The organism is Njordella aestuarii, assembly GCF_056494165.1.
This window is the reverse complement of the sequence record NZ_CM151397.1, coordinates 4,035,827-4,093,497: the sequence shown is the minus strand read 5'-3', so window position 1 is coordinate 4,093,497 and position 57,671 is coordinate 4,035,827. Positions and strand designations below refer to the sequence as shown.

General features: G+C 50.5%; 48 protein-coding genes and 1 pseudogene (2 of these 49 running past the window's edge). 21 read left to right on the top strand and 28 right to left on the bottom strand.

What is annotated here, in order from left to right; translation table 11 throughout:
* The 4 genes from uvrA to SH451x_RS16100 form a co-directional block, all read right to left on the bottom strand.
* A protein-coding gene (gene uvrA / locus SH451x_RS16115) for an excinuclease ABC subunit UvrA (RefSeq protein ID WP_479358016.1) crosses the window boundary here: on the bottom strand, nt 1–1,714 show its 5' portion. 1,163 nt of this gene lie to the left of the window's left edge; 1,714 of the gene's 2,877 nt are visible here — the first part of the coding sequence; its start codon is at nt 1,712–1,714; its stop codon lies off the left edge, out of view.
* 19 nt (nt 1,715–1,733) lie between these two features.
* The gene (locus tag SH451x_RS16110; RefSeq protein WP_479358015.1) at nt 1,734–3,125 is read right to left on the bottom strand and encodes a glycerate kinase type-2 family protein; all 1,392 of its coding nucleotides are present in this window, start codon (nt 3,123–3,125) and stop codon (nt 1,734–1,736) included.
* 54 nt (nt 3,126–3,179) lie between these two features.
* Nucleotides 3,180–3,908, bottom strand: a complete 729-nt coding sequence (gene pdeM, locus SH451x_RS16105) for a ligase-associated DNA damage response endonuclease PdeM (RefSeq protein ID WP_479358014.1) — start codon at nt 3,906–3,908, stop codon at nt 3,180–3,182.
* An 89-nt stretch (nt 3,909–3,997) separates the two neighbouring features.
* Nucleotides 3,998–5,482 carry a high affinity choline transporter 1 gene (locus tag SH451x_RS16100; protein ID WP_479358013.1) on the bottom strand — a complete coding sequence of 495 codons (1,485 nt, stop codon included), beginning with the start codon at nt 5,480–5,482 and terminating at the stop codon, nt 3,998–4,000.
* 202 nt (nt 5,483–5,684) lie between these two features.
* Here SH451x_RS16100 and SH451x_RS16095 point away from each other — a divergent pair, with 202 nt between their 5' ends.
* Both SH451x_RS16095 and rsmA read left to right on the top strand, forming a co-directional pair.
* The gene (locus SH451x_RS16095; RefSeq protein WP_479358012.1) at nt 5,685–6,287 is read left to right on the top strand and encodes a riboflavin synthase; all 603 of its coding nucleotides are present in this window, start codon (nt 5,685–5,687) and stop codon (nt 6,285–6,287) included.
* 5 nt (nt 6,288–6,292) lie between these two features.
* Nucleotides 6,293–7,171 carry a 16S rRNA (adenine(1518)-N(6)/adenine(1519)-N(6))-dimethyltransferase RsmA gene (rsmA, locus tag SH451x_RS16090; protein WP_479358011.1) on the top strand — a complete coding sequence of 293 codons (879 nt, stop codon included), beginning with the start codon at nt 6,293–6,295 and terminating at the stop codon, nt 7,169–7,171.
* Between the two features lie 12 nt (nt 7,172–7,183).
* Here the strand turns inward: rsmA and SH451x_RS16085 are convergent, their stop codons facing one another.
* The 6 genes from SH451x_RS16085 to SH451x_RS16060 all read right to left on the bottom strand — a co-directional run bounded on the left by SH451x_RS16085 (nt 7,184) and on the right by SH451x_RS16060 (nt 16,514).
* On the bottom strand, nt 7,184–8,125 hold the full coding sequence (locus tag SH451x_RS16085; RefSeq protein ID WP_479358010.1) for an SMP-30/gluconolactonase/LRE family protein: 942 nt from the start codon (nt 8,123–8,125) through the stop codon (nt 7,184–7,186).
* Nucleotides 8,126–8,819: 694 nt separating this feature from the next.
* A complete protein-coding gene (locus tag SH451x_RS16080; RefSeq protein WP_479358009.1) occupies nt 8,820–12,107 on the bottom strand; it encodes an efflux RND transporter permease subunit in 3,288 nt (1,095 codons plus the stop codon).
* An 11-nt stretch (nt 12,108–12,118) separates the two neighbouring features.
* Entirely contained in the window at nt 12,119–13,414 is a 1,296-nt protein-coding gene (locus SH451x_RS16075) for an efflux RND transporter periplasmic adaptor subunit (RefSeq protein WP_479358008.1), read from the bottom strand.
* Nucleotides 13,415–13,719: 305 nt separating this feature from the next.
* Nucleotides 13,720–14,202 carry a hypothetical protein gene (locus SH451x_RS16070; RefSeq protein WP_479358007.1) on the bottom strand — a complete coding sequence of 161 codons (483 nt, stop codon included), beginning with the start codon at nt 14,200–14,202 and terminating at the stop codon, nt 13,720–13,722.
* Between the two features lie 36 nt (nt 14,203–14,238).
* On the bottom strand, nt 14,239–15,318 hold the full coding sequence (locus SH451x_RS16065; RefSeq protein WP_479358006.1) for an esterase: 1,080 nt from the start codon (nt 15,316–15,318) through the stop codon (nt 14,239–14,241).
* 119 nt (nt 15,319–15,437) lie between these two features.
* Entirely contained in the window at nt 15,438–16,514 is a 1,077-nt protein-coding gene (locus tag SH451x_RS16060) for a class I SAM-dependent rRNA methyltransferase (protein ID WP_479358005.1), read from the bottom strand.
* Nucleotides 16,515–16,551: 37 nt separating this feature from the next.
* Here SH451x_RS16060 and ilvN point away from each other — a divergent pair, with 37 nt between their 5' ends.
* The 3 genes from ilvN (at nt 16,552) to SH451x_RS16045 (ending at nt 18,068) form a co-directional block, all read left to right on the top strand.
* Nucleotides 16,552–17,085 (top strand): acetolactate synthase small subunit, encoded by a 534-nt coding sequence (gene ilvN / locus SH451x_RS16055; protein WP_479358004.1) that lies wholly within the window; start codon nt 16,552–16,554, stop codon nt 17,083–17,085.
* A gap of 318 nt (nt 17,086–17,403) precedes the next feature.
* Nucleotides 17,404–17,670 carry a hypothetical protein gene (locus SH451x_RS16050; RefSeq protein ID WP_479358003.1) on the top strand — a complete coding sequence of 89 codons (267 nt, stop codon included), beginning with the start codon at nt 17,404–17,406 and terminating at the stop codon, nt 17,668–17,670.
* Entirely contained in the window at nt 17,658–18,068 is a 411-nt protein-coding gene (locus tag SH451x_RS16045; protein WP_479358002.1) for a PIN domain-containing protein, read from the top strand. The genes SH451x_RS16050 and SH451x_RS16045 overlap by 13 nt, the downstream gene beginning before the upstream one ends.
* 100 nt (nt 18,069–18,168) lie before the next feature.
* Here the strand turns inward: SH451x_RS16045 and SH451x_RS16040 are convergent, their stop codons facing one another.
* Nucleotides 18,169–18,984 (bottom strand): glycoside hydrolase family 16 protein, encoded by an 816-nt coding sequence (locus tag SH451x_RS16040; protein WP_479358001.1) that lies wholly within the window; start codon nt 18,982–18,984, stop codon nt 18,169–18,171.
* A gap of 164 nt (nt 18,985–19,148) precedes the next feature.
* Between SH451x_RS16040 and SH451x_RS16035 the strand changes: the two genes are divergently transcribed.
* On the top strand, nt 19,149–19,898 hold the full coding sequence (locus SH451x_RS16035) for a hypothetical protein (RefSeq protein ID WP_479358000.1): 750 nt from the start codon (nt 19,149–19,151) through the stop codon (nt 19,896–19,898).
* A 124-nt stretch (nt 19,899–20,022) separates the two neighbouring features.
* Here the strand turns inward: SH451x_RS16035 and SH451x_RS16030 are convergent, their stop codons facing one another.
* A complete protein-coding gene (locus tag SH451x_RS16030) occupies nt 20,023–20,571 on the bottom strand; it encodes a YceI family protein (RefSeq protein WP_479357999.1) in 549 nt (182 codons plus the stop codon).
* A 323-nt stretch (nt 20,572–20,894) separates the two neighbouring features.
* Complete coding sequence (gene ykgO / locus SH451x_RS16025; protein ID WP_479357998.1) at nt 20,895–21,047, bottom strand: type B 50S ribosomal protein L36; 153 nt, start codon at nt 21,045–21,047, stop codon at nt 20,895–20,897.
* Between the two features lie 166 nt (nt 21,048–21,213).
* Here ykgO and larC point away from each other — a divergent pair, with 166 nt between their 5' ends.
* Nucleotides 21,214–22,971 carry a nickel pincer cofactor biosynthesis protein LarC gene (gene larC / locus SH451x_RS16020; protein ID WP_479357997.1) on the top strand — a complete coding sequence of 586 codons (1,758 nt, stop codon included), beginning with the start codon at nt 21,214–21,216 and terminating at the stop codon, nt 22,969–22,971.
* A gap of 15 nt (nt 22,972–22,986) precedes the next feature.
* Nucleotides 22,987–24,540, top strand: a complete 1,554-nt coding sequence (locus tag SH451x_RS16015; protein ID WP_479357996.1) for an AAA-type ATPase lid domain-containing protein — start codon at nt 22,987–22,989, stop codon at nt 24,538–24,540.
* Nucleotides 24,541–24,547: 7 nt separating this feature from the next.
* Here SH451x_RS16015 and accC read toward each other — a convergent pair whose 3' ends face one another.
* The 3 genes from accC to SH451x_RS16000 are packed head-to-tail and all read right to left on the bottom strand — an operon-like array spanning nt 24,548 to nt 27,580.
* A complete protein-coding gene (gene accC, locus SH451x_RS16010; protein ID WP_479357995.1) occupies nt 24,548–25,909 on the bottom strand; it encodes an acetyl-CoA carboxylase biotin carboxylase subunit in 1,362 nt (453 codons plus the stop codon).
* 42 nt (nt 25,910–25,951) lie between these two features.
* Nucleotides 25,952–26,446 carry an acetyl-CoA carboxylase biotin carboxyl carrier protein gene (gene accB, locus SH451x_RS16005; RefSeq protein WP_479357994.1) on the bottom strand — a complete coding sequence of 165 codons (495 nt, stop codon included), beginning with the start codon at nt 26,444–26,446 and terminating at the stop codon, nt 25,952–25,954.
* A gap of 27 nt (nt 26,447–26,473) precedes the next feature.
* Entirely contained in the window at nt 26,474–27,580 is a 1,107-nt protein-coding gene (locus SH451x_RS16000) for a M24 family metallopeptidase (protein ID WP_479357993.1), read from the bottom strand.
* A 247-nt stretch (nt 27,581–27,827) separates the two neighbouring features.
* Here SH451x_RS16000 and mscL point away from each other — a divergent pair, with 247 nt between their 5' ends.
* The 8 genes from mscL (at nt 27,828) to SH451x_RS15960 (ending at nt 39,029) form a co-directional block, all read left to right on the top strand.
* A complete protein-coding gene (gene mscL / locus SH451x_RS15995; RefSeq protein WP_479357992.1) occupies nt 27,828–28,262 on the top strand; it encodes a large-conductance mechanosensitive channel protein MscL in 435 nt (144 codons plus the stop codon).
* A gap of 246 nt (nt 28,263–28,508) precedes the next feature.
* A complete protein-coding gene (locus tag SH451x_RS15990; protein ID WP_479357991.1) occupies nt 28,509–29,207 on the top strand; it encodes a zinc ribbon domain-containing protein in 699 nt (232 codons plus the stop codon).
* Nucleotides 29,208–29,423: 216 nt separating this feature from the next.
* Nucleotides 29,424–29,903: a transcription elongation factor GreA gene (gene greA, locus SH451x_RS15985; RefSeq protein ID WP_479357990.1), complete on the top strand. Its 480-nt coding sequence runs from the start codon at nt 29,424–29,426 to the stop codon at nt 29,901–29,903.
* An 87-nt stretch (nt 29,904–29,990) separates the two neighbouring features.
* On the top strand, nt 29,991–30,719 hold the full coding sequence (locus SH451x_RS15980; RefSeq protein WP_479357989.1) for a hypothetical protein: 729 nt from the start codon (nt 29,991–29,993) through the stop codon (nt 30,717–30,719).
* A gap of 548 nt (nt 30,720–31,267) precedes the next feature.
* Entirely contained in the window at nt 31,268–31,816 is a 549-nt protein-coding gene (locus SH451x_RS15975) for a MaoC family dehydratase (RefSeq protein ID WP_479357988.1), read from the top strand.
* A 301-nt stretch (nt 31,817–32,117) separates the two neighbouring features.
* Nucleotides 32,118–33,395, top strand: a complete 1,278-nt coding sequence (locus SH451x_RS15970; protein ID WP_479357987.1) for a beta-ketoacyl-[acyl-carrier-protein] synthase family protein — start codon at nt 32,118–32,120, stop codon at nt 33,393–33,395.
* Nucleotides 33,396–33,398: 3 nt separating this feature from the next.
* Nucleotides 33,399–37,562, top strand: coding sequence for an ATP-dependent RNA helicase HrpA (gene hrpA, locus SH451x_RS15965; RefSeq protein WP_479357986.1), 4,164 nt, complete (start codon nt 33,399–33,401; stop codon nt 37,560–37,562).
* Nucleotides 37,563–37,601: 39 nt separating this feature from the next.
* Complete coding sequence (locus SH451x_RS15960) at nt 37,602–39,029, top strand: MFS transporter (RefSeq protein WP_479357985.1); 1,428 nt, start codon at nt 37,602–37,604, stop codon at nt 39,027–39,029.
* Between the two features lie 716 nt (nt 39,030–39,745).
* Here SH451x_RS15960 and SH451x_RS15955 read toward each other — a convergent pair.
* From SH451x_RS15955 to atpB, 9 genes are all read right to left on the bottom strand, one after another.
* Nucleotides 39,746–41,281 (bottom strand): outer membrane protein assembly factor BamB family protein, encoded by a 1,536-nt coding sequence (locus SH451x_RS15955; RefSeq protein ID WP_479357984.1) that lies wholly within the window; start codon nt 41,279–41,281, stop codon nt 39,746–39,748.
* Nucleotides 41,282–41,444: 163 nt separating this feature from the next.
* Nucleotides 41,445–42,179, bottom strand: a complete 735-nt coding sequence (locus SH451x_RS15950) for a TlpA family protein disulfide reductase (RefSeq protein WP_479357983.1) — start codon at nt 42,177–42,179, stop codon at nt 41,445–41,447.
* Between the two features lie 263 nt (nt 42,180–42,442).
* Nucleotides 42,443–43,900, bottom strand: a complete 1,458-nt coding sequence (gene atpD, locus SH451x_RS15945; protein ID WP_479357982.1) for a F0F1 ATP synthase subunit beta — start codon at nt 43,898–43,900, stop codon at nt 42,443–42,445.
* A gap of 70 nt (nt 43,901–43,970) precedes the next feature.
* The gene (atpG, locus tag SH451x_RS15940; RefSeq protein WP_479357981.1) at nt 43,971–44,852 is read right to left on the bottom strand and encodes an ATP synthase F1 subunit gamma; all 882 of its coding nucleotides are present in this window, start codon (nt 44,850–44,852) and stop codon (nt 43,971–43,973) included.
* A 62-nt stretch (nt 44,853–44,914) separates the two neighbouring features.
* A complete protein-coding gene (gene atpA / locus SH451x_RS15935; RefSeq protein WP_479357980.1) occupies nt 44,915–46,423 on the bottom strand; it encodes a F0F1 ATP synthase subunit alpha in 1,509 nt (502 codons plus the stop codon).
* Between the two features lie 80 nt (nt 46,424–46,503).
* Nucleotides 46,504–47,124, bottom strand: a complete 621-nt coding sequence (atpH, locus tag SH451x_RS15930; RefSeq protein ID WP_479357979.1) for an ATP synthase F1 subunit delta — start codon at nt 47,122–47,124, stop codon at nt 46,504–46,506.
* Between the two features lie 8 nt (nt 47,125–47,132).
* A complete protein-coding gene (gene atpF, locus SH451x_RS15925) occupies nt 47,133–47,900 on the bottom strand; it encodes a F0F1 ATP synthase subunit B (RefSeq protein ID WP_479357978.1) in 768 nt (255 codons plus the stop codon).
* 114 nt (nt 47,901–48,014) lie between these two features.
* Nucleotides 48,015–48,287 carry an ATP synthase F0 subunit C gene (gene atpE, locus SH451x_RS15920; RefSeq protein ID WP_479357977.1) on the bottom strand — a complete coding sequence of 91 codons (273 nt, stop codon included), beginning with the start codon at nt 48,285–48,287 and terminating at the stop codon, nt 48,015–48,017.
* Between the two features lie 105 nt (nt 48,288–48,392).
* The gene (atpB, locus tag SH451x_RS15915) at nt 48,393–49,712 is read right to left on the bottom strand and encodes a F0F1 ATP synthase subunit A (RefSeq protein ID WP_479357976.1); all 1,320 of its coding nucleotides are present in this window, start codon (nt 49,710–49,712) and stop codon (nt 48,393–48,395) included.
* 142 nt (nt 49,713–49,854) lie between these two features.
* Between atpB and SH451x_RS15910 the strand changes: the two genes are divergently transcribed.
* Nucleotides 49,855–50,052 (top strand): hypothetical protein, encoded by a 198-nt coding sequence (locus SH451x_RS15910; RefSeq protein ID WP_479357975.1) that lies wholly within the window; start codon nt 49,855–49,857, stop codon nt 50,050–50,052.
* 208 nt (nt 50,053–50,260) lie between these two features.
* On the opposite strand, the gene SH451x_RS15905 is transcribed toward SH451x_RS15910, so the two are convergent.
* Nucleotides 50,261–50,512, bottom strand: a complete 252-nt coding sequence (locus SH451x_RS15905) for an AtpZ/AtpI family protein (protein WP_479357974.1) — start codon at nt 50,510–50,512, stop codon at nt 50,261–50,263.
* Between the two features lie 1,471 nt (nt 50,513–51,983).
* Nucleotides 51,984–52,142: a hypothetical protein gene (locus tag SH451x_RS15900; RefSeq protein WP_479357973.1), complete on the bottom strand. Its 159-nt coding sequence runs from the start codon at nt 52,140–52,142 to the stop codon at nt 51,984–51,986.
* A 274-nt stretch (nt 52,143–52,416) separates the two neighbouring features.
* Here SH451x_RS15900 and SH451x_RS15895 point away from each other — a divergent pair.
* Nucleotides 52,417–52,659: pseudogene (locus SH451x_RS15895) on the top strand (hypothetical protein); the annotation flags it as partial.
* Nucleotides 52,653–52,919, top strand: a complete 267-nt coding sequence (locus SH451x_RS15890; protein WP_479357972.1) for a hypothetical protein — start codon at nt 52,653–52,655, stop codon at nt 52,917–52,919. The pseudogene SH451x_RS15895 and the gene SH451x_RS15890, both read left to right, overlap by 7 nt.
* A gap of 336 nt (nt 52,920–53,255) precedes the next feature.
* Here SH451x_RS15890 and SH451x_RS15885 read toward each other — a convergent pair whose 3' ends face one another.
* Nucleotides 53,256–55,106 (bottom strand): hypothetical protein, encoded by a 1,851-nt coding sequence (locus tag SH451x_RS15885; RefSeq protein WP_479357971.1) that lies wholly within the window; start codon nt 55,104–55,106, stop codon nt 53,256–53,258.
* A 545-nt stretch (nt 55,107–55,651) separates the two neighbouring features.
* Between SH451x_RS15885 and asnS the strand changes: the two genes are divergently transcribed.
* Both asnS and SH451x_RS15875 read left to right on the top strand, forming a co-directional pair.
* On the top strand, nt 55,652–57,052 hold the full coding sequence (gene asnS / locus SH451x_RS15880; protein WP_479357970.1) for an asparagine--tRNA ligase: 1,401 nt from the start codon (nt 55,652–55,654) through the stop codon (nt 57,050–57,052).
* Between the two features lie 135 nt (nt 57,053–57,187).
* Nucleotides 57,188–57,671: the 5' portion of a hypothetical protein gene (locus SH451x_RS15875; RefSeq protein ID WP_479357969.1), read on the top strand. The gene runs 65 nt beyond the window's last position; 484 of the gene's 549 nt are visible here — the first part of the coding sequence; it begins with the start codon at nt 57,188–57,190; the stop codon falls past the right edge of the window.

The window sequence follows — 57,671 nt, the reverse complement described above, 5'->3', positions numbered from 1 at the left end:
GAGGCTCGTGTTCAACTACTAGTACTGTATTGCCACGATTGCGAAGCTTTCCGATCACTTCCACCAATTTCTGACTATCTTCCGGGTGAAGTCCGACTGTCGGTTCGTCCAGTACGTACAGCATACTTACCAAGTTTGAACCGAGTACACTTGTCAGATTCACTCTCGTCTGTTCACCGCCGCTTAAGGTTCGCAGCGGTCGGTCGAGCTGCATATAACTAAGTCCCACGTCGACCAGATAGTCCAGTCGAGCGCCGATGTCCTGCAGGACTTGAGAGGCAGCCGCAGCTTGATAAGGCTCCAACTGCAGATTTTCGAAGAATGATTTGAGGTCTTTAACTTGCATCGCGTTCAAGTCGGCAATGCTTTGCTCGCCGATCTTGAAAGCAAGTGCTTCCGGTTTCAAACGCTTGCCGAGACATTGCGGGCATGGGCGATAGGACCGCCACCGCGCCGCAAAAATGCGAATATGCATTTTATACTTCTTGCGATCAAGCCATGCGAAGAAACCCTTCAATCCGCCAAAGTTATACTTCGGCACGCCCTCAAAAATCATCTCCTTTTGGGTTTTCGTCAATTCAGCATAGGGAATATCGACATTGATTTTTTCTGATTTTGAAAGAGCCAGAAGTTCTTCAAGCTCGTGTGCATACGACGGGGTATTCCAAGGGGCGATAGCACCCTCGCGCAGCGACTTGCTAGGATCCGGGACGATCTTTGCCATGTCGATTTCCTGGATCTCAGCTAGTCCTTCACACAGCGAACAGGCTCCAATCGGCGAATTGAAAGAAAACAGACGTTGGGCAGGCAGCGGGTACTCGCGGCCACAAGTATTACAGATTAGATCTTCATGGAAATTGAATTCAAGATAAGTTTTTTCGTCAATAGCAAGGTTGTTTGCGGGTTGGTGAAGAGCTGACTTGGGCCACGCCGCCGGTTCGCCTTGAACAAACAAGACTGCTTTACCTTCCCCCCATTCGAAAGCCGTTTCCAGCGATTCGGACCAACGATTTGAATCACCACCGAACTGCAGTCGGTCGACTACAATTGCGATGCGTTCGGATTTGGCCACCGCCTGAGCAAGCTCGTCGCGCGTGTCTTCGGAAATATTGAACGTCTTTCCATTTGCCACCAATCTAACAAAACCGGACGCTTGAAGATGCGCTAGTTGCATGGCAAGGTCAGCCGCACCATCCCATACAATATTAAACGCAGGCATGGCACGGAGCGATTCTGAAATCGTATTGATCCATGTTACTATGCTCGATGCATTTTCACGCTGCACCAAACTGCCACAATCAACGCACTTCAAAGTTGACGCTTTGGAAAAGAGAAGTCGCAGGTAGTCATCGATCTCTGTAGCAGAACTAACGATAGAGCGATTATTTCGCGATGCGCCCTTACGCGTCACCGCGATTGAAGGAGGGAGATTGTCGAGCGAATCGTACTCAGGACGATCGAGGCGTTCCAAAAACTGTCGTGCGTAGGATGAAAAGCTCTCGATGTAGCGTCGCTGGCCTTCTGCGTAGAGTGTATCGAAGGCCAGTGAAGTTTTTCCGCTGCCACTAACACCGCAAACAACAACTAAAGCTCCTAGCGGAATGTCTGCGTCGACGCTCTTTAGATTGTGTACGCGTGCGCCACGAAGTCGAATACTTCTCTCGGGCGCTATTGCTGCATGCCCCGTTTGGGTCGTTCTTTTTTTCTTAGTCAAAGTAATCGATCTGATTTTGTTAGGATTGGTTTTTGACAAGGACGACTCGTAAGTCGCAAACGTTGGTATGTGTCATACCGGTATTGATCGTCGCGTCTATTTCCGACAGCAGTGTATGCGAGTCAAATCGAGCAAGAGCCGATTCCGCGTCGGCCAGTCGAGACCTTAATGCTCTGAGTTTCTCATGGTCAATCCACGCCCCTGCCACAGTTGAGTTTCCATCTTCACCATCGGTGCCTCCCGATAAGAGACAGTATTCGAATGAAGGATCAATTGCAGCCGATCTTTCCAAAAGCTTGACAGCAGCCGTTAGGACGACATGTTGGTTTCGACCGCCGCGACAGTTGCGAAGATCGCCGATAATCGCGGATAAATCGACAGTCGGTTCGCCACCGGTAATGCTGCAATCGATGCCGGATTCGTTGGTTAACTTTGCGAGCGTATCAACCATCGTAGCACCGACGTCTTTTGCATCACCTTCGCTTTTACGATGGCACATCATTATATAGCTGTAGCCAAGCTCAACTGCTTTGACACCGGCCGCGTCAACAGCGGTGGCATTGTTGGCTAAGATTGTGGTAAATCGATGTTGAGGAAAAGTAGTCTTTCGGGATCGGGGAAGCTTCTGGTCGCGCAGCACTGCAATCACATGTTGTGCTGTATGATTAGAAGCCGGCAGCAAACGTTGAATCAGGAGAATAGCTGACTTTGGTTCGGGCATGACAGTGTCGCAAGTTGGGCCCGAAGCAATCGTGGCGAGATCGTCATCAAGCACGTCAGAAATCACTAGTGTTGCGATGGAATCTGCGCCACAGTGACGCAACAGTCCGCCAGCTTTAACATTGCTGATTGCGCGACGCACCAAATTTAGCTGATGAATATCAGCCCCTGCAGCACTCAAGTCGGTCGTGAGTGCAATCTTTTGTTCTAAAGTAATTCCATCAATCGGATCCACCAGCAGGCTGGACCCCCCACCGCTCAGCAAACAGACGACTAGGTCCGTGCTCTTCGCAGAAGCCACGAGATCGACAATTTTGCGAGTGCCCTCAAGCGCGGCGACTGTCGGCAAGTTGCTTCCCAGAGGACGGCTCGGGTGGATTGTAATGTTTGGATGCGGGCTTGGAAGCGGCTGAGTTCCTGGAACGTTTACCCAGCCAACCATCCGATTGAAAAGGGTTGTATCCTTGAGCGCTTCGACAAACCCTTGGAGCATGCCGCAGCCTGCCTTGCCGGCACCAACAACGATGATCCGGGATTCGACATCCACTGGAAATTCCACATCGTCGATAATTATGCAGTTGGATTCGACTTCGATGGCTTGACGAACCACGCGATCCGATTTGACGGAGTCAACGCCCGCCTGCCAAATCGTCAGTGCGTCTCGAGCGACTTTAGAGATTCGCGAAGCCATGCGTTTTTCTTGGGAGTTTGAATCGTAAAGCAGCCTACTATAGCGTCGGATCTGCTACTCGTCGCCCAGTCGAGAAGCAGCAAGGCAATTGTCCTCAACTAAAACTAGTTCGTCATCGCAAACCAAGAACACTTGTTCTCCCCGTTCACGGCGTATATTCGCAAGGCCTGTGAATTCGCCAAACGCTGGAAGTATTAGGCTAGCGTCCTTCCGCCAAAAACATGGCAGTCGCGGACTGGATGCAGAACGATTTCCAAAGCGGTAGCAGGGATGTAGGTGCCCAGCGATGACAAAGGTGTCCTCAGTAGACGCAAGCCCGTTTCGCTTTGAAACTCCATTGGCCGTCGCAACGTCATGCGTCAGTGTTAGCTGGCCGAGCTCGACAGAATGTTCACAAATTGCGATTGGAAGTTGGGCAAGACGACGTTTGGACTTTTGATCGTGATTCCCCAAGATCAAATGGAAATTGACCGCATTCTGAACCGTAGTAAACCAAGTGTTAAGACTGTTGAAGACGGGCTCAATGAGGGAGCTCTGTGCGTGAATAAGATCGCCCAAGATGTAGCACGCTGTAGCACCGAAATGATCAAGGGCGTTCTTCAAGCGTGCTAAAGTGCGATCGGTCGCTCCAGCGGGCACCGGGATTCCAGACTGGCGAAATGTAGAATCTTTGCCCAGGTGGAGGTCCGCAACTAACAGAGAGTTGCTCTCGGGATGAAACGCGACCCTTTGGCCTGAGAGTGTAAGGTTTTGGCCGTGGCATACGATGTTGTAGGACTGCATAAGGACCTTCCGTGTTCATGAAGACTGGCCTCACTATTTTCGAGGCCTAAGTCGTTCCTTACAAGTCGAAACTCCCAGCATCGCGGAGATCACTCGCCCGACATTGTTGGTTCATCGTCGCTGCCGATTGTGTCTGTCGCCGTCGTTTGCATGCGAATGAACTGCGGTGACAACGAACCGACCAGCATTCCTGCAAGGGCCGCTAGCAAACCCATCAATTGAGCCGGCATCCATCGCGATTCTTCAGGCATCGTTAACGCCGTAGCCCATGTTCCGACTCCGGCAATAATCGAAAACAACGCACCTTGCGTCGTAGCACGTTTCCAGTACAAACCGAAGAGCAGCGGAATGAAAGATCCAACCAAAGTCACCTGATACGCAGAGGAAACCATTTCGTAGATTGAGGTTCCTTGCATATAGATCGCGTACGTCAGAACCAGGCTAGTAAAGACGAAGATTGAAATTCGCATGGAAAGTAGCAATTGCTTGTCACTGAGTCCCGGTTTAATGTTCTTGAGGATGTTTTCTACGAAACTGGTGGAAGGGGCCAGCAAGGTGGCTGACGAACACGATTTGATTGCTGACACCAACGCACCGAAAAATAAGATCTGGGCGTAGAGCGGCATGTAGTTGAGGATAAGAGTTGGCAACACATCTTGTGCTGTCGCTTCATCTGCTAGCATCGCATTTGCTTCCTCGGGCATTACTACGATGGCAGCTAACACGATGAACATAGGCACAAACGCGAACAACAAATAAGCGATGCCTCCGATAACAGCACCATTGCGTGCCGTCGGAGCGTCCTTGGCTGACATGACGCGTTGGTAGACGTCTTGCTGCGGTATAGAGCCAAACATCATCGTAATCGCCGAAGCTATAAAAGCCGTGATTCCCGCAAACGTCATTTCAGGCCAAACATTGAAGAGGTTGCGAGTTTGCGCCTCGGCAATAACGTTATCGATTCCACCAGCAAGATTTGAAGAACTGTAGGCGATGTAGCTAAGTCCAATAATCAGCACGATCATTTGGATGAAATCGGTGTACGCGACCGCGAGCATGCCCCCCATGATCACGTAGATGAGCACGAGGACAGTGCCGACTGTCATGCCGACAGGCAAGCTGATTTGGCCCGCGGATAGAATGGAGAAGACCACGCCGAGGGCGGTGATTTGAGCTGCAACCCAACCGAGGTAGCTGAGTATGATCATGATCGAACAGAGAATTTCAATGAGCTTGCCATATCGATAGCGGTAGTAGTCACCGATGGTCAGCAGATCCAGTTTGTAGAGTCGCGAGGCAAAGAAAAGACCAACCAACACGAGGCACATCGACGCGCCGAAGGGATCTTCAACAACGCCCCCTAGACCTTCGGTGGCGAATCGAGCGGGAATGCCCATGACCGTTTCAGAACCGAACCATGTCGCAAAACTGGTTGTGATAACCATAATCAGCGGCAAGCTTCGTCCTGCGACTGCAAAGTCGGCCGTATCTTTGACACGCGTGCCTGCCCAAGCACCCAACGCAAGAGTTCCGATCAAGTACAACAGAACGAAGACAAGCAGCGTAACATTCATTCTTCCAGGCGTACCTCAGGAAGGGATTTGACACAGAAACCGTTGCAAGTTGCCGACCAGACGAGCCTTCACTTGTCGAGTCTTCCAAGCGGAAATCAAAAGTAGACAAAAATTTAGCAACCTCTTTGCCCTTGAATAGTCGCGATAGAATGCATTTACTAAGTTGGTCCGAATTGTTTCGTGGTGGCGAGAAAGGTATCTCATGTTTACTGGGTTAGTCCAAGGCGTTGCGACAGTTAAAACCGTTGCTGATCATCCCAATGGTCGCGATTTATCCTTGATATTTCCGAACTTCCAGGAGCCCGCCGAACTGGGGGAAAGCATCGCCATCGACGGTTGCTGTTTGACGGTAACGCATATAGACTCGGACCGGTTGACCTTTCAGGCAGGGAAAGAGACCTTGGCCAAAACGACGTTGAGCAGTTTCGGCTGTGGCACGCAAGTAAATTTTGAACGCGCAATGAGGTTGTCTGACCGACTGGGTGGGCATCTCGTCAGCGGTCACGTCGACGGCGTAGGCAAGGTGCTTTCACGGCAGGATGGGGGAGAATGGAGCGACATTTTTTTCGAACTGCCAGAGAACTTGCTGCCATTTTTGGCTCCAAAAGGATCTGTAAGTGTCAACGGAGTCAGCTTGACAGTGGTCCAAGTCGCCCAGAAGAGCTTTTCGGTGGCACTCATTCCGCATACGCTGGCAGCGACCAACCTGGGGCACTTGCAAGTTGGCGACGCTGTGAATCTAGAAACTGATATGATCGCCAAATACGTGCAACGCTTGCTCGACTACAAACTACCCTCCGCCTAAACGCAATGACGAATCGACACACGATATCTTACCTCTCGCAGCGTTTAAGCTTGGAGGGCGCGCGTCCGAAGCATCGGTTCGGTCAGAACTTTTTGATCGATTTGAATCTAATTGAGTTGATAGTTCGGACTGCAGATATCAATAAAAGCGATGTCGTGCTTGAAGTTGGAACAGGAACCGGTTCGCTGACCAGTCACATGGCGGTAGAGGCAGGGCAAGTTGTGACCGTCGAAGTCGATCGCGACATGCAAAAGATCGCCCTTGATGAGCTGGAGGAGTTCGCGAACGTAAGGCTGTTGACGTTGGACGCTCTGGCGGGCAAGCACGCAATAAGCCCCGACGTGTTGGCGGCAATCGACGAGGCTCGAGCAACAATTGAAGATTCGAAATTTAAGCTCGTTGCCAATCTTCCGTATAACATTGCTACGCCACTGATGGCTAACTTGCTAAGTCTAGAGCGACCTCCGGTAAAAATGGTTGTTACAATCCAGCTTGAAATGGCAGAGCGTATCGTGGCAAAACCGTCGACCAAGGACTACGGCGCGCTTTCGATCTGGATTCAATCTCAAGCAGACTGCAAGATTGTCCGTAAGCTCTCGCCCAGCGTTTTTTGGCCGCGTCCAAAAGTAGAGTCCGCCATTGTTTCTATCGACTTGAACACTGATCGTCGATCTTCAATCAAAAACATACCGCTGTTTCAAGAGTTCGTTCGCAAGATGTTCGTTCATCGCCGCAAACGCATCGCCTCGCAGATTGACGTACCGCAAACGCATGCCGTTGAAGATCTACCAAGCTTTCTGAGCGGACGGAACATCTCCGTCGACGCTCGCGCTGAAGAACTAACGGTGGACGATTTTATTGCGCTTTCCAACTATTTGGCGTAGCGTTATTGACGTTTATTGTCCGCGTACATTCATATCGATCGAAAATACGCTATCCGATGCCGTAATGAAAAGCGTCTTTTGGTCTTTACCACCAAAACACACGTTAGCAGTCCATCCTTTGCCGGTTGGAATTGAGCCAAGTTTCTTGCCTTCGCGACTGTAGACGGTAGCGCCGTTCCGATTTGTCAGGTAGACGTTTCCTTTTTCATCGATCGTCATACCATCGGAAGGTTCTTCGCAGAACAACTTACGTTTGCCCAGCGAACCATCTTCATTAAGCGGATAGACATAGATCTTTCGATCATCGATATCAGCGACATACAGCAAGGACTCTTTTTTATCCCCGATGATGCCGTTAGGCTGCTTGAAATCGCCGTCCAGAAGTTTCAAATCGCTGCCATCCATTTGGACTTGGTATAGACCGCGAGTTTCGCGTGGAGGACTTTTATGGTCCCACCAAGGGCGCTGGTAATAAGGATCGGTAAAATAGATGACGTCATCTTTGGATATCCATAAATCGTTCGGGCCATTGAGCGCGCCACCCTCACTTGCTTTAAAGATTACTTGATGATCGCCGCTTGAGTTTATCTGCCAGATCTCGTTCTTTTCGTCAGCGCAGGTAATCAAGTTCCATTCGGAATCAAAGAACATGCCGTTGGATCGACCGGCGTTTTCCATAAATGTTGAAACTTTACCATCGACGCCGATCAACATAATTCGATTGTTAGGCTGGTCGGTAAAGAAGACTCGCCCGGTGATATCAGAGGCAGGCCCTTCGGTGAACTTGCATTCGTCCGTGACGAGTTTAAGTTCAGCGCCTTCGGCGATCAGTGGTTTCAAGTCTGCTGCGAACTCTTGAGCCAGAGTTGCCGAGCAAGCCAAAAGGCAAATAGACACTGAACTTGCAAAACCGAAAATCGCCTTTGCAAGGGGAAGTCGAATACGAAATTTCATGACGGTTGTGCTCCTATGGTGGATAGAAAGTGGGCTCTCGAAACTGCAGGTGCTAAACAATTGGAATTGCAGTGCTTCAGTAGCCGAAACCATCATACGAGCGATCGCGCCCAGATTCTAGCAGAGGAGAGCCCGACACCAATTTGTGCCGTAATTTAATAGAAGCCAAGAAGAGTCATGGCGTGAGCAAGGTCGACGACGGAACGGCCTTTCGGATAAACGAAAGGCCGTCCGCAGTCGATTCATGGAACTCTGCTGCTTAACTCTTCTCACCCAGTTGACCCAGTTACCAGGCTTTATTGAGAGGAGTGTTGTCACCGATGAAGGTGTATTCAAGCATTCCCGCAAATCCTCGAACTGCAGCAGAATGGGTTTGGTAGGAACAAAATGACTTATGAGCACTTGCGTGTTCTTGAGCCTTCCATTCGCATCCACGTAACGCAATAAAGAGAGTGCGTTGATGCGGTCAATACGAGTTGCCAAAAATGACGGCAATTTTTGAAAGTCGAGCGTGTAAAATACGCTACGTTCTGCAATTTGCCCAGATTGAAGATAACAAAGCGGTGAATGTGCCAGGAAGCAATTCCCCGGGCCTTCAGGCGTGAAACGTACTGAACTCCCAGAACGATTGTAGCCTCGGACTTTGTCCCTCAGACGTCTGGGAAATGATGTGACGCACCCCTCGCCGTATCCGCTACTCCAAGACAGCCTGTCCTGTTTCCTCGGCTGCGGGCGTTGGCAAGGACCCTTTCGCTTTAGACCGCTTTGGTTTTTTAACCCGAGCCTTGTTTGGGTCGTAAGCAAAAACGCGCTGCCCCAACATGCTCAGGTCGTCAAGATACGAATAGATAATTGGAATCGCGATGAGGGTCAAAAGTAGGGATAACGTTTGGCCTCCAACAGCTAGTACCGCGATACTTCGGCGCTCTTCTGCGCCAGGACCACTCGCTATCAAGAGCGGCATCAATCCTGCCACGAATGATATGGTGGTCATCAAAATTGGTCGCAATCGGTCGCGATTCGCCTTGATGATTGCTTCGGATCGCTCCATTCCATCTTTTCGTAGTGCATTCGTATGGTCTACTTGGAGGATTGCGGCTTTTTTCACAACACCGAATAGTACAAGAATGCCCAACGCGGAGTAAACATTGAGCGTTTCGCCGCCCCAATACAAGCTGATTAGCCCAAACGGAATGGCTAGAGGCAGCGACAACAAGATCGTGATCGGATAGAGCATGTTCTCGAACTGCGCTGCCAGAACAATGTACATGAAAATAAACGAAAGGATGAACGTCGTTGTAAACTCACCCAGCGTTTTATCAAGCTCACGACCACGCCCCATGACATGCGTTTCAAAACCCGCGGGGATTCCTACTTCTTCTGCTGCCTTCTGCAATGCTTGAATCCGATCCGATAAAGCAAATCCCGCAGCCACATTCGCACGAACAGCCACCATCCGCTGACGATCAAGACGGTCAATTCGTGCTGCCGCGTCGGAGAACGAAAATTCAACGACATTATCTAGTCGAGTTAGCAGTTGTTCGCCCGTTGCAGAAGGCGTCACCAACGTCGTATCGGTCCTAGCTGCGGCGGGATTTGCTCGAACATAAAGCTGCGAAATAGATTCGCTGTTATTGCGGTCGATGCCCACTAATCGCAATTCTACATCATATGCGTCGTCAAGCGATTGGTCCCGATAACGTGAAACGCGATCATCACCGCCTACGGCAACGCGTAATGTTTCGGCTATCTCCTGAATGCTCACGCCAATAGAAGCCGCGCGCTCTCGCAAAATTGTTGCATGCAGCTCCGGCTTATCCAATCGTAACGTTGTGTCCAAGTCGACGATACCCGGAATATTCATCGCTTTTGAGCGAATTTCTTCGCTTAGTTTAGAGAGAATCGCTAAGTCTGGCCCGGAGATCGAAAAATCGATGTCGACATTTGCGCCTTGACGCAGCGATGTCAAATTCTTCACCGATACACGAAGACCTGGAATGTTATTCAGCTTTCCACGCAACTTTCCCATCATCTCTTGTTGCGTAAAATTATCTCGCCATGCCGCGCCAGGATCACCCGCTAGAGTTGAATGCCACAGGCGAGTGAAAGAAAAGGAACGTTTGGCGGCATCTTTCAGACGGACATAGGTCTCACCACGATTCACACCGCCGAATCCTCGGGTGCCAACTGTCGTTAGGATGAAGTCAACGCCTTCAGTGTCAAGAATCGCATTTTCAACGGCCATCATCGCTTGGTTCATCGCAGTGAGGGTCGTCCCCTCTTTCGCGCTGATTCCAACTTCGAATTCGGATTCATCAACGTTCGTCGGGATGTAGTCGGTCTGGACCCATTGATATAGGAAATAATTTGACCCGATGACCATTATCGCGATTGTCAAAGTGGCCGCTCGGTACTTAAGAGCAACTCGGAGAATCCATAAGTAGGCCGATTCGAGGTAGCTATAAAAACCTTGGCGAGATTTAGGAGCGTTACCCTTGGCATCAATCGGCTTAAGGATCCGCGAACACATCATCGGAGTTAGCGTAAAACTGATGAACATCGAAATCAGGATCGCAACAGTCGCAGTCACCCCAAACTCAAACAGCAGTCTGCCGGTCACACTTGATAGAAACGATACTGGAAGGAAGACGATGACCAGAGAGATCGTGGTCGCTAGAACTGCCAGTCCAATTTCTCGAGTGCCTTCGATGGCTGCGTCGTATGGCGACATGCCCTTCTCTTCAATACAGTGAAAGACGTTTTCAAGTACGACAATCGCATCGTCGATAACGACCCCAACCATCAGCACGAGCGCGAGCATGGTGACGTTGTTGAGCGTAAAGCCAAACATCTTCATAAATGCAAACGTCGCGATGATCGACGCCGGGATCGCAATGGAAGCGATAATGGTTGAACGCCATGAACGCATAAAAAGGAACACGGTGATGCACGCGAGAATAGATCCAGAAACGAGGTGCCCCTGGATTTCGTGCAACGCCGCCAAGATATAACGCGACTGATCTTGAATGATCGTGATGCGTACATCGTCGGGTAGCAAAGAGTCGCAGCGTGGCAAACGCTCTTTGATTGCATCAATCACGGCAACGGTGTTTTCACCGCTTTGCCGTTGAACTTGGAGTACAACTGCTGGCTGACCATTCAAGCGAGCTAGAGTACGAACTTCTTTCGTGGTGTCTTCCACATTTCCAAGGTCGCTCAGCCGGATCGGGCTGCCGCCGATCGTGTCGACGACAAGGTTCGGGAAATCGCGGCTGTCTTGAACACGTCCAAGTGTGCGTAGAGCTCGTTCACGGAAACCTTCGTCTACACGCCCGCCTGGCGATTCTGCGTTTTGCGATGCTAAGGCATCTCGTACTTGTAAAATCGACAGTTGGTAAGCGGCAAGCCGATCTGCTTCGACTTGAACCTGTATCGCACGTTCTGCCGCACCGGCAATGCTAACAGCACCGACGCCGCGAGCGGACTCAATGACGCCTTTGACGTTTCTGTCAGCAAAATAGTAGAGTTCGCTTGCGGATCGCGGACCAGAAACTGCAAGTGTTAGGATAGGAGAACTCTCGGTATCCGATTTTCGAACTACCGGCGGATCGATGTTCGGTGGAAGTAAGTTAACCACACTCGCGACCGAATCGCGGACATCTTGAATTGCTGCGTCAACGTCACGGTCGAGCCGGAATGTTAGGATGACGAACGACGAGCCATCAGATGAAATACTGCGAAGTTCGTCTATTCCAGCCACGGTTGCAACCGCATCTTCGATCGGTTGGGTAACTTCGGATTCAACTTCCTCCGACGCAGCGCCTGGATAGGTAGTGCGAACAAAAACGGTTGGCAGATCGATATTAGGTAAGCGATCGACGCCCAGGGATGGGAAGGCGACGATGCCAGCTACGACCATCGCCACAATCATCATCAAAGCAAAAACGGGGCGTTGAACGCATATTCTGGCTAGACCATACATGCAAGAAGTTCCTAGCTGGCGGGTTGAGTTAAGGCGAGAAGATCAGATCCAGAATTACTTCTTGGCGAGTCGATGGCAGGTTTTAAGGAATCGCGATTTGCGGAGCTAGTCGCAGGAGGCTGTACTTTAGCCGTTCGGCCTCGGCTAGCGTCTTTCAATATGGTATCGCCTATTTCAAGGCCGCTAACGATTTCAGTTGATTCTTCACCACGCCGTCCGACAGTCACCACGATTTCCCGAGCAATACCATCCTGGACCTGCCAAACCTTGTCTATGCCAGCGAATCGAATCAATGCAGAGTTGGGAAGAACTATCGACTCCGAATCGAGATCGAGAATTATGTCGGATTCAGCAAAAACGCCCGGCCGGATAGCTTCGTCTTCGCTTTCCAACAGGGCCTCAAAAGAAAGCGATCTAGTTTGACGATCCAGGATAGGAGCAATACGACTGATTGTCGCTTCACGAACTTCGCTTGAACCAGTTGCCGTAATGAGCACTTTCTGGCCTACTGCAAGTTGCTGCGCATAACGCTCAGGCACGGATGATCGATAGCGCAATCGCTTGGTAACCGCAATCGTTACAAGAGATTGACCCGCCGTTACATAATTCCCGAGCGAGACAGAACGGGACTGGATGCGTCCTTCGATTGGGGAAAGAATTCGAGTGTTATTTAGTTGTTCTTCTGCCATTGCAACTTCCGCTTTTTGCAAATGAATTGTCGCGATTTTTTCGCGCACGGAGTTTAATGCCGATGCATAGCGAGCTTCTGCGACTCGCTCTAGCGCAATTGCTGCGTCGCGATCGGTGTCAGAAATGGCATCCTGCTGCGACAACTGCATCAGTCGTTTAACTTGTTGCTGGGCTTCATTCCACACCGCTTTTGCTTCGCGGCTCGGGGGCGCATTTTCCGGATCCAGCATATCGGCAGTATCATCGGGCTTTAGTCCAATCGCCGATTTTGCTTGGATCAGTCGCGCTTTGGATTGTTGCGCTAGCAGTTCATAGTCCGTCGGATTGACCTCGGCGATCGGCTGCCCAATCTCTACGGCATCCCCGATATCGACCGCGAGTTTAATGATTCGGCCGGGGACTTCACTGGCGACAGTCGTAATCTGGTCCGCTTCGATTGAACCTTGAGATGTTATGACTTTCGGCCATTTCTGGGCGACAACGACGATCGTTTCAGCTTCGATTGAATCTAGCCGCTCATTTGCAGTAGCAATCTCCGCGGCAGTCTGCGGCCTTGGAACGTTCGTGTACTTCTCATCGATTTCAGTACTGCAACCCGCGGCGGCAACTAAAATCAAGCAAGGTAAAGTGCAACAACGACGAACCAATGATGAGCGGTTTTTACTGGAGAAGAGCATGTTTGAGGAAGTGCGGAAGGATATTTGGTGGCACTAGGCGGGGCTGTTTTCTACAAGACGGAAATCGCTGGCGTCCCGCGAAAACGCAACCATCTATTGTGACTTGCCCAAGTTCTTAAAACCAGTGCGGGAAAGCCGATTTTGCCAATAGTTTAAGGTGAGTACCATTTAACCGACCGAAACTGCGTTTTGTTTCGCGGCCAAGCGGTAGAATTACAGTGAAATCGTACGGCCCCGACCCCAAACTATTCGAGTTCCTGCATCTGCCTTGAATAGGCTGATTCGTCAATCTTATCGGTTAGAAACTGATAGCTTAGGATGTATTTCTGAATCCGTCGAATGTCGGATTCGACTTTAGACTCGCGAAATTTCACACGCGTTAACGAATAATTGTCATGCAGGTCAGCTAATTTGACCTGTCTAGCCATCGCGTTGTTTTTCAGCCGCACAACGTAGTTCGCGTATTTCTCATCATCGCGGTGCGTCATCAGACCAATTGCCTCAACTACCTCCGCGGCAAATCCCATCGCCACCAGTTGCTCGAGTGTAATATCCGTATCTTCCACTAGATCATGCAACACAGCGACCTGTTTAGTCACGAGGTCTGTGACGCCGAGCATGACTCGCAAGCAATGCAAAATGTACGGCTGGCCATCAGAATCGACCACGCCCGTAAATTTTTCTGAGGCCAATCGAATTGCATCATCGAGCGTTGCGGTTTTCGTCATTGGAGATTGATATCGCCTTCATGAGGCGTCCAAGGTTCAAAAAAGTCTTGGCAGGAAATCGCCTAGGTAAGTTCGCCAAACCGGCCAACTGTGGTCTCCGTCAGTCTGGAACCATTCGTGGCGAATCTCTTTGGATTTTAGGTCATCAATGAATGTCTTGTTTCGTTCAATTAAAAAATCGTCCTTACCACAGGCAACCCATAACAACTTCAAGTTCTCGTTCGTTGTGTCTGCATGGTCCATCGCTTTGGCAACGCTATCTTGACCTGGAACGGCGGAACTGAAGCCGCCAACCCATGCGAATATATCTGTGTTGTTCAGTCCGATCGTTAGCGATTGTCCGCCGCCCATGCTCAAGCCGACAAGAGCTCGCTTTGTAGGGTCGGCATCAATTCGATAAGTCTTCTCGACCAGCGGCATCACTTCTTCCAAAAGGTCACGTCCAAACATTTCGGTATTTGCTCCTCTATCCGCAGGCGGAGCGATATGGCCATTCATCATAACGATGATCATTGGTTTTGCTTTTCCGGTCGCAATAAGATTGTCGGCGATCCAGTGTGCTTTGCCGTGATCAATCCAAGTCGCATCGTTGTCACCGCTACCATGTTGAAGATAAACCGTAGGGTACCTGACGTCGTTGTTGGATTCATATCCAGGTGGCGTGTAAACATGGATTCGACGCCTCGTTCCCGCGACTTTAGAACTGTATTCGTGTTGGTGCACGGTACCGTGCGCTACGTCCTGGAAGTCATACAGTTGCGGCGGATCGCTGGAAATATTCAAAATACTCGTGCGTGGCGAACGCATCGGCTTAACCTCGGAATTAGCCGGGTCAATCATAGCCAGACCGTCAACGCGTACACTGTACTCCCACACGCCGGCTGGAATTTTTTCCACCGTAACTTCCCAGACGCCATTTTCATTCTTTGACATCTCCTGTCGTCCATCCGGCCATTGCCCTGCTACTTCAACCTTATTAGCCTCAGGAGCATCGATTTGGAAGGTCACACTGCCATTGTCGGAAATCTGAGGAGAAACGACGGGGGCTCGTCGCTGAGCATAACAAGTGGTCGTGACAAGACAGATGAATGCCGCGAAAGGGATGGCTCTCAACATGGTAGAAACTCACAGGGATTGTGTTGGAAGGAAGGAACACACAATCATGTCACATTCGACCGATGGAATCTACTAGGGAGACTGGTTTCGACTGTGACGCTACCGAAGCGACCCAGGTTTTACGGAGCGGTCGAAGTCCATCTTAGACAATACCCGGTATTTAAGTGAGCTCCAGATTGGCTTTGTAGCTGGACGTCAGACCGTTGATGGGGCGAGAAAACGCGATCGAGCTTTCGAAAGACATCTCGGCAAGATCTGTAGATCAGATCCAGATCGCTGTGCCCCGACAGCATGAATGCACATGGTTCTGGAGATAGAAGGTCAATCAGGTTGTCGACGAGCAGAGGTAAGTCTCGCTCGATTCGCCACGCGGAGCCCTGCGGACCATGACCGTAAGACGGCGGGTCCAAACAAATAATGTCATACTTGTTGTCCCGCCGCTGTTCGCGGGCCGTAAAAGCAGCCACATCGTCGATGATGAAACGTATCGGCAACGCGTCTGAATTACTGTCGCTCGTGTTCAATAATGCGTTTTGTTTTGCCCACTGTACCGATGGTTTTGATGCATCAACGTGTGTAACTTGGCAGCCGGCTTTTGCGCACTGCAGCGAACCGATGCCCGTATATGCAAACAGATTGAGGGCTTTCGGGACTGGGCGAATTTGTGCAGAACCGTCGTGCGCTGCTTTAAAGCGAACTTCTAACCCACTCAGTAAGTTTTCAAAACTCTTAAAATGTTCTGGAAAGATTCCGAGATGACCCGCTGGCGTTAGTTTTGTCTCGGCCAGGAGTTTTGAATCTGTTCCGAGGGAGGTTTTCCAGCTGGAAGCGATCTGGTGACGTCCCTGCTCTGACTTCGGCGACCAGCCATTGTGAAACGTAAAGTCGACCATTTCTCGCCACTGGGCGGCAGACAGCTGAGCCCGCTTTCTGTCGGCGGCGGGGCTGGGACGGTCGGTGCAGACCGAACCAAACCGTTCTAGCTTGCGTCCGTTCCCAAAGTCTACAAGTTCGTAGCCGGAGGGCTGCAGCGGCAATATCGTCTCGGGCAAAGTCATCTGCGATCGTAAAAAGTCGTACGAATTGGCAAACCGGATGTTGTTGCAGGCAGGAAGCCCTTGAGCAAGGCGAATTGCAGGGCTATCATCGCGTTCAGTTATTTCAGTTTCCAGGGAAGTTGCCGGAATTGGCGTCAAAGCTCCCCTAAATCTCTCAGTTTAAGTGGAAAAAACGATGCGGCATGTGCTGTCAGCGGTAGTGCAAAACGTTCCCGGCGTTTTGGCACATATTTCGGGCATGTTGGCTTCTCGAGGCTACAACATTGACTCTCTCGCAGTCGGTGAAACCGAAGACCCGCAACTTTCGCGAATGACCTTTGTGGTCGTCGGCGACGACAGAGTCCTAGAACAGGTCCGCAAACAGCTTGAAAAAATCGTCACGGTCGTGGAAGTTCATGATGTCAGCGCTCACGACTACGTCGAACGAGATCTCATGCTGATCAAGGTTGCATGTTCCAGTGGCACCACGCGAACCGAGTTGAGGGAGCTTGTTGAAATCTTCCGCGGCCGCATCGTCGACGTGAGCGCTTCGGAAATCATGATCGAAATCTCCGGACGTGAATCGAAGATCGAAGCTTTCATCGAGCGGATGCGTTCGTTTGGAATCATCGAACTGGTCCGCACGGGGCGAATTGCCATGATCCGCGGGAGCAGGGACGCCGCATTAGGTACTTTTGCTGACGGTGCACTTGCGGAAGTCGACGCATAACGCGTATCTCTTCAGAATCGCGATTGTAATGGCGAGCTCTGATTCGTTCAATCGTTGCCCGCAGTGCAATGCCCGTACACGATAAAAGCAATTCCCACAACGCGATGACAATGCAGTATGCAGCTCGGTCTTAGCTACAGAACGCGGCCGTTGGCGGCAAAGTCAGGCGAGGTAGACAAGATTATTTCGTCAGTCGACGACCACCCAAAATGAGCGCTGTGTCGCTCGTTAGGTTTACTTCAATATGTTTATCTGATGGATGTCGTTTGCCGTCGCGTGAGGTAAAATAGAGAGTGCCTGCCAACTAGGACTGCAAAAATGGAAAAACATGAAATTTCAAATCCAAAGATCAATTGGGTTAATTTGATTCGCCATGTTGCACGCGATCGAGTAACGGTCGAGATTTCGGAAGGATCAACGCCCATCGCCGAGGTTGTTCCCAGAAATAAACCATTTGCGATCAAAGATTTGCCGGCCCTAATGGCATCGCTCCCTTCCCTCGGTGATGACGCACCTTCTTTCGCCGCTGACGTTGAAAAAGGTCGTGCCGGATTTGGACTGGATGGAGATCCATGGGAGTCATAGTAGATACAGGCGTTTTCATTCGATGGGAGCGAAGGGGCGAATCTATTGATCAAAGTTTGTTGCAGTTGGACCGCCAGGCTTTTATTTCTGCGGTTACTGCGTCGGAGCTGCTCGCTGGCGTTCACCGTGCCGATTCATCAACTCGACGAGATACGAGAAGTCGATTTGTTGAGGCGTTACTGACACATTTCCCCGTTCTTACGATCACCCTTTCGGTGGCTCGCCATCATGCGGCGTTATCGACAGACCTCGCGCAGAATGGTACACCGATCGGATACCAAGACACTTGGATTGCTGCAACAGCTCTAAGCTCTGGATATGCGGTCATGACAACGAACGCACGAGAGTTTTCGCGAGTTCCTGGTTTGGAAGTAATACCGATTACCACGATTCAGTAAGCTTCTAAAGCGTCTTTGCTAAGTCCGGTCTCGCTGGCGTCGGCGAATTTCAGGCCCGATGCGAGATCGTCCGATTCAACTGGCGATCTATGCTTATCATTTATTGATAAACACGTACGAAGTCGATCTCCAGCTGCTGTGGATAGGTCGTGGTTTCGTCAGGGTTTCCGATGAAACCTCCGCCGACGGCGAGATTGATCACCAGATGAAACGGCTGATCGAACGGAGCGGGAAAGGGAGCTGCGTCGGAATCCCACTTCGTCTGCGTTTGATAAAGTACGTCATCCACAAACCACTTAATCGCGCCTTCTTGCCAGTCCATCGCAAAAACGTGGAAGCCATCGGCGAAGTCTCCCTTAGGAAGCTTGTACGTTTCGCCGGTATGCCGGTTGTCTGGCCAAGCTGAACCGTAGTGCAGCGTCCCCCACGCAACTTCGGGCTCTTGCCCTTTGTGTTCTAGGATATCAATTTCACCGCTGCGAGCCCAACCACCATAGATATCATCGCTTGGAAGCATCCAAATCGCCGACCACATTCCGCGACTCTTCGGAAGTTTTGCAGAAATCTCAAAGCGGCCATACTTCCAATCGCCACGTCGTTTGGTTCGAACACGGCCGGATGAGAATTCTCGCGTGGTCCCTTGAATTCCTGGGTTGTCGCGACGTGCCTCGATAATGAGTCGACCATTCTCAACGCGGACATTGTCCTTACGGTCGGTGTACATTTGCAATTCATTATTGCCACCCCCGAACGCGTTAACTTCGATTTCCCATTTCGAGTAATCGAGCGAATCACCATCGAATTCATCGCTCCAAACCAGTTGCCCTTTGGAATTCTTACTCGTCTCGCCGGAACTTTGTGCCCAAAGGGATGTATTGCACACAGAAAGAAGAATAGCAGCAAATAATAATCGCATAGTTTTCAGTTCGGTTCGGCGGTTCGCATTGCGGTCAGAGGGTGTGGAATGTTATGTCAACAAGTACGTAAATCAAACCCATGCACGTGTCGGAAAGCGGGGAACGTCCCCGCCGCTTCCAGTTTAGTTTGCATCGTCCTCGCAATGTAGGTTGGTTGAAACGGATGGTTCGCTCTTTTGTACTCACCGCCTTTTCGTTTTGCACGATGTTCGTGCCAGCTGCGGTTGCCCAAGACACTAAACACAGCAATTTTCGAGTCGACACAGATGTGTATTTCGATTTAAAGAAAGAACCCGTCAGTCAGTCACTTACTCTTTTCAAGGAAGGCGTTTGTTATGATTTTGGCTCGGAAGCAACCGGTGTTGTGACGATTATCGATCCGCAACGCCAGCGCGTGATTCTGCTTGATCAAAAGCGAAAGGTGCGTACTCAAGTTGAATTTGCCAAGCTAAAGCGAGAGATCGATGACGCCGCCTCTCAAGCCCCTGCCGGAATGACTGAAGTCAGCGTCCGGAAGTGGGATGAAACCGCGGAAGGCGTGATGGCAACTGTTGGCAATCAGGATTTCACTTATATCAGCACAGTCGTTACACCGCCCGAAGTAGATATCGCTCAACAATACGCGGCTTTCACAAATTGGTCAGCGCGCCTAAACGCAGTCTACCCGCCAAATCTTCCGCCCTATTTGCGAATGGAGCTGAACAATACGATTGCAGAACGGAATGCCTTTCCCAAGAAAATTACCCGTACAGCAAAGCAGCAAACCGTCTATTCGATCGCGTCACCGATTTGGCGACTTAGCCAAGACGACGAAACTAGAATCCAAAGCGTTGGGAACATGCTTGCCCAGTTTGAAGAAGTCGACGCGTCTCGGTTTTGGGCAAAATCCCCAGCCAAAACCGCCCGAAATTAAGTCTTAAAGACTTTATGCAAAACAAAAAAGCGAACAAGTGACCTATCGTCGCTCGTTCGCTTTTTCATGTTAGGGAACTGCTAAGTGCTGTCGAGTGTTACTCGGTTCGACACTCACGGAATGATTAACGGTCAAAGACCAAAGTCGCAGTAATGCCGACTTCGTTGTTTACCTTGCCTTCACCATATTCCATGCCCCACTTTGTGCGGTCGATTTCGAATTTGGCGATGAGCTTGAACTCTTCTTCATCTCCGGTAACGGTGACAGGAACTACGACTTCTTCTTCTTTGCCGAGCATGGTCAGAATGCCCGTAAGTTTCGCTTTGTCCTCGCCATCCATTTCAATCGACTTGCTTTGAAAAGTGATCGTCGGATACTTCTTGACATCAAAGAAGTCAGGGTTCTTTAAATGCGCGGTTAACCTAGGGTCGTCGGAGAACAGCGAATCAGTTTTGATCTCGATCTTTATTGAACCCTTGGTTGGCTCATCATGATTGACTTTTGCGTCCGCAGTAAACTCTTTGAAGCCGCCCGTGTGTTGGCCATCGCTTTTCTTGCCGACGAATTCAATCTTCGACTCTTCTTTGTTAAGCTCAACTTTTTCTTCCGCTGCAAATGCAAAACTGCTGACGAAGCAGGCTACTGCGAGGGAAGCCATTGAAAATCGAAACATACAATCGACCTCATCTGTAATGATAGAAACCAGCGAAGTTCGGAGAGTTCCGACAAACCTCCGCCTGACATTCTTACGGTTGTAAATCAGCGCACGTGAACCCGCAACGCTATTTCAGATAAAGATTCCGGGCAGATTGCCAGAAATTGCTCGATCGTAATACGGCTCACAATCCCGGAATTGACTGCTACGGTCGCGAGAGGGCGGCTGTCATCAGAATTGCAGCAGCCGGCCGTCGAATAGAGCGCACGCCGATGCCGACAGATTATTTGAACGATAAGGCTGGCTATCATGCAGCCAGCCACAGCTATCGCCTGATAGAATTAGCGTTTGGTACGCTTGTGCTTTGCACCGCCTTGGCGGACCTTGTAACGAGGATTGCTCTTGCAAATCACGTAGATTCGACCGCGACGACGGACAACCTGACAGTCCGGGTGACGGAACTTAAGCGACCCAATTGACGATACGACCTTCATTTCTCAACTCCTGATACCTGCTGGCGACTGCACAACCGGCATATCTCGAAAAATTCAAACGGTGAACAATCCTCCCTTACGGCCAACTGTTCGGAAAATGGCGAGGGCTGAGTATCATAGCAATGGGACAAACTTTCACAATGCCAGATTAGAGGCTGTTTCTCGGATGCGTATTGCCTATTTTGACTGTTTCAGCGGTGCCAGTGGCGACATGATTCTTGGCGCCTTAATTGACGCTGGTGCAGACGTTTCCGCCATCCAGGCGGCCATCGCGTCCATGGGCCTGCCCGAATTAAAGCTACGTTGCGCGGATGTCCAGAAAAATGGTTTCCGCGCCAACAAACTAACTGTCGAGCATCCGCCCGAACATGCCCATCGTCATTTGTCCGACATTTCGGCGATGATCGAAAAAGGCAGATTTAGTGCGGCGGCGAAACAACTGGCACTCGCTATTTTTCGCAGAATCGCAGTCGCTGAAGCAAAAGTACACGGAAGCACGCTAGATGAAGTTCATTTTCACGAGGTGGGTGCCATCGATTCAATAGCGGACATCGTCGGAGTCGCGATCGCCTGGGAGCAAATTGGTGCCGAAACTGCCTACGCTTCAGCGGTGCCTGTCGGCGAAGGTCAGATCATGATCGCTCACGGGCTCGTGCGAGTGCCGGCCCCAGCCACAGCGGAAATCTTGAAAGGCGTTCCGATTGCCCCGACCAATATCGCTGCAGAGCTAACGACTCCGACTGGGGCGGCGATTATCGCGGAACTAGTCACCGGATTTGGTCCGTTGCCGTCGATGCAAATTGAACGCATCGGCTACGGAGCGGGAACTCGCGATCTAGAGCAACGCCCCAATCTGTTGCGAATAATTATCGGCGAAGCACTTCGTATTCGACGCCGCGACGATAACAACGTAGCGGTAATCGAAACGAATCTAGATGACATCTCTGGCGAGCAAATTGGATTTGCAACTGAGCGTTTATGGAAAGAGGGTGCCTTGGACGTTTTTACGACTCCGGTACAAATGAAAAAAGGGCGACCGGGCGTTTTACTCACCGTCCTCGCACAGCCCCAAGACCGAGCACGGATGGAAAGAATTCTTTTCGAACAGACCGGAACGCTGGGCCTTCGATATCGCGAACAGCCTCGTTCCGTCGCGCCACGTACCTTTACTCGCGTGGAAACAATTTTTGGTAGCGTACGCGGCAAGGTCTCGCAACTGCCCAACGGTGCCATCGACTTTTCACCGGAGTATGACGATTGTAAATCACTAGCGGAACGGCAAGGTGTTCGTTTGAGTTTCGTAGTGGAAGCTGCCAAGAAAGCGTTCTTCGAGGATTCCCCATCCAGCGCGGCAGTGAGTTCAACCTCTTTGGTTCATGACCACTCGCATGACCACTCGCATGACCACTCGCATGACCATAGCCATAGTCACTCGCACAGCCATTCGCATGCCCATCCACACAAGCCTGCGGAGGTAGCGAATGATATCGCTGGTGAAGACGTGAGATCTGACTTGAGGGTTGACGATGGTGGTTCGACCGGAGGGCCTCACGTGGATCTATTGGGTGCAGGAGTGATACGGCGAATATCGTCCGATTCCAATGATGGGGGCGATCCCTTAGCGACTAGATCTGAGAACAATAACAGCAGTTGCGGAATTGCCGGAGATCAGTATGTTGGACCCACCCACGATGTCGAAGCTACGTGGGATGAGTTTCAGCCGGCAGAACTTCGCAGTTTTGCAAGTGACGATGGCTCCGGAGCAATTGTTGATCATGAATTGTTCGATCAAGATCAGGAAAACACCGCTTCCCAGTGGCAGATACCGCGATCACATTCATATCACTCGCCGCATAAAGTTCGCCCACCTTTCTTTTTGGACGGTTCTGAAGAGCAACGAGACCCGGAACATCCAAATGAATAATCGAGTAGACGTGTCGTGAAGGAACCAATCAAGCCTTTAACTGGTCGACAATTTCTAACCGCCTTTCGTGGGTCTAATCGCCCTTGCATTGCTGTTGATGATTCAAACATCGTTCGTTTTCTTAATCCAAGTGCGGCACGATTACTTGAAGTCGACTCAGAGGCTGTTGTTGGTTACGATCTGAACGCAGACGTTGCAGCGGGTGGGGCTCCGTTTCACGCTGGCCTCCATGCATGGGCCAAAGGTACATGTTCTTCTTCTGAGAGTTCCTCGTTTATACCGTACTCCGATCGAGTGGCGAGCGATCAAGAAAAAGCAATCGTAGGCTTCTTTACGGCATCACTCTTTGACGAAAGATGGTCCGGTCTCAGGCTATTTATTGGTGTTTATGAAGAAGAGCCATCGATCGTACAGTTCGTACCTAACCAGACTTGGATTGAAGATCTCAAGGCGCGCCAGTACATTCGTTCCAGACAAACAAATGAGTATTCACTGAAAAGCCTCGCTTCCATATTCGGACCCGAACCGTCATCGCAACTTGCCATGCAGCAAGTGCAGTTGGCAATCGAGTCGAAGGTTTCGATTTGCATCTCGGGGCCTCAAGGTGGCGAGCTAAAAGAGTTAGGTGAAGCAATACTCCATCATCGACTGCGACGTTTCAAAACTGATGAATTCCCGACGGTTATCAATGCCGCTCTTGTCGACCACGCATTGTTGACGGAATACTTGGAGCTTGCGACCGGGCGCTCGACAGCGGCAAGCTCTGGCGAACGTAGGTCTGCTCCCTTCATTGTCTTTCATCAGCTTGAACGCTTGCCGTTAGACTGTCTTTCGGTACTGGAGCAATTCTTTGAAAGGTATGCTGCATCCAATACGGTTGTTACTACTGAAGCCGAAGTTCTTCGTGAAGTCCATTGTGACAATACAGCGTGGAATAACATCGTTGACAAGCTAAGCGTCATACAGATCAAGATTATGCCGTTAAATAAACGGCCGGCCGATTTGTTCGGGCTGCTCCGCGAGCAACTAAGCGAGCGAACTCAGGCTCTGGGTGTAACGCACATTCACGGTTTTTCCGAAGCGGCGATGAAAATGCTGCGAGCTTATGCTTGGCCATCAGATGTGGCCGAACTGGCGGCGACCGTGGAGCATGCGGTGCGGAACTGTACCAATTCGAGCGTCCAGCCAGAGGACTTGCCCTTGTCGGTGCGCACTTTTTCATCGACCACCGTGGAAACAAAATTAGTCGAGCCCATCGATTTGGATGCAACCTTATTGAGCGTGGAGGTGACGCTTTTGAAACGAGCGCTCGACGCATTTCCGCGAAATCGCGCTGCGGCTGCTCGGCAGTTGGGGATTTCGAGGGCGAGGCTTTTGCGAAGACTGGATCAGTTGAAGATAGAAGCGCCAGCGACCAATAACGCTCCGGTCAGTCAAAAGAAGTCGACATCCACAGTCGACTCCAGCGTGTTTAAACCGGAAGACGAACTTGTAGAATCAGATGAAATAGAAGCGTTTGAGAGTTCCGACGAGGTTCCCGTCTTTCGCGAAATTCCTGATGACGAATAGCTGTAGACTACGTGATCTTCGGTCGGCGAGGCAGGTAATCGCGTTCGACCCATTTTGTATCGACCGTTCCGTTGGCGAATTCAGGTTGTGCTAAAATCTCGCGATGGAAGTCGGCTGTTGTTCGAATGCCGGTAATTCGCAATTCGGCAAGCGCACGTTGCATTGTCGCGATGGCTTCTTCTCGAGTGCTGCGATGCACGATCAGTTTGCCGATCATCGAGTCGTAAAACGGCGGTACCGTATAACCAGCGTGCGCATGTGAGTCAAAACGAACGCCCATGCCACCCGGGACATACATTGTCTGGATATGACCTGGGCAAGGTTGGAAGTTGCGATTCGGATCTTCCGCGTTGATACGGCATTCAATCGAGGCACCGCTGAACTTGATATCCTTCTGTTTAAACGGAAGTGGTTCGCCGGACGCGACTAGAATCTGCGTCTTGATCAGATCAATTCCGCTAACTTGTTCCGAGACGGGGTGTTCGACTTGGATGCGAGCGTTTACTTCGATGAAATAGAAGTTATCGTTTTGGTCAACGATAAACTCGACCGTAGCGGCGTTGTAGTAGTCTGCATTCTTGATCATACGCACCGCTGCGTCGCAAATTTCCTTGCGAGTTTTGTCGCTTAGCGTCGATGATGGGCTTTCTTCGATAAGCTTCTGGTGGCGTCGTTGGACTGAACAATCGCGTTCTCCTAAGTGCACGACGTTTCCATGTTTGTCGGCGATAATTTGGACTTCGATATGTCGTGGACGATCGATGAATTTTTCTAGGTAGACACCGGCGTTTCCGAAGGCAGCTTTCGCTTCCGTTTGGGCTTGCTGTAGGCCGACGCGTAAGGAAGTTTCGTCTGTGGCAACGCGCATGCCTTTGCCACCCCCGCCGGCCGTGGCCTTGATCAATACTGGATAGCCGATCTTCGAAGCAGCTTCGACGGCGGCCTGTTCGTTTTCGAGTAGACCATCGCTTCCTGGCACGACGGGCACCTTGGCTGCAATTGCCATCGATCTCGCAGTATTCTTGTCGCCCAGCTTTTCCATCGCCTCAGGTGTTGGCCCGATGAAATCGATGTTGCACGAGCGGCATACTTCGTTGAAGTGGGAGTTTTCCGCAAGGAACCCGTAACCAGGATGGATGGCATCGGCGTTTCCGATCTCTGCTGCCGAAATAATCCGATCGATGCGGAGATAGCTGTCCGCACTTTTGGCGGTGCCGATGCAAATTGCTTCATCCGCCAACTGGAGGTATTGGTTGTCCTTGTCGGCGTCGCTGTAAACGGCAACACTTTTAATCCCCAGTTCTTTGCATGCTCGAATTATTCGAAGTGCAATTTCACCGCGGTTGGCGATCAGGATACGTTGGTACATGCGACGCAATCTAAAATGCTGAGCAAAACGGTACAGGAGAGGCTAGCCACGTGTGTCGACTTTGAAGAGTGGCTTACCGAAGTCAACCGATTCTTCATTTTGGACCATGACCGAGATGATTTTCCCGCGTATTTCAGCTGGAATTTCATTGAAGACTTTCATCGCTTCAATGATGCAGACGACTGTATCGGGTTGGATTTGAGCTCCGACTTCGATAAAGTTCTTAGCGTTTGGATTGGGACGCGAATAATATGTCCCAACCATTGGCGCCTTAATAGTAACGATGTGCGGACCACTTTCTTCGCCACTTGAGGAAGCCGGAGCAGCGGTGCTTGGCGCCGCAACCGAGGGAGCGGCAGTCGGGGCATAGACAGGTGCCGCTGCAATAGTTTGCTGAAAACCTGCGCGCGCAAGTCTTATTTGCTGCTCGTCTTGTCGAAGATCGATCTCCGATAAATCATGTTCTTTCATCAGTTCGATCAACGACCGAATCCGTTCGACCGAAAATACACTTTCTTCTGACTGCGAGTCCGCCATCTACCGTATACCTTAGAGATTTAAGTTTCAAAGTCGAGCAATCTGGATATCTTCCAAGCTGTTTGGCAAGTTGGAAAGTACCCGGCAACCATCTTTTGTGACTAAACAGTCATCTTCAATCCGGACGCCACCCCAACCAGGGATATAAATACCCGGTTCGACAGTGACGACCATACCCGGTTCGAGTCGCCGAGTCTGATTCTTTGCTAAACGCACCGATTCGTGCACCTGCAGGCCAAAACCATGACCTAGCGAGTGATTAAACCGTTTTCCGAAGCCAGCTTTTTCGATAACCTGACGAGCAACTCGATCAATCTCCTGCATTTCGACACCAGGTTTGATCGCCTTGATGGCAGCCTTTTGCGCGTTCAGTACCGTTTGATAAACCTTGGAAAATTTGGCCGGTATCCTATCTCTGACCAAAACACGGGTCAAGTCGCTCACGTAACCGTCCACTTTGGCGCCCCAGTCAATCAGCAAGAATGCTTCCTCGCCAATCACTTTTTCGCTGGGGATACCATGCGGAAGTGCTGCTCGAGGGCCGGCGCCGATGATGGCGGGAAAGCTGGAGCAAGTCGCCCCAAGCTTACGCATCGTGTACTCTAGGTCGTCGGCCACGTTCTTTTCCGTCATGGCTGGACGAAGGCCCGCGCGGATCGCAATAAAGGCTTGCTCAGCGACCCGGATCGCTCGTTCGATCGCCTCGATCTCCAAAGAGTCTTTTTTCTCGCGCAACATCTCGACTAATCCCGTCGATGGCCAAATAGTTTTTGCGCGAAGCTGTTCGTTGATAGTTTGAAATGTTGCATGCGACATCGAATGGCTTTCAATTCCGATGGTCGCATAGTGCTGCTTGTTTAAGAATTTTCCAGCTGCAACAGCCGATGTCATTGGGATGGGGCGGAGATATAACTCAATTTCAGGGCACTCGGATTCTATCTGTTCCGAGTATCGACCGTCGCTCAGCAAAACGATTTTCCCGATGTTGTCGACATACAAATACGAATCGCCGCCGGTGAATCCTGTCAAATAGCGAACGTTCGATTCGTCACTGATCAACATGGCCGAACATTCAAATTCGTACATGGAATCCAAAAGGCGTTCACGTCTTGCAGCGTAGTCGTATTTTTTCACAGTGGCTTGATGAGGGGGGATTCGAATTTTTGTAAATGGCGATGCATTAATCACAAGTCGATCTTATGACTGGCTTGATAACTGCGTAAAGGATATCGAACGTTCTTTATTTAAGGTGCTAAAGCCGCTTAATTTTCAATATATGGCTAAACAAGGTACTGATGGACAATTGCATACTATCCATTATCCAATACAACTACGACCACGTTCGGTAAACCGTCAACTGTGAATCGCTGGAGAATTGATTATGGGCATGATGAAAGAGTTTAAAGAGTTTGCCATGCGTGGCAACGTCGTCGACCTCGCGGTCGGTGTGGTAATTGGAGGGGCGTTCGGCAAAATCGTTTCTGCGTTAGTCGAAAAGATCATCATGCCCCTGACCGGGTTTTTAACGCAAGGGAAGAGCGTTGCAGATTTGAAGTACCAGCTCACGCTTCCTGAAGGTCTTGCTGAAGGTATTAAGCCAGCCGAAATCGGTTACGGTGCATTTATCCAAGCGACCATCGATTTCCTCATTGTCGCGTTTGCCGTATTCTTGATGGTCAAGCTGATCAATTCGATGCGTGCCCGCTTTGAAAAGCAACCGGAGGCCGCCGAAGCCTCCCCACCACCAGAAGACATTGCTTTGCTGCGAGAAATCCGCGACGCTTTGCAGCGCAGTGCTCCCCGTCGTGCTGAATAGTCCAGCTAGTGCATCGCAGGCGGACTTTGAAATCAGGTTACACGCTAGAGTCGACTTCGGACGGAGTTGGCTCTAGCGTTTTCTTTATGGCCAATTTCGAATTGGCTAATTCTTGGGTCGGCTAAATCGACTACAATGCCGCTGTTACTTAATTCAGAGGCGTTCCGACACTATTTGGAATAAGTTCCCGGACTTGAAAGTTGGTTGGAATAAACAGGCATGCGATTCACGAATTCGTGAGGACTAATGAGCGGCACTTCGGAAATTGTTGGGCGGTTATACCGCATTTGGAATCAAAAAGCGGAAATTGAGTCGCAACTGACGCGAGGGCCCAAACAAATTGCAGCGGCTCGGGCGCAGCTCGAGGGTGCCTCCAAGGCCCTTTTGGAGCATCGCGAGCTGATTAAATCCAAAAAGATGGATGCAGATCGCAAGCAGTTACAGATGCGGGAACGCGAAGCGAAACTGTACGACTTGGAAGTGAAGATGAACATGTCCAAGAATAATCGCGAGTACCAAACTCTTAAGGAACAGATTGCTGCTGACAAGCAAGCGAACAGCGTTCTTGCCGACGAAATCCTCGAGATCCTCGAAGAAATCGATCGACTTGTCGAACTTACTCAAGGGTTCATCGACCGCGAGCAGCGGGCAACAGATGACACAAATCAGGTGGAGTCGCGGATTGCAGACGCGAAGGTGCGTTTGGAAAATGACCTTAAGCTTGTAATGGCAGAGCTGACCGAAGCGGAGAAGGACCTGCAGGGGGACCTCCGGTCGGCGTACAATCGGCTCACCATTAGCATGGCTGAGGACGCGATCGCAGAGCTTGAAGAAGCCTCATGCGGAGGTTGCTATACGAAACTCTCGCCGAAACTGCTGGACGAAATGCATATGCGGAAAGCGATCTTGTGCACCAGCTGTGGGCGACTAGTTTTTTCCTCATAGTTCGCCGCCTCGATGAACAGGGTTAACCTGAGTCCATTGGAAGCGGGGGATAGTTAGTGAACCGAGGGCTTCAACCGTTGACAGCGTAGGCGTTTTCCTTCAAAATCGACGGGTTGTTACTGTAACTTTTCGCTTATTTAGCAAGATTAAGAAGTGCGATTTTCGCGGCAAAAACCCGCGGAGAATCGCATTTTTCTTTTAGCAGAGAGATTGATCATGGCTGATTATGTCCCAATGACCCGTGAGGCTTACAATCGGATGAAAGCCGATGTCGATCGCATGGAAAGCATCGAAATGCCGCTGATTGCCGAAAAGATTGCGGAAGCGCGCGCGGAAGGGGATCTAAAGGAAAATGCCGAATATCACGCGCAGCGGGAGAACCAGGGGATGCTCCAGGCCAAGATTAATGCGATTCGAGCCAAGCTTGCCAATGCACATATCGTAGATGTGAGCAGCCTACCAAAGAATGAAGTGGTCTTTGGCGCTCGCGTTAAAGTGAAGGATCTCGATTACCAGGACGAAGAGGAATACACCATGGTTGGGCTCGGGGATGAAGACTACGACGTGGGCAAGATTCTAACGACGTCACCAATCGGCGCTGCGCTTATGGGGAAGAAGGTCGGCGATAAAGTGGAAATCGAAGTCCCTCGCGGCAAGTTGCGGTACGAGGTACTGTCTATCGAGTTTGCCGAGTAAATATTGCACTTAGCCTTCCGTGTGTTATGTGTCGTGCTCCCGAGTTTAGATTGACCGTTACGGTCACGCCTGTTGGATCGAATAACTATGGCCAAAGCGCCGCCCGCAACTACTGACGTTGATACGCCTGGCACAGCCAACCCACCAGTCGAGAACGTTTCCCTGGGGCCAGCTTGCGGAGTGTTGTTCTTAATGGGCGGCGTTCTGATCGCTGTGATTGTGACAGTTGCCGCCTATCTATTGATGGGCAAACAAGGCGAGCGGGCTTCGGCAGCCATCCAACAGCAATTGATACCCTTGGTAGAGCGATCGCAACTGCCCGCTAACGATAAGTCCGCCATTGTCGATCGCTTAAATGACCTTGCATTTGAGATTGAGGGTGGTGAGGTCACCGACCGCCAACTTGCGAGGCTCCACACACGATTGAGCCAGAACGCGATTCTGCAGTGGGGAGCGATCTACCAAACGGTCGAGTTTGCTGAAACCAATGACGAGTTCACTTATAGCGAACGTGATGAGTTGAAAAAAATTAGCAACCGGTTGTTATACGCTTGCTCTCAGTTCAAGATTACGATCGATGATCTTGGGTTCCTTTTGCAACAACTGACGCTTCGAGAAGGTAAGTCGGGGCTTTTGATTCTTAGGGAAGAGATAACCCACGGTGATGTCGTAAGTTTCATGCGCAGAAGCGAAGAGATGATGGACCAGCGAGGCGTACCGAAAGTCCAACCCGCGGAACAAACTGTCGCTCAGGTGTTTGAATCGATGATTGATGACGCAATGAACGAGGATAAGAAGCTGCCCATTGCACGTTAGGCACCAGTTGCTTGGTCGAGCAATTGTCGATGGCAGGGAGCACCATGAATTCCAGTCACGACGCTACGTCCACATCTCGACTGGAGTGCAGTGAGTTACGACTCGTAGAATGTGGAAATCTCTGACGCTCTGTCATCCCCTCGGCCGGGCGCCGGAGTTCAGATGCGAATTAAGGCCCAACGGTACGTCGCAATGCCACGCGTACCCGCGTTTTAACCGGTGTTCGTCAGCCGCTAGAATGGACTGCCGTTCTACAGATTATTCGAAAAGTTATTGAATCGCTTGCGAGACTTGCGTTTGCTGAATACGCAAATATTCGGAATGTTTTCGCTCAATGCTACAAATTGCCATTTTCATAGAGAAACAGAAAAACTATAGACAAGGATGTTGGTAGCACGCTTGCAAGAAACCTTTCATACGCGGTACATTTGTGCTCGTTGTTTGCGCAGCATTCGGTAAGCTGCTCGTACACGGCTGGGAAAAAGCGGTTCACTCTTCCTGCCTCAGTGCATTTGATACCTCAAGCTTCGTAAGGAGGCTTAAGTCATATGGTCGATAAGGACTCATTGGCCTTTGAAGATTTAAGTCTAGGTCAGACCTGGATAAGCGACTCGAGGACGATCACTCAACGTGACATTTTCGGTTTCGCTAACTTGACCGGCGATCACACGCCAATCCACGTTGATCCTGAATTTGCTGCCCAGACGCCGTTCCGTCAAGTGATTGCGCACGGATTGCTTGGCCTGTCAATTTTGGCCGGACTTAGTTCGGAACGCCCTAAGGTTCGAACTGCTGCACTGCTGGACGTAAAATCTTGGAAGTTTGTTAAGCCGATTCTTGTAGGCGATGAATTGACGGTCCATACCGAAGTCATTGATTTGGCGGTCCATGGACGCCGGCATGGTGAAGTGCACTGGAATCGGAAATTGTTTAATCAGCATGGTGAACTGGTTCAGCATGGTGTTTTGGTCACGCTGGTAGAAATGCGGAACTTCGCCAAGAAGAGCGACCAACGAGTTCGTATCGATGCTGCCGTCGATTCTCTGCCAAAAGCGCCGGCGTTTCAAAACGCAACCACTCAAATGTCCAGTCGTTAAGGTCACTGTTCCTGCGAGTGGATATGACGTATTGCCAAAAGCCGCGATAATTGAACTAGCAACGCGGCTTTGCCGGTGGCCTTTCAGTCGCGATGTAGTAATAAACGCGTGCTAGAAGGTTGATCTACGGTTTGACCTATCTCTAAAAACCTTTAAATTGGTCAGCACATCTTCGCTGATCGGTTGCTCTGGCGACCGAATTTGAAGGAACTTGATATATAACTGTGGTCGACGTCTGTATCCACTCGGCTTCCTGCTCTCCTCATCCTCCCTCGTTACGCTCAAACTGCACATCGGAATTATGCAACAATCACGTGAAGTGGTCATGACTGGATGTGGAGTTGTGACACCCGTGGGGCTGAGCAACGCCGAATTCTGGAACTCGTTGCGGCTTGGAAAGAGCGGTGTTGAGTGCCAAACGGTGTCAGATGGTACTCAAGATTTTTCATGGTGCACGGCGCGCGTCACTAATTTTGACGCTAAAAAGTACGTGCAACCGCGGAAGAGCATCAAGCTCTGCTGCGAAGAGATCAAGATGTCATTTGGCTCGGCCATGATGGCGTGCGAACAGGCTGGCATTGTACCTGGAGCCATTGCTCCCGAGCGACTTGCTGTTTGTTTCGGTAGTGAGATGCTGTTCAGCCAAATCCACGAAGTGGAATCTACCGTCAATAATTGTAAGACGGAGGACGGAGTTGATACTTCTAAGTGGGCTCCTCAGTTTATGTCAAGCATTTATCCACTTTGGATGCTGATGTCCTTACCGAACATGGCTGCCTGTCATATTGGAATTGCGCTAGATTCACGCGGGCCTAACAATACGATTACCACAGATGAAACTTCGTCGCTGATGGCTATCCACGAAGCGTTCATGCAGATCCAGCGAGGCGATGCCGATGTTGTTGTCGTCGGTGCGACCGGTTCCCGTGTAAATCCGACGCGAATGCTGCAGCATCCACGCGAGCATTACATTCATACTCCAGTCGATGGGCCAGAAGCTTCGGTGCGGCCATTTGATGCCGATCGGCTCGGTATGGCGCTCGGGGAAGGCTCTGGGTGCATTGTCTTGGAAGATGCCGAACATGCGGCCAAACGCAATGTTAAGGTTCTCGGCAGGATAGCTTCGGTTGCGAGCGGTTTCGCGCGTCCACAAAAATTTCGCTCGGGCTCTTCGCAAGCAATTAGCAATACTGTGTCGCTAGCGTTGGAGCGTGCTGGCATCAGTACAAAGGAACTTGATTACATTAACACTTCGGGGTGTGGTTCGATTGCGTTGGATGCAACCCATGCTCAAGGGATTGCCAACATTGACGCCAGCATTCCAATGGTAGCGATTCAAGGAGCTACTGGTTATATGGGGGCTTCCATGGGAATGTGTGAGTTAATAGCATCGATCCTCGCAGCACAGGATAACGGTCAGTCGCCGTGGACGATCAATCATCGAACGTCGGATCCGATGATCGAGAATCCGATTTTGACCGAACCAGGACGTAAGATGCAGCGTCCATACATCGCGAAGTATTCACAAACGCCGCATGGCCAGACTGCTGCTGTAGTTATCAAACTTCTGGACAACTAACTCGTGTCCAATCGACCACGCAATTCACGCCAGAGCAGTCGCCGACGTTCAAGAGCGGGCGAGCTTTATGGATTCTCGAGCGAAACATTCCCACTGCTTCAGAATGTAATTCGTGCTGATCGCTTCTCGTTATGGATGCGTTTAGTTCGCCTTGGAATCGAAGAAACAGAACTAAAGTCGCTCATATCCAAAAATGAATTGCATGCAGACTTAGATCGCGCAGAAGTGACAAATAAGCCGTTGAGCGATTGGCTGTTCGAAGTGTCGAAATCGGCAGCTGAATATCGTCGTCGGGAAGAACTGCAACTTAAGCTCAACTACGACGAATCACTTCCGATCAATTCGCATCGCGAAGCAATTGTGGCATCGATTCGCGACAATCCTGTTACGATCGTCTGCGGCGAAACCGGTTCCGGAAAAAGTACTCAGTTGCCCAAATTCTGCTGGGAGGCCGGATTGGGACGCCAAGGTTGGATTGGTCATACTCAACCACGCCGCATCGCAGCTCGAGCAATTGCTAGCCGTCTCGCCGCAGAACTCGAATCAGACTTGGGCAAGACCGTCGGCTATAAGATTCGTTTTACCGATCGCGTTGACGGTTCGACGATCGTCAAACTGATGACGGACGGGATACTGTTGACCGAGGTTCGCCATAATCACTTACTGGATACCTACGATTGCTTGATCATTGACGAAGCGCACGAGCGTTCGATCAACATTGATTTGACACTAACTTACATCAAACGCATTTTGCAGCGACGGAAAGACCTGCGAATCGTCATCACCAGTGCGACGATTGATGCTGAGAAATTCGCTGAATACTTTGGACAGGACGAAACACCGGCACCAATTTTCTACGTTAGTGGCCGCAGCTATCCAGTTGAAATTCGTTATCGACCTTTCGCAGAAAATCCGAATGCTTTCCAAGATGCGATTGACGAACTAAAGCAAGAGTCCGATGGCGATGTACTCGTGTTCTTGCCAACAGAGCGTGACATTCGTCTGGCTGAAAAAACGTTAAGAGGCCACTTTACTGATCAGGGCCGATTAGACCGAATCGAGCTGTTGACGTTATACGCACGGATGACCGAGAGTGATCAGCAGCGAATTTTTAATCCCGGATCGAAGCAACGCATCATTCTGGCGACCAATGTTGCGGAATCCTCTCTCACTGTACCATCGGTTCGGAACGTTGTCGATTTTGGCTCAGCACGAATATCGCGTTATGCGCCGCGCAGCAAGGTACAGCGGCTTCCCATTGAATCGGTGTCTCAAGCGTCTGCAAATCAGCGTGCCGGACGATGCGGCCGTGTAGCGGATGGAATTTGCATACGGCTTTACAGCGAAGAAGATTTCGCTGGCCGCTCGGCCTTTACAACACCAGAAATTCGTCGTGCGAATCTGGCGAGTGTCATGCTGCAGGTCAAGCTGGCGGGCATCAAAGATCTTGAGTCTTTGTCGTGGCTTGAGCCGCCAATGCCCGAATCCATTCGCGATGCACGCGCAACGCTTCACGAGTTGAACGCGATCGATGAAGAAGAAAACTTAACGCATATCGGACGACAGCTAGGGAAATGGCCGGTGGATCCACGGATCGCAAAGATCTTGCTTTCTGCAGATGAGAATCGTTGCTTGGCTGACTGTTTGATTATCGCAGCGGGACTAGAGATTCTTGACCCGCGAATGCGACCTGCGGAACATCAAATGGCTGCCGATCAAGCTCAGCAGCAATTCCTGCATGCAGCCAGCGATTTTGGTTCCATGCTTTTGTTGTGGGATTTCTACCACCGCGAAAGGGCTAACCTCAGCCGTTCAAAATTTGATCGTTATCTTCAGAAGCTCTTCCTGTCACCTGCTCGGTTCCGAGAATGGCTTGATGTACACCGACAGCTTCAGCATCTTACTGAAATGCAGAAGATGAAAATTGGACCACGTCGTTGGTTCCCTGTTGCAAACGCGGCAGTCGGAAAGGCGAAGCAAGACAAAGAATCAACAGATGACCCTGTCGCAGTTTCCAATAAAGAGCAGGTCAAGGAGTTATTGCAGAACGAAGATTACGCAGCCGTACACAAGTCGCTCTTGAGCGGTTTGTTGTCAGGGATCGCGATGGCTCGGGAAGATGGGAAATACCATGCTTCGGCTAGGATGGAAGTGCAAATCTGGCCTGGATCCGGAGTTCGCAGAACGGTACCACGATGGGTCGTTGCTGCTGAACTGGTCGAGACAACTACGCGATTCGCTCGAAACGTTGCCGCTATAGATGACGCATGGATTCCGCCCCTCGCAAGTCATTTGATCAAGTACTCCTACGAGTCGCCTCATTTCAGTGCGAAAACTGGCCGAGCTATGATCCATCGGAAGGCTTCGTTGTTCGGCCTGCCCGTGGCGCCACGTGATCGAGTTGCGCTTGCGCCGATTGACGCAAAACTGGCGAGAGACCTACTAATTGATGAAGGGATCGTTAGTGAGCAGCTTCAAACTCGCGCCAAGTTTTTGAAACATAACAAGCAATTGTTAGAAGAAGTCGCCGAGTATGCAAATCGTACTCGGCAACGTGAACTCGTCGTCGATCGTTTTTTCCTTGAACAGTTCTATCACCAAAGAATTCCCGAATCTATCCTCGATCGGAATTCGCTTGAAGCCTGGGATCGCGAGCTGCGAGCCGATGACGCCTCTGACTTGTCTCCGTATTTGAAGTGGGAAACGTTGCTGAATGGCATTCAGCGCGATGAAATTATCCTGTCCTTTCCAGATCGGGTTGATGTGGGTTCAGCAACGGTTTCTGTTTCGTATCATTTTGCGCCTGGTACAGAAACCGATGGTATAACCGCTGTGGTTCCCGACACCGCCGTTGGCCAAATTTCGGAAGATCGAATCGGTTGGCTCGTCCCTGGTCTCCTGCGCGATCGCGTTTTGGCGCTGATCAAGTCGTTACCGAAGAAATTAAGGAGGAACCTTTCACCGGCTCCTGACACTGCGGACTTGGCTTCACAAGAACTCGCGGCTGACTATCTTGCCAACAAGCCGTTTTGGCCAAGCCTGTGTAAGGTGCTGTCGAAAATCTCTGGCGAAACAATTCGACGTTCCGACTTTGAGACTTCCAAAGTTCCCGCACATCTGAACATGCAGATCGCAGTTCTCGGCGACAATGGACAACTAAAAACGATTGGCCGCGATATCGAAAAGCTGCGATCGGAGTTGCAAGTTGAACAAAATGCTGCACCTGCGGTAACGGTTGACGAAAACTGGCTTAAAAGCCAGCCTTGGTATCGAGCTGAGATGAAAGACTTCGATATTGAATCGTTGCCGGAACAAATTGTGACGCAGGAGCGAGGTGCCGTTGTCACTCGCTTTCCAACTTTGATCGATCACACTACGCATGTTAGTACCATTGTGGTAGACCATCCCGAGATCGCAGCGTATCGGCTCAGTTTTGCAACGCTTCGTCTCTTGGCAATTTCATTTAATCGTGAGCTGAAAAGTCAGGTTCGCCATTTACCAGGACTTCGTGACGCAACGATGCGGCTTGCAAGACGAGTTCCCGGGCCGCAATTGGAAGAAGGACTTGCGCTTTTGCTGGTTAAGCTGGCATTGATCGACGGCAAGCCACCGGTGACGAGTCGAAGCGATTTTGAAGCGCGAAAAGTTGGAGCATTTCAAAAAATTTCTGTGGCCGCAGCGGAAGTCGGACGATGGCTTCCCAAAATGTCCGATGCTGTTCAACAGTTGTCTCTCACGATGGAGACAACCCGCTTGGCAGCTGAGCTGGGAGACGATTGTAATGTTCAACTCGCACAGCTCTTTCGGCCCCAGTTCCTAGTGAAGTATCCGTGGAACTGGCTGCGTGAGTATCCGCGCTTCATAAACGCCGTTGATATTCGTATCAAGAAATGGAACACAGGCGGCCAGATTGCAGATCGAAAGGCTGTCGAAGTTTTGAAGCCATATATCGAGGTTTTAAGCAAAGAACTCAGTAGCGTTGAAAGTTTGACCGGTCCAGACGAATCGCTTCGACAAATTGACGGAGTTCCTATCGGAGAATTGAGCGACCTTCAGTGGATGCTAGAGGAGCTTCGTGTCTCATTGTTCGCTCAGCAGCTCGGGACGAGCATCAGCGTTTCACCAAAACGACTTGACAAAATCATCGATCGACTGGCGAATAGATAGTCTTCTGAATCAAAAAGTCTTTTCCCGTTCTTTGCAATCATGCATCTGCTACGACAGGAGGTCGAACCTCGTGAATTCCAGCTTTCGCAATCGATACGCGCCCGAGGACAGTCAGTATCGACATTAAACCATAACCTCCGCGCTTCTTCGCTGGACGCTGGTTTCTATGGCGCCATGATCGGATTCGGCGAGAACTACTTAGCCGCCTTCGCCATTGCCGTTGGACTAGGGCAAGTGACAGCAGGACTGGTTACAAGTTTGCCAATCCTGTGTGGAGGGCTCGCGCAAGTCTTCGCGTTTCGCATGCTGCGCTCAAATGGATCGTACCGAAACTGGATTCTGCTTTGTGTAGCATTGCAAGCGCTTTCATTTGTTCCGCTGATCTATGCGGCTATCGTCGGAAAAATTTCGGCATGGTTCTTTTACTTGATCACATCGTTGTACTGGGCAGGTGGCATGGCGTCCTCGCCTGGCTGGAACGCTTGGATATCGCAGATCGTTCCTGCAAAGATTCGACCTCGCTATTTTGCAAAGCGAACGCGTTATACGCAGTTTGCCACGCTCGCATCGTTTCTTGCAGGTGGTGCGATCCTGCATTATGCGGGTGGTCGAACTGATTCCAAGGGGTTCATTCTTCTTTTCGGTGCGGCGTTACTTGTGCGACTATCCAGCGCTGCATTTCTGGTATCGCATCGAACTACGCCCGAGATCGATACGGCGCACATCGACGCTGTATCGTGGAAAAAAGCGTGGCAATCGCTCAGCCTTGATGCGCGTCGACTGATCTTGTGTTTGATCGGATTAACGGCCGCGATCCAGATGTCTGGTCCATTTTTTGGTCCATACATGTTGGTTCAATTGCATTTTGATTATGTAAGTTTTGTTGCTATCGTCGCAGCCGCGCTGGCAACTCGGATTCTTTCATTGCATCTTTGGGGACACTTCGCTCAACGCTTCGGAACGCAAAACCTGATCTGGACCGCTGGTTTAGCAATGGTGCCACTGGCGCCAATGTGGGTTGTTTCAACTGAATTTTGGTGGATCTTTGGAATTCAATGCGTCGCGGGCGCAGTGTGGGCTGGCTACGAGCTAGCGATCTTGCTGATCTTTTTTGAGAACATTCCGCTACGCCGCCGCGCTCAAGTGCTGACTCTGTACAACCTCGGAAATTCGATCGCCTGGTTTGTCGGAGCGGCTCTCGGTGGCTGGTGCATCAGGATGTTGGGTGGTACGATCGAAGGTTACTACGCCGTATTTATTTTGACAGCAATCGGGCGACTTTTCTTTTTGGGTTGGGCGTGGTCAGCAATCCATGGTCACAAGTTCAAAAAGTGGAAGACCGATCCGCTTGTTGAAGTCGGAGGTTTTCGAAACACCCCCGCCGCCCCAATCGATATCCGCGGCGCGATTATCACGAGTGTCACCAATACCGAGGTTACAGAAGACAGCGCCGGCAAAACGCAGTAGCGACCGGCGCACTCGACGAATGAAAGATTGGATTGCCAGAACCTACCCAATTGGTGGATAAAGTCTGGTCTCGGGCAGCTACCGATAGTTCACATGTTCGAGCGAAGCAACATTCTTCGCGTCATTTGTCATCCGCAACAATCTGTGAGCCGCACGATTCGCAGAGTGTATCTGAATGTAAGACTTGCTCACAGTTCGAGCAACACCAGAACGTTGTCTCATATGGTCCGGCAATTTTACCCGAGTACTCAACGCCGGCTATTTTTTTCTGAAGCCGCAAATGTTCTGCGATACACCGAAGAAGTAACCAAAATACAAAGGCTCCAGCAAGAGTGGAAATGGACGATAGAAATCCGGCAAGTGTTGCGGTCAGCAGAAGACCCGACGCGACGACACCCCCGAATATTAGATACACTAACGCGGCGAGATCGACTAGCTCTTCCAGTCGAAATCCACGGTGCTGCCGCCTTCGTTCAATTCGTTTAGCCGTTTGCATCAGTCTCGCACTCTGAAGATCTAATGGCTGTCCTGGAATAACTTCCGCAAATCAATTGTAGCGGCATGGCGCGAGCCCTCTGGTTCTGTGATACCGTACGGCTTGCGCCGTTCCGCTAAAATAGGAAACTGTTTCAAGACAATTCCTAGGTTGTTTCAGTCTCAATCATAACAAAATTTTATTCAGCGTTTTTCGTCCAGATCTCGAGACGCACAAACTCTTACTCTTGAATACAGTATAGGAACTTCCCAGAGCGAACTAACAAACGTTTTCCATCAATAGCTGGGCTAGCATCAAACGAACTATTGTCGTCGATCTGATTCTCAGCCAGCAACTGAAAAATCGGCTTAGCGCTGACAACAAAACACTTTCCGTTCCGAGCGAAGTAATAGATCCGGTCGCCTGCCAAGACAGGTGAAGCATATACTTGGTCGAACCGAGGCAATCGTTGCTCGTAAACCAGTTCTCCGGTCTCCGCCTTCGCGCAGTAAGCGATACTGCCATTTTGCTCGATCCAATAGAGATTTCCTTCATGCAGAATCGGCGAGGGAACATTCGATCCAGACTTACTGGTCCACAAGCGATGTGTATTGGTTACATCGCCTGAACCTCCCGTTCGAATTGCGAGGGCGGCGATACCAGATCTTCCTCCTAGGTAATAAACGATACCGTCTGCTGCAACTCCGGTCGGAACCATATACCAAGCAATATCGGTTTTGCAGGTCCACAGTGATGTACCGGAGGTTGGATCGAAAGCCAACACTTCCCCGTGTCGTGCGATGATCAATTCATTTCGTCCCGAATCGGAAGTAACGATAAGCGGAGTATTCCATGATTCACGGATTTCATTCGCACGCCACCGTTCGACGCCAGTACGACGGTCAAGTGCGATTAGTGACTCACTCTCGACGCTGGCGTTAACGATCAACAAGTCTTCATACAAGAGTGGCGAAGAAGCGGTCCCCCAACCATTGGTTCCACTACCCACGTCGGCCGTCCAGCGAAGATTTCCTTGATGGTCAAACGCATGTACGCCTGACTTTCCAAGAAAAACATAAACGCCCTCATCGTCTGCCGTTGCCGTATTCGCCGCGTACCCGTGGTCGCGGATCGATTCCTCTTCAGGTAGCTTCGCAGCCACAACCTTGTCCCATACAACCTTTCCGTCACTCCTGTGCAAAGCTAGGATATGGCGCTTTAATTGGTCGACACTTCCGGTAGGTTCGCCAGGAACGAAATAACCGCTGTAGGAAGTTAAATAGATATGTTCGCCATAGGTGATGGGGCTCGAAGCTCCTGTGCCAGGAAGTGCCGTCTTCCAAGCGATATTTGCGGAGCTATCCCACTTGAGAGGGAGACCGACATTGTTCGCCGCCCCCATTCCCGTTGGCCCTCGGAACCGATTCCAGTTTTGCGAAACTGGTTTGCTTTCAGCGGAATCGGTTGCGATAAGTCGGAAGGACTCAGGTGCATTTTGAATCTTTTTCGCACCGACTTCATCGCCAACGGTCTGCGAAGCAACTTCGTCTGAACTACTTAGTCGAACGCCAAAGTGTATGCTTTTGTTCGTGTCACACGAAGCCTGATAAGTATCTCCAGTTAGTGTTTGCGTCCCAAGAGATATTTCTTGCTGGCAATTTAGACTGCGAAGAGCTGGGTCATCGCCAAGTGCTGAGGGGTAGAAACTAAGGAAAACTACGAAAGCGAGATCCCGAATCAGCTTGCACGCAAGTGGTGCCGTAATGCACTTGGACATAGCGGTAAGTACCTAGTAGTCGTGAAGGTGAAATACGAACACTCATTTTAGCTGAAATGCAAACTGGAGGGGCATTTGAGCGCAATCGGAGTCCCCAAAGCCTTCAAAATTGTCAACTATCTGGTAATCGACTTGAAACCGCTACGCGTGTTTTGCCGAGAAGTTAATTTTCATTTACGGTTGCAGCTGAGAGAGTCTTCGACAGCGAATTCTTAATAGCGGGAGCATCACTCGGCAGAAATCCAGCTTGCGAATAAGCGACCTTTCCATCTACGCCAACGATGAAGGTGCGAGGTATACTCGCGCTAGCGAACTGGGAATAGATGGTCCCGTCGAGATCAGCCGCAAAGGGAAAGGTAAAACGATTCTCATCTCGATATTTCCTGATCGTCTCATCGTTTTCTTCTCGCCCAATCACCACCAGTTTAAATTTGGCGTTCGATTTGTGCTCATCCCAAATCTCTTGAATGTGAGGTAGCTCGATTTGGCAAGGTCCGCACCATGTGGCAAAAAAATTCACCAATACTACCTCGCCAGCGATAGGAAGCGAGAGTTGCTCTCCGTCGATAGTCGTTAGTGAGATTGGCGGCGCTGAATCGCCGAATTTGACAACGGATGTCTTTTCTAAGTTTTCCGCTCGCTTCTTTGCAGTTTCAGAAATCAACTGACCTTCCATAAGGGGGCGAAGGGCACCGTACCACAAGCCCGTCAAAAAAAGCGGAGTAGCGGCGGCAGTTGCAAAAAGATATGCAGCACGTCGAATACGATGTCGGCGAAATTCCGAATCCCAGTTGCAGATCGCCAGCACGAGATAGAACAAAGAGATTGCTACCACAATTGGGATACAGAACAGCAGGGCGGTATTGAGCCATACTAAGATCGTAATAGCTAACTGCATTTACAAACCCCTGAGGAAGTCACCGCCAAGATGAAAAAATGTCGAAGTGTTACGGCATCTTGTGCTTGCTCATTCGCATACATCAATGGTTGTACATCGATCTAGCATCCCGTAAAAGCCGCACGCTCGCGAAAGCAGAGCGAGTCTCCTGCCTGTGAATGTTTGCGGCCTCGACGCGGGATATGGATGGAGCTGCAAAAAAACGCTCGACTTTCTTCAAATCGAGCGTTCTAGTTTTCAACGGGTTTTGCGAGAGCAGTGGACTACTTGCTAGCCTTGGCTGCAGCTTTCTTCGCTTGCTCTTCCGCTTGCTCGACAACACCGACGTACATGAACGCCGACTCAGGCAGGTGATCCCACTTGCCGTCGCAGATTTCTTCGAACGAACGGATTGTTTCTTCACGCGATGTAATTTCGCCAGCTTTGCCGGTGAACACTTCAGCTACCAAGAACGGTTGCGACAAGAAACGTTCGATTCGACGAGCACGATGAACGATCAGCTTGTCGCTTTCGCTCAACTCGTCGACACCCAGAATCGCGATGATGTCTTGCAGTTCACGGTAACGTTGCAAAGTGGTTTGAACGCGACGAGCAATGTTGTAGTGCCGTTCGCCGACGATTTGCGGATCCAGAATACGGCTGTTGGACGCGAGCGGATCGATAGCAGGATAAATACCCTTCTCTGAAATCGAACGCTCAAGATAGATGAACGCATCAAGCTGTCCGAACGCAGTCGCAGGTGCCGGGTCAGTTGGATCGTCCGCAGGTACATAAACCGCTTGCACGGATGTAATAGCACCGCTCTTGGTCGACGTAATTCGTTCTTGCAGTGCACCCATCTCCGTTGCCAGCGTTGGTTGGTAACCTACCGCTGATGGCATACGTCCGAGGAGAGCGGATACTTCCGAACCTGCTTGTGAGAAACGGAAAATGTTATCGACGAACATCAACGTGTCTTTACCGGTCGTATCGCGGAAATACTCGGCCATCGTCAAAGCCGACAGAGCGACTCGAAGGCGAGACCCTGGTGGCTCGTTCATTTGACCGAACACCATGCAAGTTTGCTCGATAACCTTACGACCGGTTTGGCCGATTTCGGTTTCTTGCATTTCCAACCACAAGTCAGTACCTTCACGCGTTCGCTCGCCTACACCAGCGAACACGGAGTAACCCCCGTGAGAACTAGCTACACGAGCGATCAACTCTTGCAGAATAACCGTCTTGCCCAACCCTGCACCACCGAACAACCCGGCTTTACCACCGCGAACGAACGGAGTCAACAAGTCGATAACCTTGATACCCGTCTCGAAAACTTCGGTGTTAGTAGAAAGCTCTGAAAGTGGTGGAGCTGGTCGATGGATTGGCCAATAATCGTCGGCCGCAACCGGTCCTCGCTTATCAATCGCTTGTCCCAAAACATTGAAAACGCGTCCGAGCGTAGCGGTTCCCACAGGAACGCTCACAGCCTTGCCGGTATCAATGCATTCCTGACCACGTCGCAAGCCTTCGGTACTTCCCAAGGCAACGCAACGGACACGACCACCGCCAAGATGCTGTTGGATTTCGCCCATCAAATCAATATTGACGCCCTTTTCCTGGCTATTGATCGTTACTGCGTTATAAATCGCGGGCAACTGGTTTTCAGGAAACTCAGCGTCAAAAGTCGAGCCAATTACTTGAGTGATGCGGCCGACTGCGTTACCAGCACTTACTGTGGACATAATGAATTCGGTTCAAACAATAATGTGATTAAAGGGACGACACTGGGCCGTCATTGCAAAAATGAATTAACTAGTTGAGTGCTTCGACACCGCCGATGATTTCCATGATTTCTCCGGTAATCTTCGATTGTCGAGCACGGTTAAATGTGCGGCTTAATTGCTTGATCATGTCGCCTGCGTTCTCCGTAGCAGCCTTCATCGCAATCATCCGTGCAATCTGTTCGGAAACAGCAGCATCCAGGAAGCACTTGAACAAACGTACGCGGAAACTCGCCGGTACGACTTCTTCCAAAATGCTTTCGGCTGACGGAAGAAACTCATAGTCAACTCTACCAGATTCCGTAGATGACTTCTCATCAGCTTCGTCCAGGCTCGCCAACGGCAGCAACGTTTGCACAACGGCATACTGTCGGCTGACGGAATGAAACTGAGTATAAGCGACGTCGAGGCGATCGATATTTCCAGACAGATAATCGTTCAGGAAGCGATCTGCGATTTTAGCCACATCATCGTACTTCGGTTCGTCCTCGAACTGCGTGTAAGTCTCGTTGACGCTGACTCCACGGAATTTGAGAGCATTGATACCACGCTTACCACTGACGTCAGTCGAAAGCGATTCAACGGTCGAAGCTAGTTCGGCTCGTTTCTGCAAAGCCGTACGCAACACGGAACCGTTATAGCCACCGCACAACCCACGATTACTCGTAAGAACCAGCAAGGCGGACTTCTTCACAACGGGACGAGGCTTCAAAAGCGGGTGATCAACATCTGTTCCAGCACTAGCCAAATCGCGAACAATGGCCGTAATCTGATTGGTGTAGTCATTCGCCGCCGCAGCTCGGTCCATCGCCTTTTTGAACCGCGCAGTTGCGATCAACTCCATTGTCCGCGTAATCTTGCGGATATTTCGGATCGACTTTCGTCGCTTATCAAGCTGACGGATATTAGCCATGGATCGTTCTTATCTTCTACGACTCAAATCTGGGACCAACGACGGAACAATTACTCGTCAATTTATAACTTGAAACCAGCCTTAAAAGTACTGATAGCTTTCTTGATCATGTCTTCCACTTCCGGGGTAAGATCTTTGACTTCGTTGATCTTCGAGAACACTTCAGGACTTCGATCGCGAACGTGGTTCAACAAGCCAAGTTCGAACTCGCGAACTCGTTGCACAGGCACATCATCCATGTGACCACGAGTCGATGCATAAAGACTGACAATCTGCTCTGCCACGTCCATCGGTTGGTACTGTTGCTGTTTGAGCAATTCAACCATTCGGTAGCCGCGGTCAAGTTTTGCTTGCGTCGCTGGATCGAGTTCCGTTCCAAGCTGGGCAAACGCTTCCAATTCACGGAAGGCTGCCAAGTCAAGACGCAAACCGCCAGCCACCTTCTTCATCGCTTTAATCTGAGCGTTACCACCCACGCGAGATACCGAGATACCGACGTTCATTGCAGGGCGAATACCCGCAAAGAACAAGTCAGGTTGCAAATAGATCTGTCCGTCGGTAATCGAAATAACGTTCGTCGGAATATAAGCGGAAACTTCGCCTTCCAGCGTTTCAATGATCGGCAGTGACGTCAACGAACCACCGCCAAGTTCATCGGAAAGTTTCGCGGAACGTTCGAGCAGACGGCTATGGCAGTAAAACACGTCTCCAGGGAACGCTTCACGTCCTGGCGGACGTCGCATCAACAAGCTCAACTGGCGATATGCGACGGCTTGCTTACTCAAATCGTCATAAACGATCAAAGCATGCTGGCCGTTGTACATGAAGTACTCAGCCATAGCAGTACCGGCATAGGGTGCCAAGTACTGGAGCGGAGCAGGCGATGATGCGCCGGAGACAATTACCGTCGTGTAGTCCATCGCGCCGTGCTTTTGCAAAGCGTCGACAACCAAAGCGACCGACGAATCCTTTTGTCCAATAGCGACATAGAAGCACTTCACACCAGTGTGCTTCTGGCTCAAGATCGCATCGATAGCTACCGCAGTCTTACCTGTCTTGCGGTCACCGATGATCAATTCGCGTTGACCACGTCCGATGGGCGTCATCGCGTCAATCGCTTTGATACCGGTCTGCATCGGCTCGTGAACTGGATGACGTTCCGCCACACCAGCCGCAATAACTTCTACAGGGCGTTGTTCGTTGGAAAAGACAGGGCCTTTGCCATCCAATGGATTTCCAAGCGGATCGAGGACTCGACCGACAACTCCATCGCCGACAGGCACGGAGAGCAGTCGTCCAAGAGCACGAACTTCGTCGCCTTCTTGGATACCAAGATAATCACCAAGGATAATCACACCGACCGAGTTTTCTTCCAGGTTGAACGCCAAACCGGTGATACCGTTTGGAAATTCAACCATCTCGCCCGACATAACACTAGAAAGTCCGTAAACGCGAGCGATACCGTCGCCGACTTCCAGCACCGTACCGACTTCGCGGACGTCAACCTGGTCACCAAACTTCTCGATTTCTGCCGCAATCACCGATGCAATTTCATCGGAATTGAATTTCATAATTTGCCTCGTACTTTGACCAATTGTAACCGCTGGCGGTCAATACTATTTGCCGACTGGGTGGTTGCTGATTCTAAGTGTTAGGATGCCAATTCTGCGATCCGCTCGCGAATCGCCGCTTCGGTATTCTGAAGCGTATTCCGTTTCATTTGTTTCAATCGTCCATCAACGCTTGCGTCGTAGACAGTGTCGCCAACGCGAACAACAAGTCCGCCAAGAATATCAGGATCCACATGCGTAGTAATCCGAATCTCAGCAGACAGCACTTGTTGCAGTCGCGTCTTTAATGTTTCCAGTTGATTGGAATCGATCGGTTGAGCCGTCGTGACTTGCACTTGCAAGCGACCCGCTGCCTCGTCTTGCATTTCACGTGACGACTTAGCGATGCTGCGAATCGAACCAAGCCGCTGACGTGATGCAAGCACCTTCAGAAACTTTAGTGTCGTGTCGCTGACCTTGCCACCAAAGACGCGGTCGATGATGCCTGTCTTTGTGTTACCATCGATTCGCGGATTCTGAAAAATTGCCTCAAGTTCAGGCGATTGTTTCAAAACATCGTTTACGATGGAGTCGACTTCTTGAACGACTGTGTCCGAGTTACCGTTTTTTGCAGCTACCGTCAGCAACGCTTTTGCGTATACGTGACCGATATGCAGTTCGGTGTCGTCGAAAACGTTCTCGATTTTCGGAGTTTCCGTCATAGCAGCGACTAGTTCCGCGAAGGCAATTGGTTGAGTGCGTCTTGGATCAACTGTTGGTGGTCATTCGGTTGAAGTTCCCGACGAACAACACCACGAGCGAGTGTAAAGGCCATCTCGGTACTCTTGGCAGCCATTTCAGACAAAGCAGTTTGCTTGGCTGATTCGATGTCGTTCAACGCTCGATCGCGTTGTCGAGCAGCTTCTGCTTGAGCGTCATTGATGATACGCTGGCCAGCCGTCTCAGCATCCTTACGAGCCTGAGTCACAATGTCGGTCGCTTCAGCCGCCGCACTTGCTAGCCGTGCTTCGTATTCCTTCAGCTTCGCTAACGCTTGCTCCGATGCGTTTTGTGCATCAGAAATATTGTTGGCGATCATTCGCTCACGCTTTTCAAGTGCTTCTGTTATGGGCTTCCAAGCAAGCAGGTAAAGCCCAAGCATCATCAACAAGAAAACGACAACGGTCCAAATCGCTTTTTCAGTTTGCAATGCCAACAGCGAGTCGAATGTATCACCATGATGTCCAGTCGGAGGCCCTTGGTGACTACCATGGGCGTCTCCATGCGAGTCGGCCGCAGCAGTCTCACCCGGAACAATGTCCGTCTGATTGAGCCCTTCATGCGACTCCGCGGAAGCTGGTTCCGCCGTCTCGCTCTGGATGTCTGTGACTTCAGCGTCCTGCGCAAGTACTGCTTGAGCGAATACTCCGCAAGAAAAAATCGCAACCAGCACAAACATGCCGGTTAACATCATTCTTGATACCATCAAATGCCGCATTTCAAATACCTACGAAGTGATTGATTTCTTGGCGACTGCGGATTCAAAAAAACCGGGCAGCGCGATCATCAATACGCTCGTCCTACTGCGAGGCCAAGCGTCCAACGACAGTGACTATTGGTTCGATCCGACGAACACTGCGTAGAACGCAAGACCTTCGATCAGAGCGGCCGCAATAATCATGTTGATTCGAATGTCGCCAGCAACTTCTGGTTGCCGAGCGATCGACTCAAGTGCACCCTTTGCCAATAGCCCAATGCCAAGAGCAGCACCAAGTACCGCGATGCCTCCACCGACGGCTCCGGGAATCTCGGCTGCTGATGCAGGCATTGCCATCAAAGCGAAAAAACCAAACGCATAGAAACAGATTCGTGCTAACTTGCCCACTTCAACCTCACTTATTGTTTCGAAACGAAACGCTACAAAAAGCCAACATACAAAACGTGTAATCTCCGCGTGCCAGGAACGACCCTTGGAGTTTCCCTCTAGGAATTAATGGTGATGGATCGCAGATCCAACCAACATCGCAGCCAAGAAAGTAAAGACAAATGCCTGTAAAAATGCTACGAACAGCTCAAGGAAACTGAGCAACGTAGTTCCGATAACGCTGATTGCCGCAACGGCACCCCAGCCAGCGATCGGTAATTCTGCCGCTTGAGCACTGATACCAATGCCCAAGATCCCCAACATAACCAAGTGCCCTGCAGACATGTTCAACAGCAGACGCACTGCAAGAACCACGTGCTTGATCAACATGGAAGCTGCTTCGATAACCCACAGCATTGGAACCAGCACGATCGCCAGATACCAAGGAAGACCTAAGTCTGGGCAAATGTTTTTGAGGTATCCAAGCAATCCAAATTGCCGAATGCCAAGGAACATACCTAGCACTAGCACCATGATTGCGAGTGCAATCGTCGATCCAAACGCTGCCGTCGGGGAACCCATAAAGGGGATCATCCCCATCAAGTTACACCCGAGTATAAAAAAGAACAGCGAGTAAAAGAACGGCATGAATCGGTCCGCGTCATGTTCCCCCATCGCTGGGACAACTATTTGATTCCGCACACCTTGAGTCAATGATTCAAGCAGGTTCCAGGCCTTGCCCTTCGGTGCATCTCCGGTTCGCACTCGTCTGGCTAACCAGCTGAATACCAACACCAAGAGGATTGCGACGACCACTTCAATGATCATGTATCGCGAAATGCAAAAACCGCTTTCAGGCTCATACGCATTTCGCAGTGTACCGAACGGTTGCGGAATCATGACTTTGCCGTGCATGTCACGATTGTATTCCGCAATTTTGCCGGCATCCCAAGAATGATTCGACTTGAACTCTGAAACGAACTCGTGTCCATTTATTTCGTTCTTGATCCGTTCCCATTTCTGGGCAAGTTCGGGTGTTTCGTTTATTTCAGCGTACCACGCGATTTCCGGCGAAGGATTTTCAGCAAGGTAAGCCTTCAAAGGGTCTTTCGCATCGACCGATTCTGCCGCGACCCAAGTCTTGGCATTCGCCTTGACTGTTTCTAGCTGTTTGTCGAGATACCCATCCAGCGGCCACGCGTAGTTCGCATCAGAAGCTGCCTTCCAATTCTCCCAACGCTCCTTGAGTCCCGCCAAAGCACCGCTATCGACGCCAGCTTCAGCAAGCTCAGAAATGATGTAGTCGGCCTCGTAAGACTGGTAGTCGCTGTCGTTTCGCACAAACCAGTCAGGGAACTCTTTGATGTCTTCCCGATTGCTGCGCACAAGCAGCGTAGGGAATTCAAAGAAGTAGCCGTCTTTTATATGTAGTAGGTCCGAAGCCATAGAATGCTGGAGAGGTCAGTTTCGATGATTAGTTTTTCTTATCGAGTGCCAGGATTCTAATATCAAAAAAGGAAAATAACAGCCCACTAAACACTTTGCATGGAATTCTGAAGGTAGCCATTTTGTCGCAGTCCAATAGATAATGACCAGAAGGTACGTCCCTAGCCTCCAGAGCGTCACAATCATCGCACTATTTACACCAGCTCGTCCGCTCAAAAAGCCTGAAGTCAGCCAAATTGGCGGCAATGTCGCCAAGTTGCTCACGAGAATCGCCGCAATCACAACCCTCCGCCAGTCCTCAGGCCATGTCGCCGAGTACAGCGACGCCGCGCCGGCGTAACATGCCAGCGAAAGGATTAGGCACTGCAACAGGAATAGGAAAAAGGACTTTCGTGGATTGATGGTGCGAGCCAGCGAACCACCGGGGGCCCCTGGTGGGACATGAGTTGAAGTCCCGTCCTTACTGCCAGGTCCTTCGATGACCTCTTCTGACGAAAAATGTTGCCCTCGCCCGGCTTGATCAGGCAATGGTGGTATTTTGTCCACAGTCATTTATCGTTTTCGCTCTCTTGTTTTGCTCGCTTGGCTGCCTTTCTCTCAAGATCCATCTGTTTGGCTTGCACCAGCAAAACGAATATCCCCAGAGCTACGCCGGAAATAAAACCAAGAACGGTCAAAAAAGAGGTCCCGAACTGCCGGTCGAGCCAATAGCCGATCCCGCCTGGGACCAACATCACGATGCCAGCAGCCAGCGTTCTGGAAAAGGCATTAAGCGCATCGGGAGGTATTGCACCGGGCATGTCATATCCGCTTGAGATTGCTAAAAAAGAAACCGGACGCCCTCATTTTGAAAAGCGTCCGGCCTTTGTCCATAGTTCAATCTAGCTGATAGCGTCTAGATCGGGGAAGTTCACGCATAAAAAATGGAAGCATGCCTGCAGATTTTCGACCGTCGTCTGGCTGTGATTTCACTTGAACTCTGTTGGGATCGCTCAGGCCGGACTTCACAGCTCTTAGGCTTCCCGGCGATTCCCGTCGTGGGCACACGATTCATGCCTACTAAAGAAGGTCGGCATCGGCCGTCGTATTAATCAAGATTAGCGTCGCAACGCGTTCTAACTTTCCTGCAACTATCTACATCGGTGCAAACCACATCAACGGAATTTTTCTCTAGCAATTGAGTCAGCCCAAAGCGTCCTGGCTCTTTACCATTGGTTGGTATCGAGCTGCGAACGCAGCGGCATTTTATAGCCTGGGGTTGGAGCTGAGGAACGAAGCAGAACCCCAACATATCTTCGAATTGGCAAGAGATTGAGTGCAGAAGAATAAATCGCTGCTTTAGTTCCGATGAAAGTGCTCGCCCAGTTGGTGCGCTGGCAATAGCTCCAGAATGGCTCTGCGAAAGAGCGAATGCCACGAAGATTGCAATCGTAGTTTCGCGGTATCCGGGAAGATGGCTATGAAGGGGCAGGTTCAGGCTTGGCAAATCAGTTTTAAGTACACCATGCAGACGCTCAACGAAATACTCCCGATCCTCAGTGCAATTGAGGACCACGCGAAGCTTGTTGAAACGATGCTCGAGTGTTGCTTGAAGCACGTAGTCGGTACCCGACCTGACAGGTGCGAGCCGCGCGTTGTCAAACGAAGGCTAAAGTTACACAACTACATGACTAAGCCCAGAGATCAATACAAACCTGAAAATTTTAAGGACTTATAGCCGATTAAGTGCCATTTCCACCCTGACACCCATTCTTCCCTAGATTAAGAACATGCCACCAAGCGGAGCGCACGATACCTAAATCACGAGATCTTCAAATGGAAAAGCCGGGCGTGAAGCCCGACTCTTGATATTCGATTCGACTAAATGGAAGCTTTGACTAAACGGCCATCACCGGGCGGGTTCTTCGGCGTTTTATAACAGTAGTAACTCCTGTCAGGGATGATACCAATGCAAGTATCATACTGCTCGGCTCGGGAACAGCTGAAGTGGTAATTCCATCTACACTAAAAACTCCGTTATGGTACGTCAATGTGCTCCGTATTGAAATACTGTCCAGTCCAAGTGAAGAAAGATCCACGCCGCTCGCTCCGTGAACGTAAAGCAAATCAATTTCAGTCGGTATGTAGTTCAAAAAAGACATTGTGGGAAATCCATTGAAATGCACATCACTTGACGTCACGAAGTCAATTCCCAAAAGATTCAAACTAATGCCGAAATCCGGATTTGCAGCAGGACTTAAAGTTAAGGTACCCGATTCTGGGATAAGAGTATTAATGTCGTAGAAGAATGTGCCCATTCCAATCTTCTCCGTCGTAGGCACCACCCACTAACGTGACCTTAAGATTTTGTGTAACCAAGTCAGCTTGCAACGCGGAAGGTATAGCCAACACAAACAGAAAAAACGCAACAATTTTTGATGTGAAACGCATTTTGTGAGCTCGATGTAGGGGTGGTGGATCGAAACAATGTGGATGTGAGCATATGAACTTTTGTACCGGTTGTCAAAATATTTGACGAATATTTAGTATTTTGTTGCTGGATTTTGGAGTATTGGATCTCTGCAGCAGTGCCCTTATGAGCAGTGCAATTGTGGACACCGGCCTGCTGAAAAAGCCGTTTGAGCTGCTCGATTGTTTTCCTTGAGGAGATTTTGTTACTCCAAGACCACTTCTCGCTGAAACTTCTGATCCGGCAGAAGTTGCTATCGTGCATTGTGTCCAGCGATGCGTCCGACGTGCTTTTCTGGCTGGCATCGATGCGGCTACTGGGAAAAACTATGAGTTTCGTCGCGAACGGATCAGGAGAAGACTTGAATTGCTCGCCAGGGTCTTTGGGGGCGATGTTCTGACCTATGCGATTCTCTCAAATCACCTGCATGTTGTGACTCGCACGCGGCCCGATGTTGTAGCGGCGTGGGCGGATCGCCAAGTGGATATCCGATGGCTGCTACGCCCGAAGATTCGGTGCATACGTCCGCGTATGGTCGCATCCAGGCTTTGAAAGGTGAGCAGATCGATTCGGCAGCAGAAGATCTTGAGATTGCAGAATTGCAAGGGGATGTCTATGAGATAGCCCCTCACCTCCGACCACTCATTTCAAAGCAGGGCGAGGGGAGTAGGAAGAATCGGATTTGTACGAAGTGGTCGTGCATGGTCGCGGCCAAAGAGCCGTCGCTAGTTGCTTTGCGGGCAGTTAGTCTGGGCTAACGCGTCAGTAACGCAGGACGTTAAACGCGAACCAGAACGAACTCGATTGGACTCGCTTTTTAATTTGCATCATTGAATGGCGCAGCTTCGCGGCTCATTATTAGAGTTGGTTGGCAACCTGGGGTTCCGCTTCGTGCCTCAGCTCCACCCCAGGCTAGAGAATGCCGCTACTTCGTAGCTCGAGATGCAGCGAAGAATGAAGGCAAGAGAATGATTCTTCTCCCCTCATTCTCCTGCCAATTCCAACATATCTAGGGATTCCGCTTCGTGCCTCAGCTTCACCCCAGGCTAAAGAATGCCGCTACTTCGTAGCTCATCGCTTCGCGTCGAATGCACTTAATCCATATTCGGATCACCCAAGTCGAATTCCAAGGACTCTTCAACTTCGGGCGTTGTTGCCGTTTCAGGTGCGTTATTCACTGCAGAATTGGCTGATGCACCGGAAGGCAGCGTTTCCGATTCTTCGTTCAGTGGTTTCACCCTAACGCCGCTCACCTCTTGAGACGCAGAAGCGGAGTCTAGCGGCTGGCGGTTCGCTGTACGCTCTGAATCGTTGGCGTTCGCATCAGGAACTGGCTGTCTTGCGGTTGTCTGAGCCGAAGCGCTTTCAAAAGTTGAATACCGTTCGGCCAACGATGCACTATAGGGATCAAAGTAGTTCAACTCGCTTGGAGTGGTTACCGTCACCTGCTGTGGAACGCGTGTCATCACTGTGTACGCCACCGGCTTCGCGCGACGAACGGTAACCGGATATTGCTCTACCACGCGCTCATAGCGAACGCTACGGACTTTAACTGGGCGTTCTTCCGTTGTCTGCTTGTAAACAGTTCGATCAACTTTTACTGGGCGTACAACTGTCTCGGTCACCCATTCGGTTTTTTGGACAGTCTTCTTATCTTCAACCAAACGCTGAACTGGCTTTTGGACCGTAACTGGGACCTTTCGGACTTCCTGGTAAGCTTCCATCCGTTGGACTTGCACAGGAGTCTGCTTCTCGATGATTTCATTCTCCATGCGGGTCGTCTGCACGGGGATTTGTCGCTGCACAACCTCTTGTTCCATTCGCGTAGTCGTTATCGGGCGCTGCTGCTGGATAACTTGATTTTCCATACGCGTTGTTTGAACGGGAATTTGTTGAGCAACATACTCGGTCTGCATACGCGTAGTTTGTACCGGAACTTGCTGCTGAACGACTTCGCTTTGCATGGTTGTTGAAGTCACAGGAATCTGCTGCTGAATTACTTGCGGCATGTAGCTGGTCTGGGGAACTGCTACGGTCTGGTAGTTTGGACGATACTGGACTTGATTGGCAACCGACGGCGCGGACTGATAAGGCACCCAACCCAAACCGCCGTGACGATATGCTGTTTGTCCCGTTGTCTGATTTTGATTCAACCCACCGCGTACAAATCGTAGCTTGTACGTCGTGTCGCCCGGTGTAACAACTTGTTGGGCAACATACTGTCCATTGTCGACTACGGTTGGTTGGTACGTCACAACTGGTTGGTAAGCGACGTGGTTTTGCGTCTGATAAGACGTCTGCGTTACAGGACGCTGCACTAGATATTGCTGAGTCGCGTAAGCGGTCTCTACGACTGGGCGTTGTACGGCGTACTGTTGCGTCTGGTAAGTCGTCTCGGTAACAGGTCGTTGTACCAGATACTGTTGGGTTTCATATTTCGTTTCGGTTACAGGTCGCTGTACGACTACGTTCTCTGTCTTGTAGGTCGTCTCCGTTACCGGTTTCTGGACAGAATATCGTTGAGTCTGATATTGCGTTTCGGTTACTGGGCGATATCGAGTCACCGTCTCCTGACGTTCTTCAGTCTCTGTCACATACTCGGTGACATAGCGACTGTTGTCGACCAACTCTGTTTTGTAGACAGGCTTGCGAACCGTGTATTCTTGCAGAACTTCGGACGTTTCAACGACCGGTTTGGTAACGGTGTAGGTTTCCATCTCCGTGCGAACTTCCTCGATCGGGCGCCAACTAACCCGCTCGCGCATTTCCGTGACTTCTTCGTACTCGATTCGGTAGCGAGTGACCGGCTTTTCAACGTAGATCGTCTGAACGCTGCACGAAGTAATTGGTTCGCAGCAATCTGCCATCGATGGAAGTGGTGGCAGAATCATGACGATGCTGGAGACAGCACAGGCGGCAAGTCGAAGGCGGCGGTTCTTGATCATTTTCGTTTATCAATTGCCAAACGGGTTTACAAAATTCACTCTGCCCTCCTGCAGCTCCGTCGCGAATCAGTTCGCACGGTGCGATCGAAGCTGAGAAACACAAAATCTGGTTTGCTAACAGATTTGTGCACCGAACTTCGCCACGCTCATTGTAGGCAGTCACATAGCGGAAGGCTATTGTTTGGACAGTTTTTGGATCGAAAAGCCGGTAGCGAACCACGCTGAAAACCCCATCACGAAGTATTCAACAAGGCTAAATGCCCCAATCTCGACCTTCAAACTGCTGTTCTACGACAGTCTTCTCCTAATGGTCTATCAAAGCAAGCATTTGCGTGGAAGTTCTTTAGCAAATCCCGAGCGATTTCGGTCGAAAACGTGATAATTAGAAAAGTTTAACCAGCATAATCGTTACAGCTCCCCAATCCAAACTCCCCCGAAGTTGTGCTTTGCCACCTCGAACAGTTCGAGTCGTGACTCTATTATTTAGTTCTCGCGGGCAAAGGATCCCCCGCCGCACGCTTTAACCTCGAACACTTGTTTCGCTGATGTCAAAAACTAAAAATATCTCTGTCCGTGCAGCTCGCAGTGGATTATTCGTCGGCCAGGAGGTTTCAATTCGTGGCTGGGTCCGCACGCGGCGCGATTCCAAAGGTGGATTCAGCTTTGTCGAAGTCAACGATGGTTCGTGCCTGTCTAATTTGCAAGTTGTTGCGCCAGCGTCGTTAGCATCCTACGAGAGCGACGTGTTGCGGGCGGGAACTGGAGCTTCCGTCGAGGTCACAGGAACGTTGATAGAAAGCCAGGGACAAGAGCAATCGGTCGAACTGCAGTGCGACGGTTTTGTTTTGATTGGTGAAGCTGATCCTGAAACTTATCCGCTTCAAAAGAAGCGCCATTCGCTCGACAAACTACGTGAATGGGGCCATCTAAGGCCGCGGACGAACACCATTGGCGCAGTAATGCGAGTTCGCAATCGGCTCAGCTTTTCGACGCACCAGTTCTTTCAAGAGAACGATTTTTTCTACATCCATACGCCAATCATCACAGCCAGCGATTGTGAAGGCGCGGGGCAGATGTTTCGGGTCACGACCTTGCCGCTCGATAAAGTCCCAATGAAGGATGGCAAAGTGGATTCGTCGGCCGACTTTTTTGAACGCAACACGTATTTGACGGTGAGCGGTCAGTTGGAAGGCGAAATCTATGCAAGCGCACTCAGCAAGATCTACACCTTTGGTCCAACGTTTCGCGCCGAAAATTCGAACACTTCTCGGCATCTTTCCGAGTTTTGGATGATCGAGCCTGAGGCTGCTTTCTTTGATCTGGACGACAACATCATCCTTGCGGAATCGTACCTGCGTCACTTGGTTCGTGACGTCCTGGAGGACTGCGAGGAAGATATCGCTTTCTTCGACAAGATGTACGAGAACGGTTTGCAGCAGCGTTTGAATGACTTACTTGAAAAACCGTTTGCCCGAATGACCTACACCGAAGCGGTAAAAATTCTCGAGCAAAGCGGCCAAAATTTTGAGCACAAAGTCGCATGGGGGCTAGATCTGCAGGCCGAACACGAACGTTACCTCACGGAAAAGCATGTGTTGGGGCCATTGGTGCTGACTGATTACCCTAAGGAAATCAAATCGTTTTACATGCGCGTTAACTCCGACGAACGGACCGTGCGTGCGATGGACGTGCTTGTACCTGGAGTCGGCGAGATCATCGGTGGTTCGCAGCGTGAAGAACGACTCGACGTGCTTCAAGATCGTTTGCAGAGCTTGGGACTCAACGATGCCGATTATTGGTGGTACTTGGATTTGAGACGCTTTGGAACCGTTCCACATTCAGGTTTCGGCCTCGGGCTTGAACGAATGGTGCAGTATGTCACGGCGATGAGCAATATCCGAGACGTCATCCCGTTCCCTCGCAGCCCTGGGCACGCATCGCTTTAGGTTGTTTGCAGTTGGAAGAGGCCTGCGACCTGGCCTCGAAGAGTTCTCAACTTTTAAGTCGCGCCACACTTTGGTTTTGTTTTGAGTACAATTCCAGTTACTTCTCTTTATGGGCGGATACTTTTGGAGTCTTCTATGCGCAATGCAATGCGAAAGTGGTGGAGTGCTTTGGCCGTTACGACTGGGCTTGTCTTGTTCGGCAGCCAGTCTTTTGGACAGGTGGTGCAACTGCCTACGGTTCAGGTCTTTAGCTATTCAGGCACCGTCGCGGTACCTGACCAAGGCACCAGTTATCTTGGCGGAAATGCGAGTTCTGCCAGTTTTCAGCGACCTTACGGACGGCCGCGATCGACCAGTTTGAGTCGCCTTAATACCGCCGGTAATAGTTCGGTGCATGCACGTGTTATCGATTTAGACGAGCTTGATCGCCAGGTTCTCGGTCAACCATCGAATCGAACAGTATCATCGAACATCCATACTGTCCGACGCAATTCGATTTCCACATCTCCGGGAATCGTCGCAGGAATTTACTCTTCACCACTGCCAGACGAGAAAGTCGTTCAGCCTCCAACGACGCGCCGTAGCTTGAAAGATATTTCGCCCGGCGACTACATGTTGC

Bases quoted from the DNA above. Each gene is read 5' to 3' on its own strand.
- SH451x_RS16110 (WP_479358015.1), bottom strand. From the start codon at position 3,125: ATGGCTTCGCGAATCTCTAAAGTCGCTCGAGACGCACTGACGATTTGG.
- pdeM (WP_479358014.1), bottom strand. From the start codon at position 3,908: ATGCAGTCCTACAACATCGTATGCCACGGCCAAAACCTTACACTCTCA.
- SH451x_RS16100 (WP_479358013.1), bottom strand. From the start codon at position 5,482: ATGAATGTTACGCTGCTTGTCTTCGTTCTGTTGTACTTGATCGGAACT.
- SH451x_RS16095 (WP_479358012.1), top strand. From the start codon at position 5,685: ATGTTTACTGGGTTAGTCCAAGGCGTTGCGACAGTTAAAACCGTTGCT.
- rsmA (WP_479358011.1), top strand. From the start codon at position 6,293: ATGACGAATCGACACACGATATCTTACCTCTCGCAGCGTTTAAGCTTG.
- SH451x_RS16085 (WP_479358010.1), bottom strand. From the start codon at position 8,125: ATGAAATTTCGTATTCGACTTCCCCTTGCAAAGGCGATTTTCGGTTTT.
- SH451x_RS16080 (WP_479358009.1), bottom strand. From the start codon at position 12,107: ATGTATGGTCTAGCCAGAATATGCGTTCAACGCCCCGTTTTTGCTTTG.
- SH451x_RS16070 (WP_479358007.1), bottom strand. From the start codon at position 14,202: ATGACGAAAACCGCAACGCTCGATGATGCAATTCGATTGGCCTCAGAA.
- SH451x_RS16065 (WP_479358006.1), bottom strand. From the start codon at position 15,318: ATGTTGAGAGCCATCCCTTTCGCGGCATTCATCTGTCTTGTCACGACC.
- ilvN (WP_479358004.1), top strand. From the start codon at position 16,552: ATGCGGCATGTGCTGTCAGCGGTAGTGCAAAACGTTCCCGGCGTTTTG.
- SH451x_RS16050 (WP_479358003.1), top strand. From the start codon at position 17,404: ATGGAAAAACATGAAATTTCAAATCCAAAGATCAATTGGGTTAATTTG.
- SH451x_RS16045 (WP_479358002.1), top strand. From the start codon at position 17,658: ATGGGAGTCATAGTAGATACAGGCGTTTTCATTCGATGGGAGCGAAGG.
- SH451x_RS16040 (WP_479358001.1), bottom strand. From the start codon at position 18,984: ATGCGATTATTATTTGCTGCTATTCTTCTTTCTGTGTGCAATACATCC.
- SH451x_RS16035 (WP_479358000.1), top strand. From the start codon at position 19,149: ATGGTTCGCTCTTTTGTACTCACCGCCTTTTCGTTTTGCACGATGTTC.
- SH451x_RS16030 (WP_479357999.1), bottom strand. From the start codon at position 20,571: ATGTTTCGATTTTCAATGGCTTCCCTCGCAGTAGCCTGCTTCGTCAGC.
- ykgO (WP_479357998.1), bottom strand. From the start codon at position 21,047: ATGAAGGTCGTATCGTCAATTGGGTCGCTTAAGTTCCGTCACCCGGAC.
- larC (WP_479357997.1), top strand. From the start codon at position 21,214: ATGCGTATTGCCTATTTTGACTGTTTCAGCGGTGCCAGTGGCGACATG.
- accC (WP_479357995.1), bottom strand. From the start codon at position 25,909: ATGTACCAACGTATCCTGATCGCCAACCGCGGTGAAATTGCACTTCGA.
- accB (WP_479357994.1), bottom strand. From the start codon at position 26,446: ATGGCGGACTCGCAGTCAGAAGAAAGTGTATTTTCGGTCGAACGGATT.
- mscL (WP_479357992.1), top strand. From the start codon at position 27,828: ATGGGCATGATGAAAGAGTTTAAAGAGTTTGCCATGCGTGGCAACGTC.
- SH451x_RS15990 (WP_479357991.1), top strand. From the start codon at position 28,509: ATGAGCGGCACTTCGGAAATTGTTGGGCGGTTATACCGCATTTGGAAT.
- greA (WP_479357990.1), top strand. From the start codon at position 29,424: ATGGCTGATTATGTCCCAATGACCCGTGAGGCTTACAATCGGATGAAA.
- SH451x_RS15980 (WP_479357989.1), top strand. From the start codon at position 29,991: ATGGCCAAAGCGCCGCCCGCAACTACTGACGTTGATACGCCTGGCACA.
- SH451x_RS15975 (WP_479357988.1), top strand. From the start codon at position 31,268: ATGGTCGATAAGGACTCATTGGCCTTTGAAGATTTAAGTCTAGGTCAG.
- SH451x_RS15970 (WP_479357987.1), top strand. From the start codon at position 32,118: ATGCAACAATCACGTGAAGTGGTCATGACTGGATGTGGAGTTGTGACA.
- SH451x_RS15960 (WP_479357985.1), top strand. From the start codon at position 37,602: ATGCATCTGCTACGACAGGAGGTCGAACCTCGTGAATTCCAGCTTTCG.
- SH451x_RS15955 (WP_479357984.1), bottom strand. From the start codon at position 41,281: ATGTCCAAGTGCATTACGGCACCACTTGCGTGCAAGCTGATTCGGGAT.
- SH451x_RS15950 (WP_479357983.1), bottom strand. From the start codon at position 42,179: ATGCAGTTAGCTATTACGATCTTAGTATGGCTCAATACCGCCCTGCTG.
- atpD (WP_479357982.1), bottom strand. From the start codon at position 43,900: ATGTCCACAGTAAGTGCTGGTAACGCAGTCGGCCGCATCACTCAAGTA.
- atpG (WP_479357981.1), bottom strand. From the start codon at position 44,852: ATGGCTAATATCCGTCAGCTTGATAAGCGACGAAAGTCGATCCGAAAT.
- atpA (WP_479357980.1), bottom strand. From the start codon at position 46,423: ATGAAATTCAATTCCGATGAAATTGCATCGGTGATTGCGGCAGAAATC.
- atpH (WP_479357979.1), bottom strand. From the start codon at position 47,124: ATGACGGAAACTCCGAAAATCGAGAACGTTTTCGACGACACCGAACTG.
- atpF (WP_479357978.1), bottom strand. From the start codon at position 47,900: ATGCGGCATTTGATGGTATCAAGAATGATGTTAACCGGCATGTTTGTG.
- atpB (WP_479357976.1), bottom strand. From the start codon at position 49,712: ATGGCTTCGGACCTACTACATATAAAAGACGGCTACTTCTTTGAATTC.
- SH451x_RS15910 (WP_479357975.1), top strand. From the start codon at position 49,855: ATGACCAGAAGGTACGTCCCTAGCCTCCAGAGCGTCACAATCATCGCA.
- SH451x_RS15905 (WP_479357974.1), bottom strand. From the start codon at position 50,512: ATGCCCGGTGCAATACCTCCCGATGCGCTTAATGCCTTTTCCAGAACG.
- SH451x_RS15900 (WP_479357973.1), bottom strand. From the start codon at position 52,142: ATGCGTTTCACATCAAAAATTGTTGCGTTTTTTCTGTTTGTGTTGGCT.
- SH451x_RS15890 (WP_479357972.1), top strand. From the start codon at position 52,653: ATGGCTGCTACGCCCGAAGATTCGGTGCATACGTCCGCGTATGGTCGC.
- SH451x_RS15885 (WP_479357971.1), bottom strand. From the start codon at position 55,106: ATGATCAAGAACCGCCGCCTTCGACTTGCCGCCTGTGCTGTCTCCAGC.
- asnS (WP_479357970.1), top strand. From the start codon at position 55,652: ATGTCAAAAACTAAAAATATCTCTGTCCGTGCAGCTCGCAGTGGATTA.